Consider the following 57,283-nt stretch of genomic DNA (forward strand, 5'->3'; position numbering starts at 1 on the left):
GGATCCTGTGCAACTACCTACATTGATGGCAGCAGAAAATTGTAAACGAATACTTTCTGTAGGTTGTAATACACCACCTAGGGACGGGTTAACACTCAACATACTAAAACAATTTGCGGTAACTGTGATTGATCCCGTAACGACACCCGTAGATGAAGAGAGCGTACATTGGTGGTTAGTCGGATTCGAAACCACTTGTAAATTGTAAGAATTGTTTGTTACCACATCCGTTGGAAACATATGGAGTCCATTTGTTATTATGGTGAGAAGTTCCGCATTATTGTTTCGAATGGCTAAGGTTCCAGAAGATAAACCGACAACATTGACATAAATGGGATATGCAACTGAGGTACATGCAATTGTAATGTTAGTGACGTTTGCCGATGCGATCACACCAACACCATTTGTAGTGACACAGTTTTGTACTGGATGGTTTGGCTGCGTAGTTACTGATACGTTGTATGAAGAGCCATCTAAATAAGTTTGGGTGAAAGCAAAAGTTCCAGAGGCAACTGCTACATTCAGAGTGGCACCGTCTATAGAATTTGTAAGTATTAGTCCAGTGATTCCATCTAGACCAGTGATGGTCCCCGATAAGGTATAACGCAAAGGATCACAATTGACAATGATAGAATTTATATTTCCATGTCCCACCACACCGGACCCGCCACTGACAGAACAAGTTTGCACAGGGAGTGTAGGTTGTGTTTGGATAGAGACGTTAAAATTACTGCCAGAATTTAGAACCGTTGTAAATTCATAATTCCCATCTGCGTTAACGATAATGGTTTCGGCACCAGAGTTTAGATTTATGGCGAGACCCGAACCAAGAAGTCCTGAAACTGTGAAGGAAATTTTGAATGGTCCAGAAGGACCGGTATTAACCAAACTTCGTAGTTGAAGGAAATCTGTGACTGATTGCAAAAAACCTTTGGAAAGGCTGGGGATACATGCCTGGAATAAAAAGGTGGGGATAAGGATTGCATTCCTAAAAAACTTTGCAGCCATCATATTAATCTCTATTCTATACAACAATTGAAGGGTGGAAACATTGTCATTTTATTTACGTCTAAACGAATAAAAGTGGGGAGAAATTGTGGATTTTAGTTTTTCTTATTACATTGGTCTGGCTGGGATCGTGGTATTTACGATATCTGGTGCCCTCTCTGCTTTGGAACATAAGGACCATCACCATGATTTGTTCAGTGTTTTTTTTACGGGATTTATTACCGCTATTGGGGGAGGAACCTTAAGAGACATTACGCTTGGAAATTATCCTGTTTCTTGGGTTCGAGACGAAAATATTCTTTGGGCGATTTTTTTTGGGTTTCTACTAGTCATCCTTTTGCCAAGGACACTGACCAAACGAAAGGATGAGTTATTTCTTTTTGATACATTAGGGATTGGAATTTATACAGTGCTTGGAACAAGGATTGCTTTGGATCATGGCGTAAACTTTTTTGCTTCTGCACTCCTCGGTATGATCTCTGCCATTTTTGGTGGAGTCATTCGAGATACACTCATGAATGAAGTTCCATTTATTTTTAGAAAAGAAATCTATGCTACTGCGTGTTTGGTGGGATCAGTTTTATATATTGTTTTAAATGTTTGGAATGTAAATGCCAATTGGAACTTAGTGATCTCTACAACTGTTGTTGTTGGCATTCGCATTGTGGCAGTTCGATACAACTTAGGTTTACCCAAGATCAAAATTTTTGATTAATTAGTACACAAACGTAGTAAAATCAGGGATTAAATTCATTTTTAGTCTCGTACTTACCGCAAGTATTTTATCTTTCGTTACTTTATTGTTAAACGCTTGCACTAGTAAAAATATTTGCATTCGATGGAGTAGAAGTGTCGCCATCATAAGTGGCTTAGGGAATTCCCTTTTGATACTGATTCAATACTTGAGGTTTTATGGCAAGTCCCAAGGCTGTCACATTAGAATACAAACAAGACTTAGGTCTTCATTCCAACATTAATGATATTAATCATCCAATTTCAGAAAATGCTCCCTTCCATTTTAAGTTTTTTCAAATAACAGATGAAGTCGAAAATACATTATTCCAAATCTTAGATCGATTTTTATTGCAACTCGACCTAATTATTGTTAGAGATTCGGTTCTTGCGGCAATGAAAGAAACTGTGACAAACGCAATTAAAGCAAATGCAAAACGAGTGTTTTTTAAAAACCGCGCAAGTAATATCGAAAATGAAACTGAATATGAAGCCGGCATTGCAGAGTTTAAAAAAACATATCTTGAAAATCGCGAAACAATCGAAGATTCTCTTCAAATAAATAATTTTGGAGTTTTTGTATCGTTCATTCACAATAAAAGTTTGATGCGCATTCGGATTATGAACAATGTGCAACTCACCGCAGCAGAATCGGCGAGAATTAAAGAAAGAATCGATAAAGCAAAAACTTATAACGATCTAGCTGATGCATTTATGGATATGTCAAGTGAACAAGAAGGTGCAGGCCTTGGGTTGATCATGACTCTAATGATGTTGCGCAACGATGGTTTGGGTGATTCTGCCTTTAAATTCGAAACTAGCGAAAACAAAACTGTATTTATGATCGATATTCCCTCTAAGGTTTCTAAAGAAAACCAGCAGTTGGAAAAAATTGATCATATAGTTTCTCAAATAGATAATTTACCTACCTTCCCTAAAGCCATCAAAGACATTCAGGATGCTATTGATAAACCAAACTCGAGTATTGGAACCATTGCGGAAATGATCAAACGAGATATCGCTTTATCTGCCAATATCCTAAAACTTTCCAACTCTGCTGCATTTAGACGAGGGGGAAGGGTTGAGAGTTTGGATCGTGCCATCCAACTGATTGGTTTAAAAGAACTACAAACTTTGTTGTATAGTCTTGGAACCAAGCAGATGTTAGAGGATAAATTCCCTGCCTTTACCGCTATATGGGAAAAGTCGAACGAGTCTGCATTTTATTGTAAAGCAATTGGACAAAAAATGGGGATGAATAAAGCCGATCTGAGTAACCTAATTGCGGCCTCTTTGTTACACGATATTGGTGAAATTTTACTTTTATCTTTTGACAAACAACATATGTCAAAAATCAAAACTTATTCCAATTCTAGAGAAATTGCCTCTACCATCAGTATGGAAGAATCTGCGATAGGCATCACGCATTCAAGGTTAGGTGCTATGGTCGGTGAAAAATGGAATTTCCCGATTTTGTACACAAAAGCAATGGAGTTTCATCATCGGCCACTTCTTGCAGATGACGTATATTCAGATATTGTGTTCCCGATTTATTTAAGTGACATGATGATATCAGTCAATGCGAAAGAAGCAAAATCATCGGAAATTCCAGCGGAAATACTCAAACTATGTAAGTTCCAGACTAAATCTGAATTCGATTCGTTCCGTGTCAAAATCAGAGAACAATTTTTGACATACTAATACAATTTGAATCACTTCGTTTGCTTTTGTGTCTTCTTGTAGAGTTCGTATCGAGATTTGAATTCTTGGTATCTGGGAATGGAAACAGCACGAACATAGGACTGGGTTGGATGGTTTTGTATAAAGTTTTGGTGGTACCCTTCTGCTTGATAAAATTCTTTTAACTCTTGGTACTCTGTAACCATTGGCCCTTGCCAGATTTGATTCTCCTCAATTTCTTTTTGGATTTTTTTTGCAATCTTCAGTTCTGCGTCTGAAGAATAAAAGAGGATAGACCTGTAGGAAGAACCTTCATCGGGACCTTGTTTGTTAAGGGTAGTTGGGTCATGAGAAAGAAAAAAAATTCTACATAATTCCATATAATCGATCTTAGTTGGATCATAGTAAATTAGCACGGTTTCTGCGTGCCCAGTTGTCTCTGTGTTCACTAAATCATACGAAGGATTTTTTGTATGTCCACCTGCATATCCTGAGATTACATCGATGACTCCTGGTACAGATTCAAAGATATGTTCTGAACACCAAAAACATCCTTCTGCAAAGGCGGCAATTTTTTGTCCCGATTTTGGTTGTAAGGGGATTTTTTGGACATTAGCATCTTTGTCTGAAAAAAGGCTACATTGTAAGAGGACAAAAGTGGTTACTAATAATAAAAGGAGAGTGCCACGTAACGTAAACCTGGCCCTTATATTTTTTGTTGTGGATTCCATACTCATTAGATTGTTTTCGGACAGGTTTGGAAATGAAAACACGAATTGGTTAAGGAGGGGTTACATCCTTTTCCTTTGGAAATTGTTCCGGGTTTGAGCTGTAACCCCTCTCGGTCCCACTTCGATAAACAAAAACACTTCGTGAGCCAGAAAAACTAGCCATTGGTTTGTAAAAATTTTGTTTAATGAAATAACCTAGAATTGTTGCTATGAGGGAAACTGTATAAACCCAAGATTCGGAATGGCCACCATAACCAAAAATAAAGGAACCGATAAGGATAAGGCTTTGACTCGCCAACCAAACAGTAGTTCTGTTAAGTAGAAATTTATACCAACCAATTTGGGTGACTTGGTTTCGAATACCTTGTAACAAAATTCCGAGTACAGGAATCCTGAGTAAAAAACCCAAAAGTCCAAAAACTACAATGAGAATTAGGAGTAACCAAATAGAAGAAAAAAATAGGTTCCACCAAAAAAGGAATTGGAGTGGGGGAACTAGGTCAGATGGCCACGAAAATTCAGAGGAAAAAAAACGAATTAAAACCCAAAAGAATGTGAGATAAAAACCGAACACGAATAAATGGAAAATTAATTCTATAGTTCCTGCAAGGAAAATTTATTTCATTTTACTTCGGAAAAAAAACCATCTTTAGTCCAACAATCACTGTAAAAATTCCAAAGAATCGAGATAAGGTAGTTGTGTCTATTTTGGATGCCGCACTAGCACCGAATATACTTCCTAATATAAAACCAGCGCTGATAAAGGCCGCTGCAAATATATTGGTTTCTCCTCTCGTGTAATAGATATAAGCTGCAACAATTCCAATCGGCGGAACCATCGCAGCGAGGGTTGTTCCTTGTGCTAATTTTTGGTTAAAGTCAAAAAAATAAACAAGTGCTGGGACAAGTAAAATCCCGCCGCCAATTCCAACAAGACCGCCGAGAATCCCGGCACCTACACCTAACAGTAAAAATAAGATTCCAATACTCATGATACTTTCCCGCAGGCACGATTTGCCGGTACAGCTTCGTGGATTTTTTTTGGTTCAGGGAGGTTCAGATTGTCCATAATTTCTTTAAATTCCTCAAGAGACTTTCCTGCAATCCGGGGATTCCATTTTTTCTCTTCACCGATGGTAGTAGATAAAAAACCTTTGTAGTCATGTCCAGGTAGGACGATGGTATCGTCAGGTAATGAAAAAAGTTTCTCCGTAATGGATTTGTATAAACCCTCCGCACTACCTCCTTGGAAATCGGTTCGGCCACATCCTCTCACAAAGAGTGCATCGCCTGAAAATAGGTATTGATTATTTAAAAGCAGAGAAATGGAACAGGGTGTATGGCCCGGAGTATGGAGGACTTGAAATTTTAAGTTCCCAATAGTAAACAAATCTCCATCCTTTAGAAATTTAGAAGCGCAACTAGCCCCAGAATGTTCCGAAGCATAGGATTCACATTGAGTTTTATCTCGAAGATCACCTGCTGATGTTATATGGTCGGCATGCATGTGGGTGTCGATTGTTAAGGAAAGAGTATACCCAAGTTCCTGTAGATAGTTCAAGTCTCTATCTAATCGCTCCAAAACAGGATCAATGAGGACGGACTGTTTGGACTTTTTGTCAAGTATGAGGTAAGTCCAAGTGCCCGATTCTAAATCATAAAGTGGACGGATTTCCATATTGTCTTTGGGATTGGTGATCATATAATGTTTCTCCTGTTTGCTAGAATCCATGATTACAATTTTTTGGAACCAAAGATAACAGTTTTTAGGGGTTTTGGGATTGGCTTAAATACCATACCCCCTATGGTATATTCTTTTGTTGACGAAAAATTTGGCAACTAGAAATTGGGAAAAAAAGGAGAAAGTATGAAATCTTTCCTGATGGTGGGAGTTGTAATTGGACTTCTTTTCATTTTCGTAAAAAAAATCCAATCGAAAGGAGATAAAGATATGGTAAAACAATGGATCCAGAATGGAGCAATTGTTGTAGATGTTCGAACTAAATCGGAATATGCAGAAGGCCACTATTCTGGTGCTATGAATATTCCCGTGGATGTCCTTCCTGCTAATTTAAACCAATTGAAGGACAAACAAACAAAGATTATTGTATATTGTCGGTCGGGTGCTCGTAGCGAACGTGCAAAACAAATCTTACAGGCTAGCGGTTATTCCTCTGTGCTCAATGCGGGTGGACTTAGCGACATGCCCGAAGGTCATTAAACAACAAACATTAAACTACACCGGTAGACATTTTTGATTTGTATCGGTGTAGTGTATAAAGGTCGGATAACTTGGTTTGGTCTTCAGCAGAGAGTTCTAAAAACTCCGCCCCCATAACGTATTTATGGATACCTACTTCCTCTTTTCTAACAACTTTGATTTTGGCATTGATTTCTTGGTGTGAATCTGATTCTCGAAGTTTAACGTCAAAGGATTCGTTTAAAGTTATATCGTCTTCCGTATCAAAAGCAATTCCTGTTACCGAAATATTCTTTGAAATTGTTTTGAGAGTTTTATCTGGTAAAATAAAAAGTAGTTCTAAGTTGGCATCAAAACGCAAACTGCTTCGTTTTTCATTACTATAAGCAACAATTTGGTTTTTACCAGAATATTTCGCCGTATACAATGCACGGTCCGCGAGATCATACATATCATCACAGGTTTTTACTTTTTCGGGATAGGATACAATCCCTCCACTAAGGGTTACTGATTTCCCACTCAGTTGGATGGTTCGGCAAGCTTCTAAAAGTTTTTCTGATGCGATCATTGCTTGTTCTTCATTGGTTTGTGGAAAAATGACAGCAAATTCTTCACCACCAATCCGGCAAGCTGTGTCTTCCATCCGCAAACAAGATGTAATTTGTTTGGAAACTTTTGTAAGAATTTCATCACCAGTTGTATGACCATAGGTATCATTGATTTTTTTGAAATCATCAATGTCGATAATTAGAAGGGAGAGATTTTGGTTGTATCTTTTGGATTGTTTGAATTCCCGAACAAGTGCAGTTTCGAAATGTCTGCGATTGTATAATCTTGTGAGCTCATCAACTAATATCAGTTTTTCGGTATCAGCAAAGAGTTTCATTTCGATGATTTTAGGGTTTTTGATTTTTGGATTGATGTTTGCGAAATAATCAACTAATGCAACACTGAATCCGACCGGGCGACCCAAACAATGGGAAAGTTTGTTTTTGTTTTCGATGATTTCTTTCCAAATGGATTCGGATTTATTTTCGCTGATATCTAAAGAAGTGAGTACTTTAAAAATTGCAGAATAGATTTGGTTATCTTCTAAATGATGGATTTGGCTTTCCCGAATTTTTTGGAGTAAGTTTTCCGCATGGTTCGGATTCTCCTCTAAAATTCCCATAATGGTATCTTCGATTCTTTGTCCGGGTCGTCCGGATGGATTCTGATTTAACATGGTAAGCGAAGGTTTATCAATTTATTTCCCACGATTTCCCAAAATTCTAGAAAAGGCAGATGTTGTAAAGACAGGTTTTATTCCTAAAACAAAACTGTATTCAGGGTAGAGGGAAATCCCTTATGATGCTGTCAGGTGTTTGGACTGCATATGTATGGCACTGATCTCTTCATATAGGAGTTGGACTGAGTCTGCAAGTTTTTGCGTCGTTTCATCAATGACAGTGACTGCATGGTTAATTTCTTTACTGCCAGACATTTGTTCCTGCGCAATCACCCCAATTTGTTCAGACAAAACATGAAGTTCCGAAAAGGTGACTCTGAGTTTGGCATTCAAATTTTCTTGTTCGGTGACATGGCCTTCCAAACTCAAAATTTCGCTCTCGATTCGGAGTAATTCTTGGTTTTGGCTTTCGACTTGGGTTTTCACTTCTTTGGAGTATCGGGTTCCTTCGTTGATTTTGAGTCCGGCCTCTTTCACAATTTTGGCAATGGTTCCCGCATTGGATTGAGAACGTTCTGCAAGTTTTGCCACTTCTTGAGCGACAACAGCAAATCCACGTCCATGTTCCCCGGCTCTGGCCGCTTCAATAGATGCATTTAACGCCAGTAAGTTGGTCTGATCTGCAATTTCTGACATCATCTGGTTAATTTCTTCCACTTTGGAAAAGGCTTGGTTGAGTTCTGAATAGATGCTATTGAGTTCTTCGGAAGATATTTTTACTTTTTTACTAAAATCGGCAGAAAGACTTACGTCTTTTGCGATTTGAGTTGTTTTTGATTTTACACTTACGCTGATATTTTGTAGAGATAAAAAGTTTTGATCAACAATTTTGACCCTAGCTACTTGGTCTTCGACCAAATTTGCAGAACTAATTGCTGATGAGGATAGTTCTTCCACAGAAGCCGAGATTTCTTCTACAGAGGCAGCTTGGTTTTGAGATTGGTTGTGGAGTTCATCCGACATCGATTGCAAAGTTTCTACAGAAGTTGCCAATGTATTTGCTGACTTTTCCATTTGATTGGATTTTTCAGTAATAAAGTTTTGTTTTTCCATAGTTTCTTTTAGTTTTGTTTTTAAGTCGAATTGCATTTCACGCATAAGAGCTACTACATAACGCAAACTAAAAATAACACCGAAATAAAAAATGACTTTCTGGACTTCTGTTGCGACGATGATATGATTTGCTCGCAACATTTCTGGATAAGGTCTAGCTACGAGTGCCGATCCAAGTTTTGTAGAAAAATAAATCCCACCTAAATATAGTAAGGTTGAAATGACTCCGACTATCATCACAAGTTTTGGTTCGAAAAGAAAACTGGAATAAATTGCAATGAAAACAAAAATAATGTAAAAAATACCTGCATTAACTGTATTACTTGCGTCACCCTTTGTATAATTATTAAAAATATCCAAGTAGAAAAAACTAACTAAAATTAGCAAATCTATGAAAATAATCGTGAATGCCCAAAGTCTTGTGATCTCTTTTCCTTTGCGTAAAAAATGTCCTGGGATGATGCCGTTCAGTAAAAATATAAGGGAACCAATAAAATTAGGGATAAAACTTTTTGTAGCGAAGTTGGCTGCAACTCCTAAAAGAAACACCGCACTCAATCCATACTTTGTGTAAACAATCAATGAGATACCTTTGCGAAAGAGAGTTCTTTCAAATTGACTGATTTCGTTTGTTTCTGCGGACATTCCCTAGTCTCCCCAATTGTCGCCTTCTCGTTAGTATGATTTGTAACCAACTACTGGCCAGTTATACTGTAACTGAATGTATGCAATCTATGACGATAAAATTTCTATATTTCTAATCGATCTGGAATTATCCTAATTGTCGCTATAGTTTTAAAGTAGACTGATTATTTTAATTTAGAAAGAGATTGAGTATCAATTGTATTATGAGTTGTCCTTTCTGATGATTGTATATTTCTATGATTAACGAATGAAGAAGCCGCCATTTCCTTTCTTGGTCAAAAAACAAAACCAATCGATATCATCCTTATGGATATTGACTTGGGTTCTGGAATGGACGGAACTATGGCGGCCAAAGAAATTCTTTTGTTACATTCTATTCCACTAGTTTTTTTATCTTCTCATACAGAAGCTGAAATTATAAATCGAACTGAATCCATTACTTCCTATGGTTATATTCTCAAAACATCTGGTGAAATTGTTTTAATAGCTTCCATTAAAATGGCGTTACGTTTGTTTGAAAGTAATCAAAAACAAACGGAAGCTCAGGAACTTTTTGAAAAAGCTTTTATAGTAAGCCCCATCGCTATGTCTTTACATGATACGAGTAACCAATTCCAATTTGTAAATGTTAATCCTGCCTTTGAAAAATTGATCGGATATGAAAAAAAGGAAATCATTGGTAAAACGAGTTTAGATTTGAATATGTATGTTAATAATGCAGATAGTGCAGAAATTAGGAAAAGATTTTTAGCCGATGGAAAACTAACAGGCCCTAACATTTCAAAACTTTGTTTTCTAGGATATTTTCAAAATTTTCCACCTAATTGATGTAAATTTAGTTTATCGCTTGCCTTAGATTAGGGAAATCGAAAATTCTAATTCTGTGGCATTCCGTTTTGTGAGTTTGGTACTGTCTTTCCTTTTTGTCCTTATATCGTGTGGACATCCAAAAATGGTAAACCCCTGCGATTTAAATTCAGAATCCTTTTTCAGAAATCTAATACTAAAAAACTTTGCCGGTGACTCTTCACCATACTGCAAAGTGGATTTTACCTTCTCATTGAGTGGAACCATATTGGGGCTCACTACCTCGGGAATGGTGTTGAAGACCATTACAGGAACAGAAGTTTCCATTCCGGCAGGTTCTACTCAATTCTCAATACCCATCTCACTAAGAGTAGGTGCTAGATACACTCTTTCCATTTCATCCCAACCAGAAACTATTGTTTGTTTGATCCATTCGGGTTGGGAAGGGGTGGTTCCAGATGGAATTTCGGATATCAGGATTATTTGTCACTCAACAGCCGCTAAGCGAGTCTACGGTCAGTCTGGTTCATATACTTCGAATGGTTTTGGATTAAGTGCAAATTTTCTGAATACTCCATACCAAGCGTTAGCTGACGGGAATGGACTTTTTGTCTCGGATTTTGGAAACAACCGAGTTTTGTATTATTCTGGTACTGATACAACTGCATCTTTAGTTTATGGCCAATTAGATTTTTCATCTGCAGCAGTAGGAACATCCACTACGGAAATCAATCGACCTCGTGGATTAACAAAAGATAAACAGGGATTGTATATTACTGATGCAGATAATAATCGAGCTTTGTTTTTTGTGGGAACTAATAGTATCGCTACTCGTGTGTATGGACAACCCGATTTTGTTTCTGCAGCACCCAATCAGGGAGGTGCCACCGCTTCTAATACTTTGAGTACTCCGTATGGGATGACTAGAGATGCCAATGGTTTATATATTGTAGACCAGGGTAACAATCGTGTTTTGTATTATAATGACGGAAGCCTCCTTCCCTCCCGAGTGTATGGGCAGAGTGATTTTCTATCTAACAACACAGGATCGACAGCGACATCCTTGGTTTCGCCAGAGGGAGTCTCGGTCAGTCCGGAAGGAGTTTATATTGCTGATACAGGAAATCATCGTGTTTTATTTTTTGCGGGAACTAACACCATTGCTACCAGAGTTTATGGTCAACCGGACTTTGTTTCTAACTTAGCCAACAATGGAACCATTGGAGCCGGTACACTAAATTCACCGAAAGCCGTTCTTGCTTTTGGGGGAGACCTCTGGATTGTCGACAGTTTTAACAATCGAGTGCTTTTGTTTTCTGGAACTAGTAGAATCGCTTCAAAAGTTTTCGGTCAAAATGGAAGTTTTATCAGCGCAACTTCCAATGCTACTGCCACTACTTTTTTCCAACCGCAAGGGATTTCGGTTGATCAAGATGGTATCTATATTGTAGATACTGATAACCATCGTGTGCTTGTGTTCTGAAAACTAAATTATGAAAAAAGTATTACTCCATTCGTCAAAGGATTCGAACTACAATAAAGAAATTATGGGTTTTTAAAGTTTAACAATGATAAATCAAATAGAAAAAAAAGAATTCGCTTATGAAACCGTTGTAGGTTTAAAAGTTTCAGATGATGAACTTTACACTAATTATAGAAAAGCAATGACTCCTCTCTTAATTAAGTATGAGGGAGGTTTTCGGTATGACTTTAAAATTCAAGAAACGTTAATCAGTGAAGATCCCAAGCCGATCAATCGTTTGTTTTTGATTTTCTTTAAAAACAAAGAACTAAAGGATCTTTTTTTTAAAGACCCAGAATATTTAAAAATTAGAGAAACGTTTTTTACTCCATCTGTTGAATCAACTACGATCCTTTCTGAGTATGAAAGATATCAATAAGTCAAATTAGGATCATATCCTGGGTTTTCCCTATTTTTCCCCAGGTAGGATCTCCTCCAAGGCCATCTCTTCTAAAATCTTTCCCCCACGTTCATTCAAATGAATGGCATCTGTTAAATAATAGTATCCATTTGATTCTCCAAGATCATTCCAAGTGGCTGTGGTAGAATAGTATTTCAAAATGGTCCAATACATTCCCCAAGTGTTTTGGATATAGGGTTTGCGAATTTTAATATTGGAAGTGTCGAGACCCTTCGACAAGGTTTCGTGTAACGGCTTGTAGATGGCTTTCTCTTTTGTGACCACTTCTTTGGTAAGTTCGGCAAATCGTTTGGATCTTTGGAAAGGAATCGATTCTGAATTTTCTCCTAATATGGGAGGTGAAAAAACAATGAGTTTGGCTTTGGTATCTTTTTTAATGGTTTGAATGATTTTTGTTAGATTCTGCACAAAACTTTCTTCTGTGACAGGTTCCTTCAATTTCCAAAGATTTGCGTAACGATTGTATTCATCTGTGGAAAGGGTGGCTTTTAAATCGTTTGTCCCAATTAGAAGAAATACAATATCGGGTTTTAATTCTTTTAGATTGTCCATTTGTTCTAAAATCTGAACTGTTAGGCGGCTATTGATCCCTTCGTTAATCACCAAATCATTTACGAGACTTGGATGTTTTGCAATGGCAGCTACATAATCATAACTTACTCGGCCATGGGTGATACTATCTCCGAGAAATACAATTTTTGATTTTTGTGCGGACTTGGTTTCTAAAGCAGACTTTAGATTGTTCGAAGGAACCTTTGTTGCCTGGAAGATAACGCAAGATTCAAAGAAGAAAAAACAAAGGATCCAAAGTTTAGAAAGTAGTTTCATGTCGATTGATCCTAACAAAAAAGAGGAAAGGAAAAAGCACAAATTGGGAATGGCATAAAAAAACTCATTTATTTTCGGGATCAGTTTTGTATTTCTCTAAAATTTGCAAATCGAAATCATCTATCTTATTTCTTTAGAGTTCTCAAATACTTTTCTAACCCAGGCCTTAGATCATGGAACTGAGGTTTTTCATGTTTGAGTAACAACCGGAAGTAGAGTGTTCCGTAGAGAATATCCATACAAACATCGATCTCTGAATCGGAGAGTGGTTGGATTTGTTTTGTTTTGATCGCATGATGGAAAAATTGTTTTGCTGCCTGCCTTCTGGGAAGCAAATAGTTTTCTAAAATAGATTCTGATAGTTCTCCATCTTGTTGTCCTGCTCCGATAAGAGTGGAAATCACACGTCCAAATTTACCAGAGAATACACCTGAGAGTGCTTCCATCTGATCGAGTAGGGCTTTTTCAAAAGTTACATCTTTGGGAAATTCCAAATAGGGTGAGATCATGTGGGTGACAGTGCTCATGGCAAGATGGGCTTTGTTTGGCCAACGCCTATAAATGGTAGTTTTTGCTACACCGGTTTCCAAGACAATATCATCAATAGAAAATCCATGGTAACCTTTCTTTGCCAACATCTCATATGTAGTTTTTAAGACCAAAGGTTCCAAATCTTCGGATCTGGGACGGCCTGCGGTTTTTTGCGACATTTTCTTTTTTACAGCCATAAATCAAAATATTTTAAAAAAAATCTTGACAGTCAACACTATTTCGATACGGATGGTATCGAATAACGATACTGACGGTATCGTTATTCGAGGAGAAATTTATGAAACCAATTTTGGTATTAGCTACTTTGTTGTTCGGAAGTGTTGGATTGTTCGCAAAATCAGCATCTCCTTCGGGTGAAAAGGTTCTGGAAACTTTTTTCAGCGAATTTGGAAAAGGAAATGCGGCGGGTGTTTTGAATTGTTTCCATCCGCAAACAACGATTACGGCTGTGCGCAATGAAAATCGTTCCGAGAGCCAATTGTATGGAACCTATACGGGTATTTCCGGAGCTGAAGAGTTTTTAACGAACATGGGAACTCAATTGGATACCAAAAAATTCCAAGTTGATCAAATCGTAGGAAAAAAAGATTGGGTGTTTGCTAGTGGAAGTTTTTTACATATTTTGAAACAAACCGGTAAACCCTTTGAAAGTGAATGGGCTCTAAAAGTGCAAATCAAAGATGGTAAAATACTTTCTTACCATTTTTATGAAGACAGTGCCTCTTTTGTGGCTGCCTCTAAAAAATAAAGAAACCTTCGTTTGATCAACTGTTTTTAGTTCTAACCAACTTTGGGAAAAGTTAAGATCCATTAGCAAATGGGAATGTAGATATCTGTTATGCGTTTATCCGCCTGTTTTTCTAGTGGATTCAAATAACATTCCCAAGGTGGTTGGTTTTTTATCTTCCAAGGTGTGGTTCTGAAATAATCATTCAAAATCCAATTATAGATATTTGGTAAGTTATGGTAATTCCCTTGGTAACGAATCTGTAAATACTTTCCAGCAGGAATGGTTTGGATTCCAAATCCTTCTGGCAGTAGTTTCTGTAAGGGCCCAAAGGTAATTCCTAAATCAAATCGTATTTTTCCTTTAGGTGAAATTTCTGGATCATCTTGACTAATTCCAATCCACTTGTGGTTCGAGTATAAAGAATTCCAATTCAGAATTAACGATTGAATCGAAATGACTTCTTTACTTTCAGGAAGAGGACCTGGAAGTTCTTCGTAACTTCCTATATGACGGACATAGGCAATCGTAAAGGAAGATATTGTTTTTATTTGGAAACCAAATTTAGAAAGACCGTCTGGAAAAGTTTGGTGGTCTTTTGTGGAAAAGATTTTTTTCTTTTGATATTTTTTGCGAAACTCTGAAGGAGTAGATCCAATTACGCGTTTGAAGGCTTTCGAAAAAGCTTCATGAGATAAAAAACCGGCCTCTAGTGCAATTTCCAAAATGGGAAAGTTTGTGATTTTTAATTCGTAAGCTGCCTTTTCTAATCGTAATCTGCGAATGTATTCCTTAACATTTTCCCCTTGTATGGATTTAAACAAACGATGGAAATGCCAGTCACTATATCCGGTAAAAAAAGCAATTTGGTTTAAGCCAATAGTATCCTCTAGTTGTTTTTCCATTTTGTTCCAAACGGGATAGAGGTTGGGTGTCTGTGACAATTGAGAAACCTTTCTTTTTAGAAGAAAGATAGGAAAGGATCCTCAATTTGTCTTCTCTATTTTAATTAGAATTTCGTTCTTGAACGATATCAATTCCAATTCCATTGGGATCCACTAAAGTAAAATGGACATCACCCCAATCCTCTGTAGTGAGAGGTAGATCGATGGGCGCCTTGTTTTGTTTCATTGTTTCAAATTCTTTTTTTACGTCACTGGATTCGAAGATAAACCAAATTCCTTTTCCCTGGTAAGAATTTTGGAAGTAAGCTTTTTTCACCTGTTGTTGGTTAGGTTTCATAATTGCCAATTCCACTCCTGGCCGATTTGGTAAACATAACAAAACAAACCAATCTGATTCAAATTTTGTTTGTAACCCTAACCATTTTTCATAAAAAACTTTTGTTTCGCTTAATTTTTCAGTGATGATCCCCGTTTGGATTTGTTGGAACGCCATAGTTTCTCCTTGTGATCCTTCTATTATACAAGGGACCAAAATCTGTCCTGGATCATTTTTGCTATTTTGTTTGGGGCGCATCGCTTACGCGACCGGGCTCTTCGCTCCAATCTTTGCTTCGCAAAGGATTTCCACTTCGATCCCTTGCGCATTCTGGATTCCGAAATGAATCTGACGATTTACAAAACTAATGGATAGAACCACAGGAAAGTTTTTGACTAAATCATTTTTGTTCTATTTTAATACACTTTCTTCCTAAAATCCTTGCTGTCCGTTCTTCTTTGGAGCAATTGTATCCCGATTGTTCCGAATGAACGAGAAGAGATGAAAAAAGATTTTTTTCGTCTTGATTGAAGTTTGTTTCTTTCCCAATAGTTAAGATTGTAAATTCATTCGGAGATGTTTTTTTTAAGTTCTCTGAAAAATAATCGATTAGATTTTCTCTTCGAACACAAACCACTTTTTTATCAACTAACTCTAAGCCAAAACCCCCAGAGATTAATTCATTTGTTGTGACAATCAGGGAAGAATTAAATTGGGCTAACTCTTTACGCAATTTTTTTAATTCGATACTTGAAAAATAAAATATAGCGATGATTAAGAAGGAAAATAAGAACATCCATGTATAAATGGAATACAGTATCCATTTGTTTTTCTTTAGTTCGTCCATTTGTTCATTCAAAATGAATGTGAGTGGAAAAATTGTGACTACCAAGTATCTGCCTGTCAAAGTGATTCCATCGTTTGGTGATGTTATACCGGCAATCAAAAGATAGAGTATAACAATTAAAAGATGAAATAGAAGTTCCAAGTTTTGGAGAACTTGTTTTTTTCGTAGTTTAATGATTGCATATAGAAAAATGGGGCTTTGGAGAAAGAATCCTAAAGACCAACCATTGGCTCTCGGATAAGTAAATACCATGGAAAGAAATATTTTGATTTGGTCGTAAAATGTTTTATCTGAATTCCCAAAATTTGTGAGGTGCCTCGTTCCTAAGGGATGAGAGTAACTGAATGTATTCCAGAGGAGGAATAGAAATATAAATACCGCAAATAGGAGATAACGAACTGGATGAAGGGTTTTAAGGATAGGTTCTTTTTTTATAAAAACATGGATAAATGCGATCGTGGATTGGATGGCAAAAAAGAATAGAACACCTTCTAACCTAAACCAGATAGACAATCCAAGAAAAAGATTCCCGAGGATCCAATCTTCTTTTTTGTTCGTTAAAAATGCTTTAAAGAGAAAACTGTATCCATAACCTGTAAGGATGATGAATGGTCCATTTTCGGAAAAATCAACTAACAAAGGAAAAACAACTGTCCCTAAAGATACAATGACAAGGGTAGATATTTGAATCGAATTTTTTGTGAGTAGTTTTAAAAAAACGATAAGGAATAAAATATTAAAATAAGGGAGAATGGGAAAGGGTAAAAAACCAAACAAAGAGTATAGGAATGTAAGTGCGACAGGATATTGACCAAGCAATCGATTGTTATTTAAGAAAACAAATCCTTCGTTGAGTGGACTCAAAAGAAAGAGAGGATCAATGTCCTTTGCGGGATAAAGAATTCCTTCGGTAGACCAACCTTGTTTCCAAAGGGAAATAGTTTGGATCATTTTTACTAAAGGATCCGAAAGAAAATAACTATCTACACGTATCAACAATTGAATCAGCAGTAAAAAAAGAGAAATGGATATGGTGATGATTGCAGTTTTTCCAGGTCTTTTGAACATTTGTCTTTTATTTTGGAATTTTCTTAGGTTGGCAAATAGAAAATGGAATGGGGATTTAAAAAGGGGTGGGTCTTTATTTTAAACATATTTTACTTAGCTGCCCTCGTTAGAAAAGTTCTGTTTGGTTCATAAATTGTTTAGATTATGATTCTAATTTTCTTTACCAATACAAACTTTTAGTTCTTTTCTCTGAGATTTTATGGGCCGCATTGACAAGTCCCACATGACTGTAGGTTTGTGGAAAATTCCCCCACTGGTTTCCCGATAAGGATTCTATATCTTCGCTGAATAGACCCACATGGTTTGCATGGTCTGCTACAATTTGGAATAATTGAATGGCTTCGTCTAACCGATCCATACAAGCCAAAGTTTCAATGTACCAGAATGTACAAACTAAAAAAGTGGTTTCTGGTTTTCCAAAGTCATCCCTGTGTAAATATCGGTATAAAAATCCTTCTTCTGTTTTTAGCGTTTCTTCTATAGCTTTTAAATGTGACTTTGCTTTTTCAGACTTTGGATCCAAATATCCTAATGTAATGAGTTGTAACAAACTGGCATCTAGGTCTTTTTTTCCTTGTGCTTGTGTATAACAACCTAAAGTCGAATCAAAACAAGACTCAATGTTTTTTTCCGCTTCTTCCATTAATAATTCCGATTTTTTTTGAAGTTCTGTTTCTCCCAAGTTTTGGAGAATTTCCTTTGCCGCCTTTGCACCAACCCAATGGAACAAAAAAGTATAACAGTGTTTTTGTGAAAAATTGCGAAATTCCCAGAGCCCAGCATCTGATTCAGAAATTGTAAGTTCGATTTTATTTAGTATGTTTCTGATCAAGTTCAGATTATGAAATCTATTTTTTTCTGGAATCCTTTCATCTAAATAAAGTGGCAATAAAGAGAGAAGGATTTGTCCGTAGGCATCATTCTGTTTATGAGTATATGCGGAATTGCCAATGCGAACTGGTTTATTTCCTAAATAACCATCTAAAGAAAGTATTTTTTCTTCTAAGATGGATTCACCGAATATACTATACAATGGTTGGTATCTCCCATCTGCTGCACCTGGAGTCAAATTACTGATATATTGTGAATACATCTCTAACTCTTCGAATTGACCCAAATTAGTTAATGCATACAATGTATAAAAACCGTCACGTAACCAACAGTAACGATAGTCCCAATTTCTTCCAGATCCAGGAGCTTCTGGCAGGCTTGTAGTAGATGATGCAATGATAGCACCTGTATCTTGAAACTGGTGCAGTTTTAAACACAAGGCGGAACGTATTTGTTGTTTTTGAGCAAAATTAGGTATGGTGCAATGTTTTACCCAATTTTGCCAATAGGATTTTGTTTTTGTAAATTCAGATTCAATATAATTATCAATAGGACTTTCATTCGGTAACGATTCAAATAGACCAATAAAAATAGGTTGATTCAAATGAAAAAAATTTTCTTTTACAATTTGGTTTAAGGAAACATTAGATACAGTATGTATCTTAAATTCTGCAGAATCAAATAATATATGATCAGAAAGAACTTTCGGAAACATGGTTTCCATTCCATAATCGTACGTCGGAGAAATTCGAATTTTTATTTTCACCTCACCTTCTAGGGGAATGATTTTTCTGTATAAATTTCTTTTGTATTGTAATTTCCCATTTTCATAATATCTGGGTGCAAAATCTATCACAGCAAAAGAACCGGATTCTGTATGGATTTCCGTTCGAAGGATATTTGTATTTTCTATATAAACTTGCGAGGTGCGGATTAAATTTGTATTGGGAATAATGGAAAAGTTTCCACATTTTTTATCGAGAAGGGATCCAAATATTGGAGAACTGTCAAAGTTCGGCCAACATAACCATACAATTTCGGCGTTGGTATTGATATGTGCAATATAACTACCATTCCCTATAATTCCAGAATTGTATTTATGATGTTTCATTATTTTTCCTTATTAAAAAAAACGATTAAATTTTTTATCCATAAACTGACATCGTCTGGGTCTCGAAACCTGTACTTTGCAATGGTTTCTGATTTACCAATTTTTACGGTAACCACGGATTCATTCATTTCGCGAAACATATCCTCATCAGTGGTATCATCTCCAAAGATAAATATATTTAAGTCTTCGTTAGGTAAAATTTTCAAAGCGGCTTTGCCTTTCCCAGTTCCATACTCACGAACTTCGATGATTTTATTTCCTCTTTGTACAAAAAATCCGCTGTTTGAAGAAACTTGAGAAAGTTCGTCTAACATTTCTCTGGCGGCATTGAGACCAATATCTGGATCCGCATTTCTAAAATGCCACACAAGAGAAAAATCTTTTTCTTCAGTAAAAGAACCAGGAACACGTTTGGTAAATTCATCCAGATGGTTTTTGATTTGAGATTTCCATTCACCAGACGAGGTGAATAATGAATTCCAACTGGGACTAGTGGGAGGTTTATGCCATGCTCCATGTTCTGCGACTAAATGGATTGGGATCTCAGCAAAAATTGTTTCTAAAAATAATTTATCGCGCCCGCTAATAATGGCGATGGATACTTGATCAAAATTTAATAATTCTTTTAGGTTTTCGATCAACTCTGGTTTTGGTGTCGCTAAATGAGGTAAGGATTCAAAGGGGACTAAAGTTCCATCATAATCAAATATGATAAAGATTGGTTTGTTGGTTTTAGGAAGTAAAATGTCAGAAGAAGGAGAGATTGACTTCGTCTGGAAAGATAAATTTTTCTTGGCTGCATCCTCGGTTTCTATGTAAATTTTCTCTGCCCAACTTTTTACAGAATTTTCAGAGAGTCTTTTTGTCATGATTTGATTTCGGGAATGAATTTCATCCGGTACCATTTTAATGGCTTCTAAAATTGCATCTGCCATACTTTGTAAATCATTTGGATTTACAAGAATCGCTTCAGGAAGTTCTGCAGACGCCCCTGCCATTTCACTCAAAACCAAAATTCCACAGTCCTGCGAAACCAAAAATTCTTTTGCTACGAGATTCATTCCATCTCGGAACGGGGTAACCAACATAACATGAGTATTTTTGTAAAGTGGTACCAATTCCTCAAAGGGAAATCCTTTGTATTGGTAAAGAATCGGTGTCCAATCTAAGGTTCCAAAACTTCCATTGATCGCGCCGATCTTTTCGTCAATCGCTCGTTTCATTGTCTGGTAGGAAGAAACATCTGTTCTCGAAGGAACAAGGATTAGAACTAATTTACATTTTCGAATCCAATGTGGATTTTGTTTTAAAAATAGTTCGAAGGCATTTAATCTTTGTAATACTCCTTTCGTATAATCCAGGCGATCCACCGAAAGAATTTGTTTTAGATTTTTATGATTCACATTGATAGAGTTTGCAATTTGATTGCATTCTTTCGATTGGGAATAATTACGAAATTGTTCCACATTGATACCCATAGGGAAAGCGCCTGTTTTTGTTAGGTGGTTTTTGTGGAAAACAATTCCCCTTTCATTTTCGATTCCCAGACATCGAAGGAGTGTCCTAAGAAAATATTGAGTATAACTTTGTGTATGAAATCCAATAAGATCGGCTCCGAGAATTCCGTTTAAAATTCTGGTTCGAAACCTTTCGGGCATCAAACGAAAAATTTCAAAAGTGGGGAAGGGGATGTGTAGAAAAAAAGAAAGGAGTATGTTTGGAAAAATATTACGTAACATTCCTGGTAACAAAAAAAGATGGTAGTCATGAACCCATACCCAATCCCCAGGTTCATAAAAATTTGTAATTACCTTTGCAAATTCCTCGTTGGCTTCGATGTAAGATTCAAAGGTGATGTCAGAGTATTCACAATTCGCTATAAAATAATGAAATAACGGCCAAATCGTTTTGTTGCAAAATCCATTGTAAAATGAATCAGCTAACTTTTGTTTGAGAAAAACGGGAATGGTCCCAAATTCATTTCTCATCTTTTCTGAATAAGAAATTTGTTCTTTGTCTGGGATGGATTTACCTGGCCAGCCCACCCAAAGGACTTCATTCCCCGCTGATTTCCATTCTGATAAAAAACTAGAAAGGCCCGTTGCAAGCCCGCCGACACTAGGAGTGCCATCCCATTGGACTGGTAGCCGATTGGATACAAGGATCAGTCTCATGATTCTATGAGATCAAAACTAAATGAGAAGGCAAGGGGTTTACTAAAAAAATGGATTCTAAACTTACTGCATAAATTTTGAATTGAAGCGAGAAAGGGAGTCTCTTTGGTTTGATTTAATATATAATCAACTTAGACTATACAAGAATACAAATGTTCCTATTTTTTTGTCCCACCGTATAGAAATATAAGTTTTCAATAAAAGCAATTCTTCCTATTTCACAATCATCGGATGGAACTTTTCAATTCTTCTAAAGCCCAGATTTTTTTAGCATAAAAAATCATTCTCTCAAAGTTTTCATTTCCTATATGGATTTTGTCTTTTGAATTTTTGGTTTTTATAAGAACAGAAAGATCGTTTTTAAATTTTTTCATGCATTGGTTTTGGCCAATGTTTTGTGTAGTTTCTAATCCGATTATTTTTTGGAAACAATCGATCTTTTCTTTGCAAATGGAATCCAATCCATAGGAATCGATGGGGCAGGATACGTAAATGGAGAAGTCTGGATTCTTTCGGCAATAACATCCAAAATAAGTTTTATCATATGTGGATTGAATTTTGGCGGAAATGTTTTGGGAAAAGGAAGTAGGGTTTGTATTTTGGTTATGCTCTGCGAACGATCGCCGACGAATTTCTTGCCTGTAGTTAGCATCAGTCACACATTCATAAGGGAATTCTAAACAAGTATCAATCAGGCGATCGTCGCTTAAGGCTGTAATTTCTGAATTGGGTTTTTGACTCCAAACTTTTATAGGAAATAACGGATCTTTTGGTTGGTGATAACTTGTCTTTACTCTGTTGCGATCCATTTCTGATTTAACTTGTGTTAAAATTTCAGAATCCATCAAGTGAGATTCACGAACCACCATCATCGGAAGGTCAGCTTGGAGTTTCGGTTTTTCCTTTTGTATATTCGTATACCATTTTTGTTTGGATTCAGAATCAAAATAAATGAGATACCCAGTGATATGGTACTGATCGCATTCGCGTTTGCCAAAAAAAGGTAACAGTAGAAGCGACCAAAGATAATCATTGGATTTATAAATTCTTAAATCTTCGATTGCATCAAATGGTTCTTTGTATAAAAAATCTCTTCTAAATTTTCCGTCTTCCCAAATGGAAACGATTTGCCTATATTTCAAATGGTCCGTTGGGAAAAGAGGGTATAAATCGCAGGCTGTGGTGATAAAAGGCAAACGGTTTGTTATTTTATATTCCTTTTTCTCGTAGGTCACTTGCTGCAAAGTTTGGTAGTTTGTACAACCGACACAAACAAGAAAGGCGAGGATTAATAATATTCGATGCATAGAAATCCGGAAGATTCTTGTACCGAAACAATCATTCGTTCATCAATCAGATCTAATGTTTTATTTATATCTACATGGGTTGGTTCGCAGATTCTTTTTTTCTTAAGTTTTGAATTTATGTTTTTGGTATGATCGACAACGACTGTTCCAAGTTTGATGACGTTCCCACGAAAATTGGGTATGGTGTTGAAATTTCCAGATTTTTCATCATAGTAGACTCGATTGCGGTTCATGGCTGAACTTATATTACCCAATCCATGAAAACTAGGACCAAAGATACAGTTTTGGAAGCAAAACAGAAATAAGGTGGCGATTATTTTCATTTTCTGGAAAATGTAAAGGAGTTTGAGAAATTAAATCAACTTTTTTTTATATGAAAGTCTCATTCGGTTCTCGATCATCTTAGCCAAAGTTTAAAAAAGGATTTCAGTTCGATGAAATTTTCAGAATTAGATCATGTGATTTTAAAGTGGAATCTACACTATGAGGACGATGGTGTGGGAGATTTAACTGCCGGAACATGGGGCGTGATTGTCGATTTGAATGAACAAAATTCAAATTGGGCCACTGTTGAATTTTTCGAGCGGGAAGTGAACGAGGAAGGATTTTGGGATACGATTTGTGTGATATGCGTTAAATTGTCTTTGCTCGAGTTGACTAAAAAAAGATACGCCAAGCTAAGCCTTTAGTGTATATTTCCTGCGCCAGGGCTCCGGAGGGCGTAAGGTCCGAAGGACGGGAGCGAAAGCGCACCCCGCAGGAGTCCGGTCCATTTTTGATTCGATTTTCGATTTTAAACGAAAGCGGAGGCGCCCCCAACCTTCTTTTCAAATCTTAAGAATTCCTTTCCCCTTGACAATCTGCCCAAATTCCAAATTCTGACAGGGAAGCTTGACAAAGGTGCTTTTGGATGAACAAAACCCAAATCGGGAACCTACTTTTGGTGCTTTTTTTGGGACTGATGGCGGGAGCTGTGGCGGGAGTGGTCATTGACCGACTTCTTGGCACAAACTATCTCTCTCGGTATTTGTTTGAATCCCCAGTATCTCTTGAGCTTTACATAATTAAAGTCGAGTTCCAGCTAACCCCTGCAAGTATCGTTGGTCTTGTAGCGTCTGGATATCTCGCACTAAAAAAGGGGTAACTATGTCAGTAATTTCCATGAAAAGTCTGCTAGAAGCAGGCGTACATTTCGGTCACCAAACACGTCGTTGGAATCCAAAAATGAGTCCGTATGTTTATACAGCTCGTAACGGGATCCACATCATTGACCTTCAAAAAACAGTTCAAAAAACTAAAGAAGCATACGATGCATTAAAAAAACTTACCGGTCAAGGTAAGAAAGTTCTTTTTGTAGGAACTAAAAAACAAGCTCGTGGCGCCATTGAAAGAGCCGCACAAGCGTGCAGTATGTACTATGTATCTAACCGTTGGTTAGGTGGACTTCTTACTAACTGGAATACAGTTAAAAAATCCATTGCTCGTTTGAAAAGACTCGAACAAATGGAAGAGAATAACTCTTTCGAACAAGAAGCTCGTACTAAAAAAGAAGCACTTTCTCTCAAACGTGAATTAGAAAAACTCCGCCAAACACTCGGTGGGATTAAAGATATGGCTGTTGTGCCAGAAATTCTTTTTGTGATCGATCCTAAAAAAGAAGAAATTGCTGTGAGTGAAGCCAAAAAACTTGGTTTGAAAGTGTTTGCAGTGATTGATACTAACTGTGATCCAGAACCAATCGATTACCCAATTCCAGGTAACGATGATGCGATTCGTGCAATTTCTTTATTCCTTGATACTATGGCAAATGCTGTACTCGAAGGAACAGGGGGAGAAGTCATTCAAACTAATTTTGCTGAAGATATGGACGCAGAACAACTCGCTCTTGAATACCAAGGTGAGTATGATGAGTCCGGAAAATTCATTATGGACGATGAACTTCCTCCAGTAGCAAAAGACATTCCTTTAGATCCAGAAGCAGCTAAAAAAGCAGCGGAAGAGGCAGCAGCCGCAGGAATTACAACTCCAGCAGTAGAAGCTCCCGTTGCAGCAGCAGAAGAAGTAAAACCAACAACAGAGGTGAAAGAGTAATGGCAGTTAGCTCCGAACAAATTAAAGATCTCCGCGAACGTACAGGCGCGGGGATGATGGACTGCAAAAAAGCTTTGGAAGAAAACGGTGGCGATGTTGATAAATCGGTCACTTACTTACGTGAAAAAGGTTTAGCAAAAGCAGCAAAACGCGCTGGTCGTGAGACTGGTGAAGGGAAAGTAATCGCATACATCCACGGAACAGGAAAAACAGGAGTTCTACTCGAACTCAATTGTGAAACTGACTTCGTTGCGAACAATGAAGCGTTTGAAGCTCTTGGAAAAGAGATTGCTCTTCAAATCACTGCGATGAACCCACTTTATGTAAACGAAGAATCTATCCCTAAGTCAGAAATCGACAGTGAGATGAGTGTTCAAAAAGCCCTTCTCGAACAAGAAGGCAAAAAACCAGAACAAATCGAAAAGATCCTTCCTGGTAAAATGAAAAAATACTTTGAAGAGATTTGTCTCATCCACCAAAAATCGATTCGTGACAACTCCAAAACCATCAATGACCTTCTCCAAGAAGCCATTGCGAAATTTGGAGAGAACATTACTGTTGGTAGGTTCTCGAGGTTCCAAGTAGGTGGGAACTAGTCCGCGTTTCAAAAGAATTTTAATCAAACTCTCCGGCGAGGCTCTTGCCGGTGAGGGTGAACTTGGTATTGATACCAATAAAACATTTTCGCTCGCTGGTCAAATTAAGGAAGTTCATGACTTAGGTCTTGAAGTTGCCGTAGTGGTTGGTGGGGGAAATATGATCCGTGGCGAAACTTTAGCCAAGTCCGGAATGGACCGAGCGACAGCAGACTACATGGGAATGCTTGGCACCATTATGAATGGTCTCGCCTTACAAGATGCATGTGAAAAACAAGGGATGTTTACCCGAGTTCTTTCGGCCATCGAAATGAAATCTGTTGCTGAACCTTATATTCGTAGACGTGCGGTTCGCCATTTAGAAAAAAATCGTGTTATTATATTTGCCGGTGGGACAGGAAATCCGTATTTTACAACGGATACAACTGCATCACTTCGTGCAGTGGAAGTAGGGTGTGAAGTCATCCTTAAAGCCACAAAAGTGGACGGTGTGTACACTGCGGATCCAAAAAAAGACCCAGATGCAAAACGTTACCTTCAGGTTTCCTTTATGGAGTCCATCAAACACCGCCTAAAGGTGATGGATTCAACTGCTTTGAGTCTCTGTATGGACAATAATATGCCCATTATAGTTTTTGATATCTTTAAGACGGGAAATTTAAGGAAACTGATCGATGGAGAAACTATCGGTACGTTAATCTCCAATTCAGAGGAAGTGATTCTAGATGGTAGATGAAATTATAAAATCCATGCAGTCCAAAATGGACAAAACTGTTGACGCTTTGAAAAAAGACTTCGGTACGATTCGTACGGGAAAAGCAAATCCTATGATGGTGGAAGATGTGAGAGTGGACTATTATGGAACACTCACACCCTTAAACCAACTTGGTAAAATTGCCTGTCCAGAACCTCGTGTGATTCTCATTACTCCTTTTGAAAAAGGAATGTTGAAAGATATCGAAAAAGCGATTTTTGCCGCAAGTCTTGGTCTTACCCCCAATAACGATGGTTCTAGCATTCGCATTAATATCCCTGAGCTAACAGGGGAAAGACGGAAAGAACTCGCAAAAGTAGTCAAACAAAAAGGCGAAGAAAAAAAAGTTGCGATTCGTAACATCCGTCGTGATGCCAACGATGAATTAAAAAAACACCAGGCAGAAATGTCCCAAGATGAAGTGAAAGGTCACCAAGATAAGATTCAAAAAATTACGGATTCTTATATTGCCAAATTGGGAGAATTGGAAAAGGAAAAAGAAAAAGAGATCACTACTCTTTAATTTCCTATGAAGTTTAATACGATCCCAGCGCACATTGCTGTCATCATGGACGGAAATGGAAGGTGGGCCGAAAGCCAAGGGAAAAAAAGAACCGAAGGCCATAGAGAAGGGGCGAACGCAATCGATCGCCTTTTGGATGTGGCTTTGGAATATAAAATCCCCAACATTTCTCTTTATGCATTTTCCACAGAAAACTGGAAACGCCCCATCACCGAAATCCAGGCCATCTTTGGTTTGTTAGTTGAGTTTATTGAAACACGACTAAATACCATCCACGAAAAAGGGATCAGAATCCATCACAGTGGCGCGAGAAACAAACTTTCCAAAACAGTTTTAACTAAGATTGACCACGCTATGGCGGTCACAAAAAAGAATAAAAAACTCACTGCCAACTTTTGTTTGAACTACGGTGGACACGAAGAGATTTTGAGTAACTTTTCTCGGATCATGGCAGTGCGGAAGTCCAAAAAAGAAACTTTAGACAAACCCATAAGCCCTAAAGAATTTGAAAAATATTTGTATACATCTCCTTTACCACCCGTAGATTTATTGATCAGAACTGCGGGAGAACAAAGGATTTCCAATTTCCTTTTATGGCAGAGTGCGTATGCTGAAATGTATTTTACAAATACACTTTGGCCGGACTTTGGAAGAACCTCTTTGGAGGAAGCCCTTCTATTTTTTGATTCCCGAAAACGTAAATTTGGTGGTTTGTTATGAGTGAGACAACACTCCGTATCCTTTCTGCAATTGTATTAACATTTGTATATGTGTTTATGATCTTCCATAGTTCTTGGTATTACCTTGAGTTCTTTTTGTTCGGTTGTACTTTGATTTATTTGGGTTTAAAAGAACTTTATGGATTTTGTAAAAGAGAAGATTCCAAACCCTTTTTTGGAACAGGCCTTCTTTTTTCGATTTTAATTTTTGCTGTATATTACATCCAATTTTTAGGAATGCAGTTCGAGGTGACACCTCCTGCAAATATTCTTGAAATATCAAAAATTCTCAGAGAGAGTTTCCACCCTGTTCCTTTTTTACTCATAGCACTTTCGCTTACTGTTTGGATTTTACAGATCCTGAAACGCCCGTTAGATGGTGCTCTCTTTTCTGTGGGAGCAACTATGTTGGGTCCCATCTATTTGGCCATTCCTATGGGTCATTTTTTACTCCTCCTCGCATTTCCTTTTGGAGCCTATTATATCTTTTTAGTTTCAGTCATTACTTTTATGAGTGATGCTGGAGCCTACTTTGGTGGTCGTTGGTTTGGAAAACATCCTGCTGGTTTAAAGATCTCTCCTAAAAAAACTTGGGAAGGATATTTGACGGGAAATATTACCGCCGTTCTCGGCGTACAAATTCTCAATGTCACTTGGGAACATTTTAGTGGCGTGAAATTACCGATTGGTGTTTTGGAATCTGTGATTCTTGCCTTTGTTGTTTCGATCATTTCTGTGATGGGAGATTTGGCGGAATCGGCGATGAAACGAGATGCCAAAATCAAAGACTCTGGGAATCTAATTCCAGGTCATGGTGGGGTCCTCGATTTAGCGGATGCACTCCTTTTTACTGTCCCTGTGATTTACTATTACTTTCTATTTAAGGGAATCCTCGGATACCCGGTCTGATTCTTTTGTCGAGATCGGTCTAACAGTTACATGGTTGGAGTATCTGTATTAGGAATTTCTGGTTCTGTTGGTTCTTCCACAGTGAAGGTTCTACGCCAATTTAGAGATTCCTTTTCTTTGCGTAGTTTTTCAGTCCATTCCAACCTGGAACTTGCCAAAACTCTGATAGATGAATTTTCTCCGGAAGTAGTGTCTATTACCGATTCTAAGTTAGAGGGAAAGTTCGGATCAAAATATAAGTCCACTACCATTCTCTATGGGGAAGATTCTCTTTCTGATTTAGTGCAATTGGCCACTGTGGATGTTGTTGTCACAGCTGTTGTTGGGGCACGCGGGGTAAAACCTACAATTGCGGCCATCGAAGCTGGTAAAAAAATAGCCATTGCCAATAAAGAGACACTTGTGACCTTTGGGCCACTGATCAACCGTTTGGTGGCAAAACATAATACCCTTATGGTTCCTGTGGATTCCGAACACAATGCACTTTTTCAATTGATTGAAAGAGAAAAAAGATCCAATATCCGTGCCATCACTCTCACGGCTTCTGGTGGGAGTTTTCGCACACTTCCCATAGAAGAATTGGAACATGTATCCGTAAAACAGGCGTTAAACCATCCTACTTGGTCTATGGGTCCGAAGATCACAGTCGATTCGGCAGGACTTATCAACAAAGGCCTCGAAGTCATCGAAGCTCATTTTTTGTTTGGCTTCTCTTATGATGAAATTGAGGTGGTGATTCACCCGCAGTCTCTGACTCATGGAATCATTGAAACAATGGACGGTGCTTGTTTGCAATACACAAGCCATCCCGATATGATTTATCCCATTGCTCATTCTTTATTTTATCCGACTCCCACACCCAAGATGCTTATCGAACGAAAACCATCCACTTGGAAAACCTTGGAATTTTTTCCACCAGATCTAAGTCGGTATCCAGGTCTCAAACTTGCTTACCAAGCAGGAAGAGCAGGTGGTGTGGCACCTTCCGTATTCAATGCGGCCAATGAAGAAGCTGTGGCATTATTTTTAGAGGAACGGATTTCCTTTACCGCCATACCTAAGTTCATCGAATCCGCATTAAATAAAATTTCCAATTCTTTCCCTGATGATTTGGAAGGGTATTTAGAAAAAGATAGGGAAACTCGTAGTTATATTCAAAAAGATTTTGTGAAGGGGGGAGTGACTATATGATCGTAATGATACTCGGCGCCGTATTTATGTTAGCGGTTTCTATTTTTATCCATGAATTGGGGCACCTCTTATGTGGGAAATTGGTCGGAGTGGAAGCTCGGATTTTTTCGTTAGGTTATGGAAAAGGGATTTGGAAAAAAAGAATTGGGAAAACCATCTACCAAATCACAGCCATCCCAATCGGTGGGTATGTGCTTTTTCGTGGAGATGACTACAGCAAAAACAAAAAACCAAGGCAAGGGGATTTACTTTCCACACCACCACTTCGCAGAATGATTCCTGTCCTTGGAGGCCCTTTCGCCAATTTAGTGTTAGGTTTTGTTTTGTTGTTTATTTTGGAACTATCGGGAGACAGTCCATCTTCCAATCGCATATTCATTGAAGATGCCAATAAAGTATCAAGTCCTGCTTATACTGCGGGTCTTCGTACAGGGGACCAAATTGTTTCCATCAATGGGAAAAAAACGGAAAGTTTTGAAGATATATTCACCAATGTGAGTTTGACTTCGGGAGATCCGGTGGAGGTTACCTTTAAAAGAGAGGAGGAAACCAAATCCGTACAAATTGTACCAAATTTATATTCTGCTGGCGGTCATCCCACAATTGGTGTGATGCCTTACGGCGAAAGGCGTGTTGTGGCAACCTTTACCTACGGGGAACAAATCAGCCACTTTATGGCAAACTTACTCGATCGTGATGATAAATCTTCTCTTTACTTCCAAGAAAAAATCGAAGAACGAAAGGATGAAATTCCTGAAGAACTCTTAAAACAAAGAGAAGTTGCAGAAAGAGAAAAATCCCTACGCAGACGAGCTCTCTCTTTTTTGAAAGACGGGGATATGATTTTACAAGTGGCTGGCGTGGATGTTCATACCGTTCCTGAATTACAAACGGAACTAGGAAAACACCAAGGGAAAACAATTCCTGTCGTTGTAGAAAGAAAAACCTATCCACTCCTTACACCTTGGGCCACCGAAACTGTGACCATCCAGATACCCGTGTTAGGTGCCAATGTTTTCGAGTTTTGGGATATCAAACATCCTAAATTTTCAGAATTAGGAATTTCTTATTTTCGATTGGATAGTTATGATGCAGAAATTGAGAATCGACTTTCGAATCTAAAAATCCAAGACAAAACCTTTATTACGGCGGACTCTCTTTCTGAATATTTGAATAACAATTCTGGACGAAAGGATATCTGGATTGGGAACATGAAGTATTCCGCTGATATCAATCTGAAACCTATTGGACTTCTGGGTTTTCGAGCTTCAATGAAATTTGAAGCCGAGAAGTTGCAAAAAGAATCTACCATATATTCCTCGTTTGTTGGTGCTTCGAATAAAGTCTATGAAAACGTATCCACTACCTTAAAAGGAATTGGGATGTTGTTTTCTGGTCTTCTTTCTCCTAAAGAAAATTTATCTGGCCCGATTGGGATCGTACAAATTGCAGGAATCAGTCTGGAATATGGTTGGGCGACCTATCTTGACTTTGTTGCAAAAATTTCCCTAGCCCTAATGGTGATGAATTTGTTACCCATCCCTATGGCTGACGGCGGACACATTGTACTCTATGCCTATGAAGCCATTACGGGAAGGCCACTCCCCAGAAAAGCCATTGAGGCCATTTTTCGAGTGGGATTTTTCTTTCTCATTGGTCTTGGACTTTATGTTTCCTTCAATGATGTGATGCGTATTTTTTAATTCCTGACTAAACAAGTGATCTATAAATTTAAGAGAAATATCGATGAAAGCTAGTTCCTATTTAATCCCTACCGCAAAAGAAGATCCGCAAGATGCCGTTGTTGCATCTCATAAACTGATGATGAGAGCAGGGCTTGTTCGTAAATCTGCGGCTGGACTTTATTCTTATTTACCCTTAGGACTTCGGATCTTAAAAAAAATTGAAGGCATTGTGCGTTCTGAAATGGATAGAGCCGGGGCTTTGGAATTCCAGCTTCCGATTTTGACTCCCAGTGAAATTTGGAAAGAGTCGGGTCGTTGGGATAAAATGGGAAAAGAGATGTTTCGTTTGAAGGATCGTCATGACAATGAAAGTTGCCTTGGACCCACTCATGAAGAGTCTTTCTGTGTCCTTGTAAAACCAATGGTTCGTTCCTATAAAGACCTTCCCATCAATGTCTATCAAATTCATACAAAGTTTAGAGATGAAATTCGTCCACGTTTTGGTGTGATCCGTTCTCGTGAATTTACGATGAAGGATGCCTATTCCTTTCATTTGGATGATGAGTCCTTGGACAAAACCTACCAGACCATGCGTAAAACTTACCGAAGGATCTTTGCTGGGATGGGACTTACAACAATCCCTGTGCAAGCCGACTCAGGGAACATGGGTGGATCTGCTTCCGAAGAATTTATGGTTGTCTCTCCTATTGGAGAAGAGACACTTACTATTTGTCCTTCTTGCCAATATTCTGGAAATATTGAAAAAACTCCAGTGGTCCTAAATCCAAAGGCCAGCAAACAACCATTTGTCGGTTCGGAAAAGATTCATACTCCTTCTAAAAAAACCATTACAGAAGTGGCAGAGTTTTTAAATACAAAAGAAGAGAATTTACTGAAAGCTGTGGCTCTATGGGCAGACGGAACCTATGTCCTAGTTTTTTTGGAAGGCGACCGTGAGCTCAATGAAAACAAACTAAAAAATCATTTGGGATGTAATGAACTAAGACCTATGGGTCCTGCCGAGATGGAAAAACTTGGTCTTGTTCCAGGATTCATTGGCCCTGGTTTTCCCAAATCGGAACACTTAAAAGTGGTCATTGATTCTCTTATCGATTGGAGTTTTGGTTATATCTCTGGAGCCAATGAAGTAGACCACCACACTTCTGGAATCCATATTTCCAAATTTTTTAAAGAAGACGAAGTCACAAAAATTGATGTGTCGCAAGCCAAAGTAGGAGATCCTTGTCCGAGTTGCGGAACTGGACTCACTGCCGAAAAAGGAATTGAAGTTGGTCATATCTTTAAGTTAGGTCAAAAGTATTCGAAAGCTTTTGATGTTACTGTTTTGAATGATAAAGGTAAAGCCACCACAACGACTATGGGTTGTTATGGGATCGGTGTGAACCGTTGTATGGCTACTGTCATTGAACAATGTAATGACGAGAAAGGAATTTATTGGCCTGTCTCTATCGCTCCATTTACTATCTGTTTGGTGAGTATTGCTAAAAATCCAGAAGACATTGCAAAAATTGAATCCATCTACAAAGCTTTAGTGGCTTCCGGGATTGAAGTCCTATGGGATGATCGTGACCTGGGCCCTGGTTTTAAGTTCAAAGATTCAGAACTCATTGGTTTTCCGATTCGTCTTACACTTGGAAAAGGATTTTTGGAAAAGGGTGAGATCACTATCCTTGATCGTAAATCCATGGCAGAAGAAACTGTGACCTTTACTACGAATGAAGATTTGGTCGGGAAACTCACGAAACAAATCCAAGGACTTCGGGAGACTCTGGAAAATGCAGTGGAGCAAGCGGGAATATGAACTTCTTTGGATTTTTTTTTTAGAACCCAGAGAAGGGATGGAAGGAATGCCGGCTTTGTGATAGAAGGAAACCATTGGGTGGCGGGTGGTTTACCCCACCCAGTTCAATCAGGGCGGGGATCTATACCCAAAAACCCCCACCCCCACCTAAAGAAGCAGTTTTCATATTCCCCTATCCCTTCATGATGGGATATATGGGCAAAAACTTACCTGGATATTTTGGTGAATTCGGCGGCCGTTACTCTCCTGAGATTTTAACGGAAGCATTAGATGAACTTGAATCCACCTATCAAAAGTTAAAGAAAAGTAAAAAGTTCAAAAAAGAACTCGAATACTATTTAAGGAACTATGTCGGAAGACCTAGTCCACTTACTTATGCCGAACGTCTCACCAAACAATGGGGAGGTGCTCGTATCTGGCTCAAACGTGAAGATCTAAATCATACTGGTGCTCATAAAATTAATAATGCCATCGGACAGGCGCTCATCGCTCGTTTTATGGGTAAAAAAAGAATCATCGCAGAAACTGGTGCAGGCCAACATGGACTCGCTACCGCAACAGTCGGTGCTATGTTTGGAATGGAAACGGTTGTCTATATGGGAGCAGTGGATGTCCAAAGACAAAACCTCAATGCCAAAAAAATTGAGATGTTAGGTGCTAAAATCCTCCCTGTCACAGCAGGAGAAGCTACTCTCAAAGAAGCCACTAGCGAAGCGATGAGAGACTGGGCACTCAATGTTTCTACCACACATTATATTGTTGGCTCAGCAATTGGTCCTCATCCTTTCCCAACGATTGTGCGGGATTTACAAGCAGTCATTGGAAAAGAAGCAAAGTCACAATTTAAAAAAGAAAACAAAAAACTTCCAAGTGCGATTGTTGCCTGTGTGGGTGGAGGATCCAATGCCATTGGAATGTTTCATGCCTTCCTGAAAGACAAACATGTAGCCATTTACGGAGCCGAAGCTGGTGGTCTTGGTCCAAAACCCGGCGAACACTCTGCGACTTTAACCTATGGAAAAACAGGTTTTTTACATGGTACAAAAACCTTAATCATCCAAGATGAATTTGGTCAAATTGTACCGGCACATTCTGTGTCTGCAGGACTAGACTACCCGGGAGTAGGGCCAGAACATGCTTACTTATCACAAACGGGAAGAGTCGATTACCGTATGGTGACAGATGAACAAGCATTAGACTGCTTTTTGGAAGTAACACGCATCGAAGGAATTATCCCTGCATTAGAAACCGCCCATGCCTTCCATGTGGCTCGGGATGTGGCAAAGGACCTTGGAAAGAAAAAGGATTTAATCATTTGTCTTTCTGGTCGGGGTGATAAGGATGTAACGGAAGTTTTGCGATTATTGGGTGAAAGAAGTAAATGAGTAAAATAAAATCTTTATTTGATAGTGGGAAATTTAAATCCGCTTTTATACCTTACTTTACCTTAGGGGATCCAAACTATAGTGACTCTATCGAATTTGGAAAAACCATTTTAGATAATGGAGCTGATATTTTGGAACTCGGAATTCCTTTTTCAGATCCTGTTGCCGATGGGCCCGTCATCCAAAGGGCAGTGGCTCGTTCCTTAAAGAATTCCTTTTCCTTTGAGGAACTCTTTCGTGTCACAAAAGCAATTCATGATCACAAACCAGAGACTCCTCTTGTCTATCTAACATACTTCAATCCTATCTACCACTGTGGGATTACCAAGTTTTTAGATCGTGCCAAAGAGTCTGGGATCATTGGACTTGTGATTCCTGATTTGCCATTTGATACTGCAGAAAGCGAAACCTTGTTTCGAGAACTAAAAGTCCGAGACATGGATTTGATTCATTTGGTGACTCCTGCTTCCGAAAAAAAGAGAATCCAAGCTCTCGCCAAAACATCCTCAGGTTTCATTTACTATGTAACTTCTTTTGGTGTTACCGGTGAGAGGCGTGAGTTCTCGGTGGATTTAAAGGAACGGATCCGGTTTTTGAAAGAAACCATCCAATTGCCCATTTGTGCTGGGTTTGGAATCTCTACTCCAGACCAAGCCAACCAAATTTCACAGTATGCGGATGGGATCATCATCGGTTCTGCCATCCAAAGAATCATTGAAGAAAACGGTTCGGAGCGTTCCAAAGCCATTTCTGCATTGGCAGATTACATTTCGAAGATCAGAACATCGATTTCCTGATTTTTTTTCCCCTATCTATCAAAAACATTTGAGTCTCTTTAAAAAATTCGGGAAAATGGTCGGAAATTCCCAAACGAATAAAGAGGCTCTATGTCCGACAAAGAATCAAAATCGCTTTCGATTTTGGACTATCTCAGTGTTACCGTTGCCGCACTAGGAACACTCGGTGTGATCATTTCTGTCGTAATGACAGGGTGGGAATACGAATTTTCCTTCCTTATCGGCGGTTTACTTACCCTACTTACTTCTTCTTACTTTGTATATAAGACCATTGAAAAGGTTTCTAAAGACAAACAGAAGTCAGGTGCCATTTGGTTATCCTATGTGATCGCCATTTTTATGTATACCTTGGTCAATACCTTCCAACCTCTAAAAGATTTGGAAGAAAATTCTGTATCCACAAGGTTCCAATTTTTACGCGGATCCAACACAAAAACAGAAAGTGAAGGGGACACTGGTAGAATTGAATACATTCAGTTCCAACCTCCCGCCAAAGCCCGTAAGGATATCAACATCATTGGTATTACAACGGAATCTCTAGAAAAACTACAAGGAACTTGGCCACTACCTTGGAGTTACTATGCCGACATCATTGAAACATTCAAAGAATCGAACAACATTCTAATGTTCGATATTTTCTTCGTAGATTACAAACCCGGTCAAACGGAAGAGATGGCAGCTGCTCTTCAAAAAAACCGGAATGTCCTCTTTGACTACCCTATGGAAGTCAGTGCGGAATCCAAAGAAGCGGTTCTCAATTTAGAAAAACGAATTGATATTCTGAGACAATTCCAAATCAAAAAAGTAATCGATGAAAATGATGGTGGTATTTCCTGGGTTAAATTCCCGCAACCACCGATTGAACCCATTAGCGAATTGTCAGCTGGTCTTGGTTTTGCGAACGTAAAAAAAGATGAATCAGGTTTGAATCGTAAGATGCCTCTTGTTGTGAAGGTTTATAACTCAGGCAGAGACAGAGAAACAGAGTATTTTCCTTCTATCGACTTACTCATTGTCTGTAAATACTACGGCATCGATGTACAAAGAGATGTAGTAGTTAATATGGGACATTATATCAAATTGTCCAACATCCCCAAAAAAATCATTCGAGAGTTCAACATAAAAGAACGTAAGTTTGAAGAAAGAGATGTGATGCAAGTTCCGAATGAGAAGAGGGAAGTTGTAATTCCTATTGACTGGGAAGGACAAATGGAAATCAACTTTGTCGGTGGACGATACTCCTTCAAACAAAATGAAATTTTCGAAGTCACCAATGATTGGGATGCGGAGTTACTCGAAGCAAACCAAATTAGTAATAAAATCTTTCTCGTTGCGATGTACTATGCAACTGGTCGCGGGGCATCGAAGGACTCCCACTTATCTCCGTTTGGTGATATGTCCGGAATTGAACACCACGCCCATGCAATCAATACAATCTTAAACCAAGACTTTTTGGGTACTGTACCAAACTGGGGGATTTTTCTCATTTATGTAGGCCTTGGTGTGATGATTGGATTTTTGCAACCACGTATGAAAACTCATATTGGTTTTGCAATTATGTTAACCCAATTGTTACTTTATGTTGTGGCAACACTCTATATTTTTCAAACTTTCAATCTCATCACTGTTCTCCCATCGGTTATGATAGAACAGATTGTGGTTTTTGTTGCCATCGTCGGATTTAGAATTTTAACCGAAGAAGAAAACGTAAAATACATTCGCCAAACGTTTTCCAAATTCATTTCAAAAGACGTTGTGGATGAACTTCTCAAACACCCTGACAATTTGGCTCTGGGTGGATCCAAACGAGAGATCACTATTTTTTTCTCCGACGTTCGAGGGTTTACTACCATCTCCGAACAGTTGGGTCCAGAAGATTTGGTGAAGTTACTGAACGAATACCTATCGGCAATGACGGATATCATCATTGAATACAAGGGAACCATTGATAAGTATATGGGAGATGCGATCATGGCATTCTGGGGAGCCCCCGTTCCTTTGGAAGACCATGCTTACTATGCTTGTGTGGCGGCCCTTGTGCAGTTAGATTATTTAAAAATCCTCCAACAGAAATGGGCGGAACGAAACGTTCCCGTGATCGATATTGGTTGCGGACTGAACTCTGGCCCAGCCGTTGTAGGGAACATGGGTTCTTCTCACAGGATGGAATATACCTGTATGGGAGACACAATCAACTTAGGATCGCGGTTGGAAGGGTCCAATAAAATGTACACCACAAATGTGATTATCTCTGAGTATACTTACGAAAAAGTGAAAGACCGAGTGGTCACAAGAGAACTCGATTTAGTGCGAGTAAAAGGAAAAACCCAACCTGTCCGGATTTACGAATTGCTTGGAATCACAAACCCAGAAGATATGGAGAAAATGAAGCGGCCTCTCCAAAAGGCGGCAACATGAAGTTTACATGCCATCTTATCCCTATCTCGACAAAATCCAATTTCCGGAAGACCTTAGAAAGATAACAGAAGCAGAACTCCCCAAGGTCTGCTATGACCTTCGGGAATACATCATCGACACCCTCTCCGATGTGGGAGGGCACTTTGCCAGTAACTTAGGTGTTGTAGAACTCACCGTCGCTCTCCACTATGTGTTCCAAACCCCAACAGACAAAATCATTTGGGATGTGGGCCACCAAACCTATCCGCATAAAATTCTTACAGGTCGTAAAAAAGAACTCCCTACAGTTCGTAAGTGGTTGGGCCTTTCTGGTTTTCCCAAACGAGAAGAGTCTGAATACGATTTGTACAACACAGGTCATGCCGGAACTTCGATCTCCCAAGCACTTGGCGAGGCTTGTGCCCGCGACCTACTTGGAAAAGACTATAAAGTTGCCGCTGTGATTGGAGACGCCTCTATTGCAACAGGAATGGCACTCGAAGCCATGAACCATGGAGGCCATATCAAACCGAATATGTTAGTTATTTTGAATGATAACTATATGTCGATTTCCAAAAATGTGGGTTCCATTTCTAACTATCTCAACCGAATCATTTCTTCACAAATCTATAACAAAGGTAAAACGGCATTTTATAGTTTTTTAAAATGGATTCCTCTTATCGGTCCCGCTTTGCAGGCGCTTGCTCATAATATGGAAACCTCTTTTAAACATTTTATGATGCGCCCCGGTGGACTTTTTGAAGATTTAGGATTTACTTATTTTGGACCGATCGATGGACACGATGTAAACCGCGTGGTTCAGATGTTACAAAATCTTTCTAAAATCCAAGGCCCCATCCTTTTGCATGTATTAACCCAAAAAGGGAAAGGATACAAACCAGCAGAAGCCGATCCTATCAAATACCATGGTGTAACACCGTTTAACAAAGAATCGGGGAAAATGGCTTCTTCCGATTCGAATAAAATCGGCCTTTCTAAAATTGTTGGAAAAACTCTCTCCGATTTAACAGACAAAGACAAACGAATTGCCGTCATCACTCCTGCAATGATTGAAGGATCGGGCCTACGTGAATACCAAGAGGTTTATCCGTCACATACCTTCGATGTCGGGATCGCCGAACAACATTCCGTTGCCTTTGCTGGCGCAATGACCAGTGGTGGTGCGATACCTTTTATGTGTATTTATTCCACATTCCTTACAAGGGCCATGGACCAACTCGTAGAAGATGTATCCCTTATGAATTTACCTGTTCGGTTTGTGATTGATAGAGCAGGGATTGTCGGTCCAGACGGGGAAACCCACCAAGGTCTTTCCGATCTTGGGTATTTGGCTGGCCTTCCTAATATGGACATCATTGTTCCGAGTTCTGCCCAAGACATCATCGATAGCCTTCATTTTATGAAGGACTATACGGAACATCCGATTGCCATTCGATTCCCGAAAGATAACGGCGACTTACGCGAGTTAAAGTTTGATTCGCCGCTACCGGTAACGAAGGCAAAAGGACGACTTGTAAGTGAAGGAGAAGACTTACTCATTTTATCCGTTGGATTTATGTTGCCGATTGCTAATTCAGTTGCAGAGATCCTTAAAAAACAAGGGGTCGGCGTATCTGTTGTGGATCTTTTTTGGTTACGGCCTTATGACAGAGATCTGGTTCATGGGCAAATTCAAAAGAACAAACGGTTTGTGATTTTGGATGAAAGTTACATCCATGCAGGTGCATCCGGGTTTCTTTTGAATGAGATTCCAGCAAATCTCTTGAGTAAGTTCTTAAAAACCTTCGCTTTGCCACCAGAACCCATTCACCATGGGGAAAGGAATCAGATTTTGAATCATTACGGACTGACAGCGGCCCAAATTGCGGATGAATTAACACAGACCTTAAAAAAATAAAAATTAGTTTTACTGATATTTTTTAAGACATCCGAAAATGAAAGAAAAGTGCGAGGATCTCATTGTCTTCTAGTTCGTTCCAACTTTCATTAGATTTAGCAAAAGACCATTTCAAAGTCGGTGACCTAGACCGAGCTGAATTCCAACTTCGTTCCAGTTTAGAATTGGAAGAATCCGAAGAAGCCTATTTTTATTTAGGTTTAGTACAAAATGCCCTAGGCCAATGGAGTGATGCCCTAACTTCTTATTATAAAGCAGTGAGCCTAAACCATGAATACGGCAATCCTTGTAATGAAATTGGCGTCCTTTTGTTGCGTATGGGCAATGATAAAGAAGCCGTGTATTGGCTTAAAAAATCCGTTCGTTGTGAACGAAATGATGCCCCACATATTTCTTATTTTAACCTTGCTACTTTGTATAAGTTGTGGAATCGTCCGGAAAGATCCTTACAATACCTTCACAAAGCTCTGACTCTAAAGAAAGATTTTTCTGAAGCCAACGATCTTTGGCGGGAATTAAAATCCGACGAAGAAGCTCCTTCGAATTAAGTATAGTCTGTTGGGAGAGGAACTAAAATCTCTCCCATATACATAGGAACTTCCATTTTTACATCATTCCATTCTAAATAGGTGACACCAGCTTCTTCTACTAAATGATCTGAAAGTTCTCTTGCAGCATTCCAAGTGAATCTGTATTTGATTTTTTCTTCCAAAGTTCTTAAACCGAGTAGTCCCCCATCACTTGTTTCATAAATTTCAAATTCACCAAAAGGATAACTCCTTCCGTCATCGGTATGGAATACCATTTCTGAATTGGTGAGTTCTACATGGAGGACATGGCATGGAAATCCATCGATACGAATGTATCCATGTTCGCTTAAGTCTCCAAATTTATTTTCGATATAAACACCTTTTTCGTTACCATGAAGATTGTTACGGAAGTATTGTAGGATTTCTTCTTTGTCGATTTTGTTTTCTCGAAAGATCCATTCATCCGTTGGTGATATATAAATTTCAGAGTCGAAGATTCTTGGCATACAATTTTATTTGTACCTATAAGCATAACCCTTCCAAAAAGGAAGGTTCGATTTTTGTAAGTAAGAGTTTGTCGAACGACCTTTTTGGTCCATCGTTTCCACGGTTACCGAATCAACTGTGTTTTGGTTTTTTTCCGTCATCCAAACACCGTCTATCTTTCGACGAAACATATCTTTTTTGACTCTTGGTTCATAATCATCCCAAATAAGATCTTCTGTATTTCGAACGACAACTTCACCAACGATTTTGAAGAGCCGTTTGGGTCGTTCGCGGAGGATTTCAACTTCCTCCCAGGATTTCACCTTATAACGGGAATCATTTGGCCTGTAATCAGGTTCTGGGATAAAATCTACCGTAGAACAACCAATTACAAGTAAGACTAGCGGAAATAGGGAAAAATTAAACCTCATTCTATTCCTTAGACAAAAATATGCTATACATTGGTAGAATTGCCATAGGATAAGCAATACAAAGATTTAGGCACCAAGCTTTCATGGAAGAAACAGACATCGGGAAACGCAAACGGGAAAATGTACTTAAGATTGGTTACTCAACCTTGGATGAAATCGAGGAAAAAGTAAAGGCCTTTCGAGTCATGAACCAAAATGCCGTGAAAAAACGGTATCTCATCACTCGTGACCCCATTCTCGACCCTCAAGGTAAGGTTCTCCTCGCCAAAGCCCAAGAAATCGATGTATCCGCTGCAAAACTTCTTCGCCGCCACTTTAAGGGCGTTGATATGTTTAAAGTATTCCAACCAGACGAGGGTCTTGTCATTATTTCTGATATGTCCACCATGGAAGGGGTTTCCTTTTCCATGGATATTGTGACCCAGATCATGAACTTGGGGGGTGGTGCTTACGAAGGGTTTATCGACCGTGTGGATAGTTTTGAAGACTTCATCGTTCTCCTCAAAAAAAACCTTTTTCCCCGAATGATCATCGTTGGATTTTTACCAAAAGAAAAAATCCAAAACGAAATTATCAATTTCGTAAAAGTAAAACGATTGGATAACTACCTCCGGGCTTTAGAACTCACTCATACCGTTTTCAAACCCACTGCTTATTTCCCAAAAATCAAACAAGTCAACATCTCCCAAGAAGACCCCAAATCCTGGGGCCGTTTTGTGGTTGAGATTGTCCGAGAATACACAAGACCATATTTCGTAGAAGAAGTTTAGTTAAGACAGGATCATTGAGCGGTTCAGCATCGCTCCGGCGATGTTACCTGAGTGGACTGCGTGTGCCACGGATCGAAACATAGAAGCCATATCTCCAACTGCACAAACTCCCGGCACACTTGTTTCATAAAAGTTTGATACTTCGATATGCCCACTGGGCAGAAGTTTACAACCAAGTTGTTCTGGTAGTTTTGAGTGTTGGACCATGGGGAGTCTTGCGTACAGTGCTTGGATCGGGATTTTTTTTCCAGATACCAATTGAATCGCAGAGATTTGTCCTTCCACATGAATCAACGCTTTCACAGCTTCTGAAACAATATTGATTCCTTCTTTTTCAAGTTTGGAATTTTCTTCTTTAGAAAATTGGATGGGTCCATTTGTATACACTGTCAATTCCTTTGACCAGTGATTTAGAAATTTAGAATGTTCGAATATGCCATCTTCATTCATCCAAAGTCCGGTTGTATTTCCAATGTTTTCATAACCATGGCAGTATGGACAGTGGATGACTGATTTGCCCCAAGAGGGAAAAAATCCAGGAATATCTGGTAAAACATCTTTAAGGCCCGTGGCAAAAATAATTTTATCAGTTTGAACGTCTGTGAATCCATTTCCTCGGAGTAAAAAACCACTTTTCACTTTTTCTATTGATAAAACTTCGCCGATCATTAGTTGGAAGTTAGGATAATGATTTAGATCATTGAGTGCCAAAGTCCGAATTTCACCTGGTGGTTTTCCATCATGAGTGGTGAAGTTATGCGAGGCAGGAGTGTTGGCGTTACAGGGTTTTTCGGAATCGATAACAAGAACTTTTCTTAACGACCGAACTAAGGATAAAGCAGCAGAAAGTCCGGAAAAACTTCCACCGATAATGGTTATATCGACTTTTTGAATGGATTCCATAGATGCAATTATGTTGCATCTATGGAAGTTGGCAAGGATTAAACTTCGTAAAAAGTTAAATTCTCATAAAGTTCTTTGGGTAGGTTCCCACTCGCATCCATATACTTTTTGTATTTATTTTCGAATTCCTTATGTTGGCGAGTCCTAACATTTTTGAATCGGTTGTGTAGTTCTGAATAAGCTGGTTGTGAACTTACCTTTTCTCGGATATTCTTATGGAATGGGATATGGCGATAGAAGATGGAACGAACCACACGGTTGACCCTTTGAACACCTTCTGCTTCATACCGAATCCACATAGAGTAGTCATAAGCGAATTTGTCGCGGTCTGTACGGAAACGTTTGAATTCTGAGGAAATTTTTTCTTTGAGTTCAGGTGAAAGATCTTTACTTTTTTTAAAGAACTGCACATAATCCGTGTAATCCGCTGTAATGGATGGGATTCCGACGTTGTTCCAATCAGGACCAAGTGTATTTTTGCAAAGTTCCCAACGGAAAGCGGCTATGGCTTCCAACATAAAAGTTTTTAAATCTCCTGTAACAAAATGAGGGATACAAATCCTACCTCTAGATTCTTTGGATCCCGCACCACGGAAAATGGAAAGGTCTTGCCACATCATGATTTTGGGTCCGATGGAAGGCACAAGAATGAAGTCTGGAATGATAGACCTTTGGACAAATTCGCTTTTAATTCCAATCTCTTCATTACGGTAAATGACTTCTCGGTTGAACGCAGTGTAGTCTACACTTAAGATATATTGGAGTGCTTTTTCTACATCCTCTTTAGAAACAAAACATTTTTCCAAAGGGATCGTGATATGGTATTTTGTTAAAATAGGAAAGTGGCTTGCAATATTACCGGACGTTAAACGAACGTTAGGTTCATACATGGAGGAAATTTCTGATCCAAGCCTTGCTTCTCCTGTATCATAATCTGGTGGGATGTCTTTTTCTGATTTAATTCCGGAATCTTTGAGATCCATTTTGAGTTTTTCAAAGAATGTTTGTCCTAGTTCGTCGACGGAAGTGGGGACCTCTCGTGAATAGATTTTTTCAAGCCAATCGGTTCCGTAGTGGATGGGAGCGCTAGGATTTCCACCACCTTGGTACAACCGACCCACTAGTTCTACAATATGACCTTCGTCGAGGAGACTTTCATCAAAGTAACCATAACGTAACATAAGTTCTACGGCCTTGGGCGCTTGTTTGCCAGACTGTAACCACTTTGAGAAAGATTTTTTATACACTTCCCAATACGTTTTGGCAATGGTCCGTCTGATTTTGCGATTGTCTGGCTCTGGATCCAAAGGGTTTTTAAAGGATTTAAGTTTTACCATAAGGGTGGAAAACTCTTTTACCGATTCTGGATCTACTTGTGAATAGTTTAGGATTTGGCTTGCCGAGTTCAAAAGTTCCATTTTGAGAGCTTTGGTATCGATCCCTGCATGGATAGTTTCGCTTCCTTGTGAGGCAGTTTCTTCCTTATTTTTTTGTGCAGAAAGTTCGTGGCCATATTTGGCAGTGAGTTCTGTTTGTTTAGTTTCTAGTTTGTCTATACTATTCCCGATTGTCGCATAAGGAGAACCAAATATCTGTTTGTATTCGTCTAACAAGGATTTTGATTTTTTGAGTGCCCATTCTGTTACTGGTAACAAAACAGTGGATGGAATCGTAGAATAACCTGTGTTGAATAAATCCAAAGTTAAATTAAATTTTTCAATCAGAGCATTCTCACCAACAAACATAGTATTCATCATTTCTGATAATTCATTCGTTTCTTTGCTTAATAATTCGAATAATTCTCGATAGGTTTTTACATAACTTTCTGCGGCACTTTGTAATAGAGTCGGGTCTGCTTCGAATAGGGCCTGCGAAATTTTTGGGTTCACAGAAAGGATTTTTCTGATGAAATGAAATTCGGCATCGTTCCATTCCACCGCTTCGCTATAGTTTCGTTCGAAAAACTCACCATGGTCTTCTTCTAAAAAGTTGATTGTGGGTTTGTCGGGAAGCATTCCTCCATGTTCTTGGAACCCCGCCAAATTGTTTCGAATGAGTTTCATCACCGGATCAATTATATTTTCATCTCGAGTAATAAGAGCCCCTGGTGCTACATCAGAAAAGATGGAAGGGTTTAGGATATAATACACTGCACCCAAGTTGTCCATGGTCTGTTCGAATTTGGAAGCAAGGCCTTTGATGGAGAGGACTCGTTTGTATAGTTCCCCAATTTCTTTGAGTAGGGTTCGCACGGCCATGACACCCACCGAAACTTTGGATGTGAGCGTTTTTTTTGCATTTGTTTGGTTCATCACATAGGTGGACACAACACAAGATGTTTTGGCGCGAATAGTATAAGGGTAAGGGGTTCCTTCTAGAAGAGCAAAGATACCTGGTGTTAGGTTTGCCCCTTCTAAACTATAGAGAACAATGCTTGTATCTCCGAGAATGGTTTCTACTCGAACCGATCCTTCATGTAGGATGTTCATGGAAGTCGAGGCTTTGCCTCCGATGAAAAGGACTTCACCTGGATTGACTGGGATCTTTTGGTTATTTTTACTGGTATCTAGAGGCATTTGGTTGTTCGTTTGTGAAACGTTGGTTTACGTCAAAACCTACTAAAGAAGCACCAAATTGCAAAATACTTTTTAGAAAAATACAACATGTTGCAGCCCCAAATCAAATTAAGTAACAAAAAAGAAATTTATGTCCCTGGAGATAAGTCCATCTCCCACAGGTCGGTTCTCTTTAGTGCACTCTCCCAAGGAAAATCGGAAATTCATGGTTTTTTGGAAGGAGAAGATCCTCTTCATACCTTAAATTGTTTTGTTAGTTTAGGGCTTTCAGTCGAACCCATGGGAAAAGGAAGTTATTCCGTACAAAGCCCAGGGAAAAATAACTTAAAATCTCCTGTTGGCGTTTTGGATTTCGGAAATGCGGGGACAGGAATTCGTCTGTCTGCAGGACTTCTTGCGGGACTTCCTCAAATTACGGCCACTCTTACAGGAGATGTTTCCCTCTGTAAACGACCGATGGCAAGGATCATGAACCCACTTCGGGAAATGGGTGCCGATGTAGTTTCTGTGGAAGGCAATGATCGTGCTCCCCTTCGTGTGATGGGAAAACAACTAAAAAATTATTCTTATACAAGTCCTATTGCTTCCGCACAAATCAAAAGTGCACTTGTCCTTGCAGCATTGGCTTCTGAGATTTCCATCGAATACAAAGAATCAGAAGTTTCCCGTGACCATACGGAAAATATGATTCGGTTTTTGGGTGGAAATATCGAACACCATTCCCCAGTGCATTTTTCTGTAAAACCACCTTATCATTTTACTGGTGCTAAGTTTGTCATTCCTGGCGATATTTCGAGTGCTGCTTTTTATATTGTTTTTGGTCTTTGTGCGGGGGGGAGTGAACCTCTTCTCATTCGAAATATTGGGCTTAATCCTTCTCGTGTGGGAATTTTAACCGTTTTAAAAAATATGGGTGGGCGAATTGAAGTGACCGCCAAACGTCAGGAATGTGGTGAAGAGATTGGGGATTTACTTGTTTATCCTTCAAAACTAAAAAGGTCCGTTATTACTGAAGATCTCATTCCCTCTATCATTGATGAAATTCCTATTTTAACCATTGCGGGTCTCTTTTCTGAAGGTGGATTTGAGATTAAACATGCGGAAGAACTGCGGGCCAAAGAATCGGACCGAATCCAGTCCATGGTTTCCAATTTGGAAAGACTTGGTGTGATTGTAAACGAATCTAAAGATGGATACGAGTTTGGAGAAGTAGGGGAAATCAAATCCTGTGCCATAGAAACTTTTATGGACCACCGGATCGCCATGAGTTTTGCGATTCTTTCCAAACTATCTAGCGTAGAACTTACGTTTGACGATACAAGTTGGGTGGACACAAGTTTCCCAGGATTTTTTGAAATCCTAAAATCGTTTTAAAAAATAACAAAACGATTCACAATCAGAATCGGAAGTCACTAAAGGCCTGGGATTTTTTAACTGGAATTTTAGTTACCAGGTTCTACCGGGATATGAACCCGAATGGTCAGATCAAAATCTAGTTCTTCTGTTTTCGTAAATTCGTATGCTAGTTTTAATTGGTAATCCTTTAATAATATAAGCAACCCCATCCCATCCGATCCACTTCCGTTGTTCCGTGATTCTAAAGCATCAAAATACAATTGGTTTATATTTCCTTCTTGGATTGTTTGAATTTTATTTTCAAAGATTGCTTTCATCCAAGGAGTCACTCGATTCTTAACTTCTAAACGTAGATCTGTCCCTAAGTCTTTGATTTCAATATAAATTTTGCTATTTTCTTTATCGGAATACTTCGCTGCATTTTCGACTAGTTCATTGATGATTGTAGAAATTGCATTTTTATCTAACCTTTTTGATTCATAAGAATGAAAATAAAACTGAGATATAAAGTTGGATAATACATCACACCTCTTCCAATAGAATGTCATGTCCGCCGAAGATACAGAAATGGAAAGATGGCTATGGAAGAATACCTTTTGTTCTAATAAAAAATTGGTTCTTTCGATTAATAATGATATTTCATTTGTATAATCGTTCGGGTGAGTGTAGTCATTGTTTTTTTTGGGGAGAGTCGACTTTACTGATGTTAAACTGACAAAAGACATGGATTGATTACCTCTTAACGAATATAGGATACCTTAGAATGAAGATACGGTCGTCTGGTTAGATCCATTCTTACTTATAAAAAAAACCGATTCGATCGAATCGGACAAATTGTGTTCGAAATTTTCTTTAATTGTGTTAAATAGTTTGGAAATAAATTCTCATTCCTTTATGAAAATGAATAGTAGTCATCCTAGGATATATGTTACTTCTAGTCTAAATAGATAAAATAATCCCATTTCGTGTGTTATTAACTGGTGTATCAATGTCTTCTTCCTTTCAAAATTACAATGAATTCTTAAACTTCTTTCTTTTGTTTTCGTCTTTGCTCGGATTTTTATATGCGATTGGGGAATTTTTTAGTTATCATAAAAACAGGAAACAAATCCTACTCGGAATTATTTTCCTTGGAACTAGTTACTTATTATTTAACTTTTATTTAATTTCTTCAGAGAATATCAAACCGTTGTATTATTTGTATCTCACTGATTTACCGGTTGTGGCTTGTTTGGGTGTGTTACTTGATGAATACTTTCTCACAGTTTTGGAAGGAAAATTTCGTTCTTTTCGTAGACTTTCCTACCGGATTGTGCCCTTGGTTTTTTTACTTGTTCTCATTCTAATTTGGAATTTAGGAAACAAAAGTTATTATCTAGAAAATCATAACGTTGATGTGAATCCCTTCCACAATCGACCTTTGTTTTTAGTTTTGCCCACCATTTTGATTTATATTTGGTGTATGCTCCGTATTTTTGGAAGGATTTCTAAACAGATTCGATGGAGTACGTTTCGAAAGAATTATACATTAAAAATCGGACTTTTTATTGTTATTTTTTGTTTGGCTTTATCATTGAATGGGTTAAAAACATTGGCCTTTGGTGGTCAGGTCGCCCATCAATTGTCAGGAATTGCTATTGGACTTTTTTTATGTTTTTTATATGTGCTTAGGCAGACCTATCCTGATTTCTTTTTGGAAGTTCGCAAAATTGTAGAAGAAGAAAAAAAAGAAAAGATATCTCAAATTTCCAAACTCGACCGTAACTTGGTTCGGAAAAAATTACAGGATCTGTTTGAAATAGAAAAGATATACCAAGAAGAAAAACTAAGCCTTCGTGAACTTTCCGAACGAATGAGTTTGAGTTCCCACCAACTTTCTGAATTTCTCAATATGGAAATCAAAATGAGTTTTTACCAATATACAAATTCTTATCGAGTGAAAGAAGCTAAGGAAAAAATTGAAAAAGAACCAGAAAGGTCTCTTCTTGCAATTGCTTATGATGTGGGTTTTGGTTCTAAATCTACTTTTAATGAGGCCTTTAAAAAGGAAACAGGGGCCACTCCCAGAGAATACAGAGAAAAAATACTGAAAAAACATCCAGTTCGATAAATCCGGTCGTAGTTTTATTTCCCATTCGATCGAATCAGACGATTCGGATTCTTTTTTGTAGTAGGATGGATTCAAGTTTGAGTGTTGTGTTTTGAAACATTACATACAAACAAATTTGATTCCAAGGACTATCCCATGAAAAAGAAAATTAGTTTCATATTAGCATTAGCATTTGTAACACAAGCAGCATTTGCAGCTCCAAGTAACCAAATGAGCGTAAGAGAAGCAGCAAAAGTGTTGGCAAAAAATGGAATGACTACCAAAGAAGCAAACGAGTATCTTAAAGCTCATATCACTCCAGCAGAGTTTGTTCGCATCAGTAGAGAGATTAAAAATGCTGAATTTGCAGGAACACTCGACCAAGACTTGGATCGGATTGCCTCTTCCATCCAATTGAAACAATCCACAGGAAACTACCTACATGGAACAAACTTCAAAGTTTTAGAAAACGTTATGGCTTCCGTTACAGTGGTTGCAGTTGTTGGTTTGGTGATTCATGCAGGTGGACTCAGTAATGTGGTTATCGGTGGAATGTATGATTCTGTAGGACTTGGATTATAGTCCTAGTCGTTTAAGCTGATACAAAAACGTAAGAACCTTGTTTCTATCCATATATTAAAAGATGCGAAACAAGGTTTCTTTGTAAAAATACAACCAATAGAGTATATAAAAAATGAAAAACCAAAAACTTCGCAAAGATGATTGGATAAAAAAAACCTACACCTTGTTTTCTATTTTTGCATTAATTTCTGGATTCAGCCTATACTCAGAAGTAAAAAAAGAAAATCAAGTTTTGGATTGGGAAGGAGACAGTAAACGGTTTCTCCATAAAAACATAACTTGGGAAGAGCTTGGTCTTAAATCCCAAACCCAATATATTTTAGAAAATTTTGCGATCCATTCAGGATTAGAACATACGCCAATCTCCTTAGAACAAGTGGAAGGAAATTTGAAGTATTTAACTTTGGGATACCAATTGCGTAAAGTCGAATCCAGATGGAAAACAATAGCCCTCTCTTCTGGATCGAAAGACAAAATTACAGAATTCCATCCAAGAGTAGTTGTTAGAGTAGATGCACCTTACGCGTATTCACCGACTGAATATTTTGATTCCAAAGTTTTTCTTAAGAATACTGCCCTAACCATTCCACCTTCGGAAGTTAATGGCAACTGGAATAGTGAGTTGTGGTTCGCGCCCAAATGGGATATTCCTGTTTTTAGTACATTTGCTTTTGAACGAATCATTGATACGGCAACCTGCCCCGATGCCATTTATCATGAATATACACATTTGATCACCGGGAAGTATTTGGGGAATAATGCCATTGGCCGTTCGCTTGCCGAAGGAATTTCGGATTATTATGCGGCTTCATTACTCGACCATCCAGAATTGTACACTCATAAAACATGTGAGGAGGTTAAACGCCAACTCTTAGTCTCTTCTTTTCGTTTAGATCGCGAGGTAGGTTCTTATGATTCATCCATTGAATCTGATTTTAAAAAAGATTTTGCCTTCATTCCTTCCCTGTTGTGGCAGTATAGGCGACTAGTCGGAAATGATTTAGCAGACGTTACAATATTTCAGGCCATAACAAAAACAAATGCGGGGGATCGTTTTTTCCCAGAGTTTATTAATACTCTTTCTACATCTCTTCATAAGGAACTTAAAAAAAGAAATGGGGAAGAGGCAGCTACCGAAATGGTTCTAAAACTGGAGGAAAAGGTTTGGATTCCGCATGGAGTGTATTCCCAATACAGTCGAAAAAAAATTGTTTTTTCTCTGTTCCCAAAAACATCTGTTAAAGTTCCTAACTCTGATGAAAAGTCTAACGAGTTCTGTGAAATTAAGAATGAAATGGAGTTTTTTTGGAATGATGTAAGTTTGCAAGAACCTACTCTTCGATTCTATTGGAATTGTAACCAAGTAAAAATTCCTATGGTGATCCAAATTGACCAATCAAACCCGACAAATTTTTTGTTACAGTCTAACTTACATTTTCTGAATGGGAAGTTGAGGTTTGCAAGTCAAAGTGCGGACAAACCAAATCCCAAACTAACGGAAGAAAATCAAATTTTATATCTCAAAATGTACAATCACATAAAGGAATATTATTTTTACAGGAAAACTATGGAGAAAGAAATACGATTGTATTTAGATAGTGGTGTTGATGTTAGTCGTATTGAGAAAATCCGGATGGAATTTGCTTATCTTGGTAATTCCAAAAAAAGATTTCAATATAGTTTTCCTCTATTTAATGACGGGTTTTATTAACTGGAAACACTATATGATATTCTGCACCGGCATTCCCGCTAAAGGTGAGTTTGCCGGAGAGTTGTTTGGTTAACATGTTAACCAGGGTCAACCCAAATCCCAGGTTTTCGGGATTAGCCATTTGAGAATCAAATCCCTTTCCATTATCTTTTACGAATAAGTGGAAATCTTCTTCTTCCTTCCAAATTTTGATATGAATTTCTAATTCTTTGGATGGATCCCTTGCGTACTTTAAACTGTTTGTAAGAAGTTCATTGGTGATAATTCCTATCGCCTGTAATTGTTCGGCGGTTAGCTGGGCACTTACGATTTCTGTATTTAATTTTGCCTGATAAGGGAATAATGAAATAATTTCTTGTGTCAGAGGGATAAGATATTCATCTAACCGCAGTTCGTGGAAAGCCTTCCCTAAATACAATTTGTCATAGAGGAGTGACATTGTTTTGATGCGACTAGTTGCGTCTTTCAGAGAGTTTGCGAGTCCTTCGTCTTTTTGTGATTTTGCCTGCAGATCAAGTAGGTTGAACAAAATCGTCATGTTGTTTTTGATTCTGTGATGGACTTCTCTTAAGATCATTTCCTTTTCGGAAAGCAGAGAATTTACTTTTTCTTCTGCAATTTTTCTTTCCGTAACATCGTGGACGATGGAAAATAATAGATGGCGATTGCTAGTTTCGATGGGAGTTGAATATACTTCTACTTGTTTGATGATTCCACTTGCTAATTTATGTGGAAAAGAAAAATAACTTCTTTCTTCGGAGAGTGCACGTATCCTCTCTTGTTTTACTTCTTCATCTGGAAGCATGTTGATCTCATCGATCTTCATTTTTGTTAGAATTTCATGCGGGTATCCGTAGAATTGAACGGCCGTTTGGTTGGCATTGATGATTTCTCCAGAGTTTGGCTCAATGATTAACATTACCGATGAATTTTTTTCGAAAAAATCTCGGAACCTTCTTTCACTCTCCGTGAGTTTGCCTGAGATGATGGATTTTTCAATAGCAATGCTGACGAGGTCGGCTGTTTCGGAAATGATAAAGATATCAAATTCATTGGGGCTTGCGATTTCGTGGTGGTAAATGGCAAAGGTGCCAATGGTTTCGTTTGTATGCGACCTAATAGGCTCCGACCAACAGGAAGCAAGCCCCACACTTAGTGCTATGTCTTTGTAGTTTTTCCATAGGGGGCTTGTTCTTATATCTTCTACAATGACACGTTTGCCAGTATACGCTGCGGTACCGCAGGAACCCGCTTCGGGTCCGATGGGCACACCCTCAATGGCTTCGTTATAAATTTTGGGAAGGGAAGGGGCAGCTCCTATTTTGATTTTTGAATTCTCAATGAGAACCACAGTACAGATCATGGAAGGGTTTAGAGTTTCAATCCCTTGGACAATTTCCACTAAGATGTCGTTTAAGGGTGAATTTTTGACGATGAGTTCTAGAATTCCACTTCGGAAACATTCGAAGTCGGCGATTCGTTCCGGATCCAGATTGCGATTTCTAAGTTTCACCGATACCCCGTCGAATTCCAATGATGATATGCAGGAAAAAAACATGTCAAGGTAAAATCGCTTACCACGAGTTAGCCTTTGTTTGTTACAAGAATTCCTCTGGACGAAATTAATTCCTGTTCTACCATTAGAATATAAACTCATGAGCACTCTGAACATAGAAAACGTAATAGCCATTGATGGCCCAGCAGGGTCAGGAAAAAGTACGCTCGCACGTATGATCGCCCATAAAATTGGGTATCTTTACTTAGATTCGGGGGCTTTTTACAGGGCGCTAACGCTTGCTATATGGGAAAGGTTTTTGGAAACTAAAGAGGATGAGTCTAAATTTCCTTTTTACACCGAAAAATTGGCTGATGCATGCCTACTCGAAAAGGACGAATCAGAATTTGGATTTTCCGTCGCCAAAATTCCCGTACACTGTGAACTATCTTCGACTGGTGAAAATTTGATGTTCTTAGGCGGACGAGACATAAGCCATGAAATCCGAGATCCAGAGATCACAAAAAAAATTCGTTACATTGCTCCAAGGCGAGCTTTTCGAGAGATTCTAAACCACCATATCCGCGAATTCGCAAAAACCCATAAATTGGTCATGGATGGGCGTGATATCGGGACAGAAGTTTTTCCCAAATCAAAATTTAAATTTTTTCTGACCGCCTCTGTGGAAGTGCGTGCCAAACGCCGATATGATGAATTAGTCACAAAAGGCTTTAAAGCTGACCTAAAACACATTCAGGACGAGATTGTGGCCCGGGACGAAAGTGACACTACCCGTACTGTGGCCCCCCTCAAACAAGCTTCGGACGCAATCCTGATTGACACGAGCACCCTCGACACGGAAACTGTCCTAAATACTATCCTGTCCAAGGTTTCATCCTCTGGGCAAATCTAAGTTTTGTATCCCGGTAACCATTGAATTCAACCAACCCATCCTCCCCCAAAAATGAGACCACTTCTTCCTTCGGCGAATTATTAGAGAAGTGGGAATCGCAGTCACAAGCACAAGAACAAGAAAACTCCGCAGGAAAAGGTACCCTCATTGAAGGGACTGTAGTCGATGTCATTGGTGACACTGTTTTCCTCGATATCGGAGAGAAATTGGAAGCTCGTGTTTCTCGTGAAGACTTCTCAGAAACGCCAAAACGCGGTGAGAAAGTCAGTGCGATCATTAAAAAGCGGGTCGACGGATACTGTGTCCTCTCCAAAAAAGAAGCGGACCAACGAGTTGGTTGGGAAACCATCAAAGACGCAAGTCAAAACGGATACCCACTTTCTGGTAAAATTGTCGGTGAAGTCAAAAACAAAGGATACCTCGTGGAAAGCGAAGGCATCCAACTTTTCCTTCCTGCCTCCCACGTAGGGGTAAGATTCAAAGAATCTACAGAAGGTGGAAAAGAATTTTCCTTCAAAATCATTGAATTAAATGAAAAAACGAGAACCGGTGTGGTTTCTCGCAAAACACTACTCGACGAAATCAATGGCGAGAAGTGGGAAGAACTCCTAGGCAAAGTCAAAGTCGGAGATAAAGTAAACGGGAAAGTGGTAAAAATCGCCAACTTTGGCGTTTTTCTCTCTGTTTACGATGTAGTTGGACTTCTACGCCAAAACGATATTTCTTATAAAAAATTTGCTCCTTTCAAACAATACTTTAACATCGGTGCCGAAGTTGAAGTGATCGTTCTCGAAGTAGATAAAGAAAATAACAAACTATCCCTCGGGATCAAACAACTTTATGAAGATCCATGGATTTGGGCTAAAAAAGAACTCGAAAAAGGTATGGTGGTGCGAGGAATTGTAACCTCTCTTACTAACTTCGGTGCTTTCGTAGAACTCAAAGAAGGATTGGAAGGACTCATCCATACGACAGAACTTTCTTGGGCAAAAAAACCACCACATCCAAAAGATGTTTTGAAAAAAAGCCAAGAAGTTGATTCTGAAATTTTGGATATTGATTTTGAAGCAAGACGTTTGTCTCTTGGCCTCAAACAATTACTCCCTAACCCGTGGGAAGCTCTCTCTGCTAACGTTCGTGCCGGAAACGTGCTCGAAGGTAAAATCACTGGAATCACTAAATACGGTGCTTTCGTAGAAGTAGAAAGTGGAATCGAAGGACTCATTCACATTTCCGACATTACTTGGGACGAAAGAGAAAAAAATCCGTTAAATCTCCTCAAAAAAGGCCAATCGGTTCAGTACAAAATTCTCGATGTGAACCTAGATGCACAACGTATCAGCTGTGGTTTAAAACAACTTTCTGAACACCCTTATGAAGCTCTTCGCAAAAAATACCCACCGGGTACTCTTGTAGAAGGTCGTGTGAAATCCATTGTAAGTTTTGGTGTGTTCGTTGAAGTAGAACCAGGTTACGAAGGTTTGGTTCACATTTCTGAAATTCCAGACGGTCGTAACATTAAGTTAGAAGATCTTTACAAAGTGGGCGAATCTGTTCGCACAGTTGTTGTTAAAATTGAACCTAACAATAAGAAAATTTCTCTCTCTATCAAAGACTTTGATAAAGCAGTGGAACGTGAAGAGATGGCTAAATACATGAAAGAAGACAACCAACCTTCTCGTGAATCCATCGGTTCTTTTATGAATTTAAACCAAAACCGATAGGTCCATGGATAAGTTTCATAAAAAAAACCCAATCGAACAAAAGAAACAAGCAGAACTCATCCAAAAGGATGAGTTCGCTGATTTTGAAGGTTCCAAAGCAGAACTCGTTTTTTTAAAGTTTACACATTTTTTAGCACGAAATCGTAAGTCTGTATTTATCAGTCTTGCTTCCGCTATTGTTGTGTTAGCTGTTATCATCGGATTTTTCGAATACCGTGCGTATCTTTTTGAAAAAGAAACGGTGACACTGGAAGATTTGAAACTCACCCACCAAAAATCAAAAGTGGGACTTGATGTTCAAATCCAAAGTTTGGAAGCGTTTTTACAAAACCAAAGTACCGGTAAAATGGAACTTCGTGTTTGGAAAGATCTCTCTAAACTTTATGCGGAAAAAGGGGAATTCGGAAAAGCTGCCGGTTACCTGGAAGATGCTGCTAAAAAAATTGATACTCCCAAAGAAATCAAAGCCCTTTATTTTTACATTGCTGGCAACTACCGAGAACGGGAAAAAAATAACGCCAAGTCTTTAGAAAACTATAAGATTGCTGCGGCTGTGATCGAACCTGCAAGAGAACTGAATGGATTTAAGGCTTGGTCTTATTACCAAGCAGGCCGATTGTCTTACCTTAACGGGGATAAGACGGGTGCCAAACAGTATCTAGAAAAAGCAGTCAAACTAGACGTGGCCGAATCTGGGGAAGATGTAAAACTCCTTTCTAGTTATTTACTCCTCAAACTCGGGAAAAATTAACCTATGTTGACTTTGGCTCTTCCGAAAGGTAGACTTGCCGAAGAAACTGCAGTTCTTTTGTTATCCAAAGGATGGCTAAGTTCTTTGCCATCCGAGGGTTCAAAGGAACTCACCTTTGTCTCCGAAGATAAACGCCTCCGCCTTTTATTTGTCAGATCCCAAGATGTTTGCACCTATGTGGAAGAAGCTGCAGCCGATGCCGGAATTGTAGGTTGGGATATCCTTCGTGAAGGGGGATTTGACCTGATTGCTCCCGTAGATTTGAAACTGGGGGAGTGTCGACTCTCCCTTGCCTCATTCCCTGACTTTGATCTTTTTGCCAAACGTTCCAAAGTTCGTGTGGCTACCAAATACCCGAATCTAACCCGTGAATATTTTTTCCAAAAAGGGATTTCTTGCGAGATTATCAAACTCTATGGTTCGATTGAACTGGCACCCATTGTGGGTCTTTCGGATTGCATCGTGGACTTAGTTTCTACTGGTGGGACCTTAAAAGCCAATGGACTGAAGGAATTTGAGTCCATTTTATACAGTACAGCCCGTTTGGTATGCAATCGCTCCGCTTTTTATCACAAACACAGCGAATTACGGTCTCTTATCGAGAGCCTAGAAAATTAAAATATTGTTTTCACATTCGTTTTCCAAAACATAGTAAAAACCAGTTATAATTCCATAGAGGATAGCCATGGCAGTCCCAAAGAGACGTAAATCAAAATCGAAAGTTAGAACGAAAAGAGCCCATCACGCGATAGGCAAACCTAACTTAAACCCGTGTTCCAATTGTGGTTCATTTGTTCTGTCCCACCGTGTTTGCCCTTATTGCGGTTTTTATAAGGGAAAACTCGTAGTCGCTCAAAAAGTTAAAAAAACGACCGAAGATAACTAACCGTTATGTGGGTCGCCGTGGACGCGATGAGCGGAGATTACGGCCCTGAAGGTATCGTCGAGGGCGCAGTGATGGCAGTACGAGAATTCGGACTGTCGGTTTCGCTCGTCGGCGACGAACAAGAGTTACTCGATATCCTGTTAAAATTTGATTATGACACAGAGAAAATCCGTGTCATTCATTCTACTGAAATCATCGGTATGAATGATTCTCCTTCGATAGCAGTCCGCGCTATGGAGGATTCTTCCGTAGTCAAAGCAGTTCGTTTAGTAGCAGATAAAGAATGTATCGGTGTGTTTTCTCCGGGAAACACAGGTGCTACTATGGCCGCCGCATTATTACACCTTGGTCGTCTGCCAGGCGTTCTGCGACCTCCCATTGCTGCGCATATTCCACGAGAGGAAGGACCACCTGTGCTTCTGTTAGATGCCGGTGCCAATGTTGATTGCAAACCCGAATACCTAGCACAGTTTGCTTTGATGGGTGAAATTTATGCCCGCGAACTTTTTGGAATCCAAAACCCAAAAGTCGGAATCCTCTCCAATGGGGAAGAAGACAAAAAGGGAAATACCGTTTCTATTAAAACCTTTGATCTCTTAA

Annotated in this window: 56 protein-coding genes and 1 pseudogene (2 of these 57 only partly in view); 35 read left to right on the plus strand and 22 right to left on the minus strand. The window is 38.8% G+C overall.

Going from position 1 to position 57,283, the window contains the following annotated elements:
• Positions 1–1,011 carry the start of a beta strand repeat-containing protein gene (locus LEP1GSC199_RS04760; RefSeq protein ID WP_002978500.1) on the minus strand. Its footprint begins 2,073 nt before the window's first position, so 1,011 of the gene's 3,084 nt are visible here — the first part of the coding sequence; it begins with the start codon at positions 1,009–1,011; its stop codon lies off the left edge, out of view.
• Between the two features lie 85 nt (positions 1,012–1,096).
• Between LEP1GSC199_RS04760 and LEP1GSC199_RS04765 the strand changes: the two genes are divergently transcribed.
• Together LEP1GSC199_RS04765 and LEP1GSC199_RS04770 are read left to right on the plus strand one after the other, a co-directional pair.
• The gene (locus LEP1GSC199_RS04765; protein WP_002978318.1) at positions 1,097–1,723 is read left to right on the plus strand and encodes a trimeric intracellular cation channel family protein; all 627 of its coding nucleotides are present in this window, start codon (positions 1,097–1,099) and stop codon (positions 1,721–1,723) included.
• A gap of 197 nt (positions 1,724–1,920) precedes the next feature.
• Complete coding sequence (locus LEP1GSC199_RS04770; protein ID WP_002978504.1) at positions 1,921–3,441, plus strand: HDOD domain-containing protein; 1,521 nt, start codon at positions 1,921–1,923, stop codon at positions 3,439–3,441.
• Positions 3,442–3,452: 11 nt separating this feature from the next.
• Here LEP1GSC199_RS04770 and msrA read toward each other — a convergent pair whose 3' ends face one another.
• The 4 genes from msrA to LEP1GSC199_RS04790 form a co-directional block, all read right to left on the minus strand.
• Complete coding sequence (gene msrA, locus LEP1GSC199_RS04775; RefSeq protein WP_002978327.1) at positions 3,453–4,157, minus strand: peptide-methionine (S)-S-oxide reductase MsrA; 705 nt, start codon at positions 4,155–4,157, stop codon at positions 3,453–3,455.
• Between the two features lie 43 nt (positions 4,158–4,200).
• Complete coding sequence (locus LEP1GSC199_RS04780) at positions 4,201–4,560, minus strand: hypothetical protein (protein WP_232420647.1); 360 nt, start codon at positions 4,558–4,560, stop codon at positions 4,201–4,203.
• A gap of 217 nt (positions 4,561–4,777) precedes the next feature.
• Positions 4,778–5,143: a TSUP family transporter gene (locus tag LEP1GSC199_RS04785; RefSeq protein WP_002978177.1), complete on the minus strand. Its 366-nt coding sequence runs from the start codon at positions 5,141–5,143 to the stop codon at positions 4,778–4,780.
• The gene (locus LEP1GSC199_RS04790; RefSeq protein WP_002978127.1) at positions 5,140–5,853 is read right to left on the minus strand and encodes an MBL fold metallo-hydrolase; all 714 of its coding nucleotides are present in this window, start codon (positions 5,851–5,853) and stop codon (positions 5,140–5,142) included. The genes LEP1GSC199_RS04785 and LEP1GSC199_RS04790 overlap by 4 nt, the downstream gene beginning before the upstream one ends.
• A gap of 165 nt (positions 5,854–6,018) precedes the next feature.
• Between LEP1GSC199_RS04790 and LEP1GSC199_RS04795 the strand changes: the two genes are divergently transcribed.
• Positions 6,019–6,372 carry a rhodanese-like domain-containing protein gene (locus tag LEP1GSC199_RS04795; RefSeq protein ID WP_002978433.1) on the plus strand — a complete coding sequence of 118 codons (354 nt, stop codon included), beginning with the start codon at positions 6,019–6,021 and terminating at the stop codon, positions 6,370–6,372.
• 10 nt (positions 6,373–6,382) lie between these two features.
• Here LEP1GSC199_RS04795 and LEP1GSC199_RS04800 read toward each other — a convergent pair whose 3' ends face one another.
• Together LEP1GSC199_RS04800 and LEP1GSC199_RS04805 are read right to left on the minus strand one after the other, a co-directional pair.
• A complete protein-coding gene (locus tag LEP1GSC199_RS04800; protein ID WP_002978497.1) occupies positions 6,383–7,576 on the minus strand; it encodes a diguanylate cyclase in 1,194 nt (397 codons plus the stop codon).
• Positions 7,577–7,696: 120 nt separating this feature from the next.
• Positions 7,697–9,277 (minus strand): methyl-accepting chemotaxis protein, encoded by a 1,581-nt coding sequence (locus LEP1GSC199_RS04805; protein ID WP_002978421.1) that lies wholly within the window; start codon positions 9,275–9,277, stop codon positions 7,697–7,699.
• A gap of 258 nt (positions 9,278–9,535) precedes the next feature.
• Between LEP1GSC199_RS04805 and LEP1GSC199_RS22170 the strand changes: the two are divergent.
• The 4 genes and pseudogenes from LEP1GSC199_RS22170 to LEP1GSC199_RS04820 all read left to right on the plus strand — a co-directional run.
• Positions 9,536–9,760, plus strand: a pseudogene (locus LEP1GSC199_RS22170) (response regulator); the annotation flags it as partial.
• A 15-nt stretch (positions 9,761–9,775) separates the two neighbouring features.
• The gene (locus tag LEP1GSC199_RS22175) at positions 9,776–10,105 is read left to right on the plus strand and encodes a PAS domain S-box protein (protein WP_332307929.1); all 330 of its coding nucleotides are present in this window, start codon (positions 9,776–9,778) and stop codon (positions 10,103–10,105) included.
• A 124-nt stretch (positions 10,106–10,229) separates the two neighbouring features.
• Positions 10,230–11,567: an NHL repeat-containing protein gene (locus LEP1GSC199_RS04815; RefSeq protein ID WP_002978524.1), complete on the plus strand. Its 1,338-nt coding sequence runs from the start codon at positions 10,230–10,232 to the stop codon at positions 11,565–11,567.
• An 85-nt stretch (positions 11,568–11,652) separates the two neighbouring features.
• A complete protein-coding gene (locus LEP1GSC199_RS04820; protein ID WP_002978234.1) occupies positions 11,653–11,985 on the plus strand; it encodes a DUF1330 domain-containing protein in 333 nt (110 codons plus the stop codon).
• Positions 11,986–12,015: 30 nt separating this feature from the next.
• Here LEP1GSC199_RS04820 and LEP1GSC199_RS04825 read toward each other — a convergent pair whose 3' ends face one another.
• Positions 12,016–12,855 carry an SGNH/GDSL hydrolase family protein gene (locus LEP1GSC199_RS04825; RefSeq protein ID WP_002978540.1) on the minus strand — a complete coding sequence of 280 codons (840 nt, stop codon included), beginning with the start codon at positions 12,853–12,855 and terminating at the stop codon, positions 12,016–12,018.
• Positions 12,856–12,980: 125 nt separating this feature from the next.
• On the minus strand, positions 12,981–13,565 hold the full coding sequence (locus tag LEP1GSC199_RS04830; protein ID WP_232420648.1) for a TetR/AcrR family transcriptional regulator: 585 nt from the start codon (positions 13,563–13,565) through the stop codon (positions 12,981–12,983).
• A gap of 119 nt (positions 13,566–13,684) precedes the next feature.
• Here LEP1GSC199_RS04830 and LEP1GSC199_RS04835 point away from each other — a divergent pair, with 119 nt between their 5' ends.
• Complete coding sequence (locus tag LEP1GSC199_RS04835; protein WP_002978453.1) at positions 13,685–14,155, plus strand: nuclear transport factor 2 family protein; 471 nt, start codon at positions 13,685–13,687, stop codon at positions 14,153–14,155.
• A 62-nt stretch (positions 14,156–14,217) separates the two neighbouring features.
• Here LEP1GSC199_RS04835 and LEP1GSC199_RS04840 read toward each other — a convergent pair whose 3' ends face one another.
• The 7 genes from LEP1GSC199_RS04840 to LEP1GSC199_RS04870 form a co-directional block, all read right to left on the minus strand.
• Positions 14,218–15,039: an AraC family transcriptional regulator gene (locus LEP1GSC199_RS04840; protein ID WP_051999729.1), complete on the minus strand. Its 822-nt coding sequence runs from the start codon at positions 15,037–15,039 to the stop codon at positions 14,218–14,220.
• Positions 15,040–15,139: 100 nt separating this feature from the next.
• Positions 15,140–15,532 (minus strand): VOC family protein, encoded by a 393-nt coding sequence (locus LEP1GSC199_RS04845; RefSeq protein ID WP_002978329.1) that lies wholly within the window; start codon positions 15,530–15,532, stop codon positions 15,140–15,142.
• A 223-nt stretch (positions 15,533–15,755) separates the two neighbouring features.
• A complete protein-coding gene (locus tag LEP1GSC199_RS04850; RefSeq protein ID WP_002978491.1) occupies positions 15,756–17,270 on the minus strand; it encodes an LA_3751/LA_3752 family putative glycosyltransferase in 1,515 nt (504 codons plus the stop codon).
• 160 nt (positions 17,271–17,430) lie between these two features.
• Entirely contained in the window at positions 17,431–19,212 is a 1,782-nt protein-coding gene (locus LEP1GSC199_RS04855) for a glycoside hydrolase family 15 protein (RefSeq protein WP_002978449.1), read from the minus strand.
• A complete protein-coding gene (locus LEP1GSC199_RS04860) occupies positions 19,212–21,386 on the minus strand; it encodes a bifunctional alpha,alpha-trehalose-phosphate synthase (UDP-forming)/trehalose-phosphatase (RefSeq protein WP_002978403.1) in 2,175 nt (724 codons plus the stop codon). Before LEP1GSC199_RS04860 ends, LEP1GSC199_RS04855 begins: the two co-directional genes overlap by 1 nt.
• A gap of 224 nt (positions 21,387–21,610) precedes the next feature.
• Entirely contained in the window at positions 21,611–22,693 is a 1,083-nt protein-coding gene (locus tag LEP1GSC199_RS04865; RefSeq protein ID WP_002978175.1) for a hypothetical protein, read from the minus strand.
• The gene (locus LEP1GSC199_RS04870) at positions 22,675–22,926 is read right to left on the minus strand and encodes a hypothetical protein (protein ID WP_135657194.1); all 252 of its coding nucleotides are present in this window, start codon (positions 22,924–22,926) and stop codon (positions 22,675–22,677) included. Before LEP1GSC199_RS04870 ends, LEP1GSC199_RS04865 begins: the two co-directional genes overlap by 19 nt.
• A 201-nt stretch (positions 22,927–23,127) precedes the next feature.
• On the opposite strand from LEP1GSC199_RS04870, the gene LEP1GSC199_RS04875 reads away from it, so the two are divergent.
• The 16 genes from LEP1GSC199_RS04875 (at position 23,128) to LEP1GSC199_RS04950 (ending at position 40,028) form a co-directional block, all read left to right on the plus strand.
• Positions 23,128–23,382: a hypothetical protein gene (locus LEP1GSC199_RS04875; RefSeq protein ID WP_039926112.1), complete on the plus strand. Its 255-nt coding sequence runs from the start codon at positions 23,128–23,130 to the stop codon at positions 23,380–23,382.
• A 221-nt stretch (positions 23,383–23,603) separates the two neighbouring features.
• Complete coding sequence (locus LEP1GSC199_RS04880; RefSeq protein WP_002978348.1) at positions 23,604–23,837, plus strand: hypothetical protein; 234 nt, start codon at positions 23,604–23,606, stop codon at positions 23,835–23,837.
• Positions 23,838–23,839: 2 nt separating this feature from the next.
• Positions 23,840–24,784, plus strand: a complete 945-nt coding sequence (rpsB, locus tag LEP1GSC199_RS04885; protein WP_039926114.1) for a 30S ribosomal protein S2 — start codon at positions 23,840–23,842, stop codon at positions 24,782–24,784.
• Positions 24,784–25,380, plus strand: a complete 597-nt coding sequence (gene tsf, locus LEP1GSC199_RS04890) for a translation elongation factor Ts (protein ID WP_002978535.1) — start codon at positions 24,784–24,786, stop codon at positions 25,378–25,380. Before rpsB ends, tsf begins: the two co-directional genes overlap by 1 nt.
• Positions 25,370–26,116 carry a UMP kinase gene (gene pyrH / locus LEP1GSC199_RS04895; RefSeq protein WP_002978165.1) on the plus strand — a complete coding sequence of 249 codons (747 nt, stop codon included), beginning with the start codon at positions 25,370–25,372 and terminating at the stop codon, positions 26,114–26,116. Before tsf ends, pyrH begins: the two co-directional genes overlap by 11 nt.
• Positions 26,106–26,657 (plus strand): ribosome recycling factor, encoded by a 552-nt coding sequence (gene frr, locus LEP1GSC199_RS04900; protein WP_002978380.1) that lies wholly within the window; start codon positions 26,106–26,108, stop codon positions 26,655–26,657. Before pyrH ends, frr begins: the two co-directional genes overlap by 11 nt.
• A 45-nt stretch (positions 26,658–26,702) precedes the next feature.
• Positions 26,703–27,377, plus strand: coding sequence for an isoprenyl transferase (locus tag LEP1GSC199_RS04905; protein WP_002978365.1), 675 nt, complete (start codon positions 26,703–26,705; stop codon positions 27,375–27,377).
• Positions 27,374–28,285 (plus strand): phosphatidate cytidylyltransferase, encoded by a 912-nt coding sequence (locus tag LEP1GSC199_RS04910; RefSeq protein ID WP_002978463.1) that lies wholly within the window; start codon positions 27,374–27,376, stop codon positions 28,283–28,285. Before LEP1GSC199_RS04905 ends, LEP1GSC199_RS04910 begins: the two co-directional genes overlap by 4 nt.
• A 30-nt stretch (positions 28,286–28,315) precedes the next feature.
• Complete coding sequence (gene dxr / locus LEP1GSC199_RS04915; RefSeq protein ID WP_002978351.1) at positions 28,316–29,476, plus strand: 1-deoxy-D-xylulose-5-phosphate reductoisomerase; 1,161 nt, start codon at positions 28,316–28,318, stop codon at positions 29,474–29,476.
• Positions 29,473–31,179 carry a site-2 protease family protein gene (locus LEP1GSC199_RS04920; RefSeq protein WP_002978520.1) on the plus strand — a complete coding sequence of 569 codons (1,707 nt, stop codon included), beginning with the start codon at positions 29,473–29,475 and terminating at the stop codon, positions 31,177–31,179. The genes dxr and LEP1GSC199_RS04920 overlap by 4 nt, the downstream gene beginning before the upstream one ends.
• A gap of 43 nt (positions 31,180–31,222) precedes the next feature.
• On the plus strand, positions 31,223–32,983 hold the full coding sequence (locus tag LEP1GSC199_RS04925) for a proline--tRNA ligase (RefSeq protein ID WP_002978337.1): 1,761 nt from the start codon (positions 31,223–31,225) through the stop codon (positions 32,981–32,983).
• Between the two features lie 194 nt (positions 32,984–33,177).
• Complete coding sequence (gene trpB / locus LEP1GSC199_RS04930) at positions 33,178–34,368, plus strand: tryptophan synthase subunit beta (RefSeq protein ID WP_002978528.1); 1,191 nt, start codon at positions 33,178–33,180, stop codon at positions 34,366–34,368.
• Positions 34,365–35,165 carry a tryptophan synthase subunit alpha gene (trpA, locus tag LEP1GSC199_RS04935; protein WP_002978161.1) on the plus strand — a complete coding sequence of 267 codons (801 nt, stop codon included), beginning with the start codon at positions 34,365–34,367 and terminating at the stop codon, positions 35,163–35,165. Before trpB ends, trpA begins: the two co-directional genes overlap by 4 nt.
• A 90-nt stretch (positions 35,166–35,255) precedes the next feature.
• Positions 35,256–37,583 carry an adenylate/guanylate cyclase domain-containing protein gene (locus LEP1GSC199_RS04940; protein ID WP_002978375.1) on the plus strand — a complete coding sequence of 776 codons (2,328 nt, stop codon included), beginning with the start codon at positions 35,256–35,258 and terminating at the stop codon, positions 37,581–37,583.
• A gap of 7 nt (positions 37,584–37,590) precedes the next feature.
• Positions 37,591–39,480, plus strand: coding sequence for a 1-deoxy-D-xylulose-5-phosphate synthase (dxs, locus tag LEP1GSC199_RS04945; protein WP_002978188.1), 1,890 nt, complete (start codon positions 37,591–37,593; stop codon positions 39,478–39,480).
• A 62-nt stretch (positions 39,481–39,542) separates the two neighbouring features.
• Complete coding sequence (locus LEP1GSC199_RS04950) at positions 39,543–40,028, plus strand: tetratricopeptide repeat protein (RefSeq protein WP_002978281.1); 486 nt, start codon at positions 39,543–39,545, stop codon at positions 40,026–40,028.
• Here the strand turns inward: LEP1GSC199_RS04950 and LEP1GSC199_RS04955 are convergent.
• Both LEP1GSC199_RS04955 and LEP1GSC199_RS04960 read right to left on the minus strand, forming a co-directional pair.
• Positions 40,025–40,516, minus strand: coding sequence for a hypothetical protein (locus tag LEP1GSC199_RS04955; protein WP_002978476.1), 492 nt, complete (start codon positions 40,514–40,516; stop codon positions 40,025–40,027). The two genes, LEP1GSC199_RS04950 and LEP1GSC199_RS04955, sit on opposite strands and share 4 nt — an antisense overlap.
• Before the next feature lie 6 nt (positions 40,517–40,522).
• Entirely contained in the window at positions 40,523–40,927 is a 405-nt protein-coding gene (locus LEP1GSC199_RS04960) for a hypothetical protein (RefSeq protein ID WP_002978534.1), read from the minus strand.
• Between the two features lie 83 nt (positions 40,928–41,010).
• Between LEP1GSC199_RS04960 and LEP1GSC199_RS04965 the strand changes: the two genes are divergently transcribed.
• The gene (locus tag LEP1GSC199_RS04965; RefSeq protein ID WP_002978376.1) at positions 41,011–41,697 is read left to right on the plus strand and encodes a hypothetical protein; all 687 of its coding nucleotides are present in this window, start codon (positions 41,011–41,013) and stop codon (positions 41,695–41,697) included.
• Here LEP1GSC199_RS04965 and LEP1GSC199_RS04970 read toward each other — a convergent pair whose 3' ends face one another.
• Positions 41,698–42,600: an NAD(P)/FAD-dependent oxidoreductase gene (locus LEP1GSC199_RS04970; RefSeq protein ID WP_002978480.1), complete on the minus strand. Its 903-nt coding sequence runs from the start codon at positions 42,598–42,600 to the stop codon at positions 41,698–41,700.
• 38 nt (positions 42,601–42,638) lie between these two features.
• The gene (locus LEP1GSC199_RS04975; RefSeq protein ID WP_002978250.1) at positions 42,639–45,176 is read right to left on the minus strand and encodes a cyclic nucleotide-binding domain-containing protein; all 2,538 of its coding nucleotides are present in this window, start codon (positions 45,174–45,176) and stop codon (positions 42,639–42,641) included.
• An 87-nt stretch (positions 45,177–45,263) separates the two neighbouring features.
• Between LEP1GSC199_RS04975 and aroA the strand changes: the two genes are divergently transcribed.
• A complete protein-coding gene (gene aroA / locus LEP1GSC199_RS04980) occupies positions 45,264–46,550 on the plus strand; it encodes a 3-phosphoshikimate 1-carboxyvinyltransferase (RefSeq protein ID WP_002978438.1) in 1,287 nt (428 codons plus the stop codon).
• Positions 46,551–46,618: 68 nt separating this feature from the next.
• Here the strand turns inward: aroA and LEP1GSC199_RS04985 are convergent, their stop codons facing one another.
• On the minus strand, positions 46,619–47,257 hold the full coding sequence (locus tag LEP1GSC199_RS04985; protein WP_002978306.1) for a slr1658 superfamily regulator: 639 nt from the start codon (positions 47,255–47,257) through the stop codon (positions 46,619–46,621).
• A 263-nt stretch (positions 47,258–47,520) separates the two neighbouring features.
• Here LEP1GSC199_RS04985 and LEP1GSC199_RS04990 point away from each other — a divergent pair, with 263 nt between their 5' ends.
• The 3 genes from LEP1GSC199_RS04990 to LEP1GSC199_RS05000 all read left to right on the plus strand — a co-directional run bounded on the left by LEP1GSC199_RS04990 (position 47,521) and on the right by LEP1GSC199_RS05000 (position 50,914).
• A complete protein-coding gene (locus LEP1GSC199_RS04990) occupies positions 47,521–48,642 on the plus strand; it encodes an AraC family transcriptional regulator (RefSeq protein ID WP_002978431.1) in 1,122 nt (373 codons plus the stop codon).
• Between the two features lie 135 nt (positions 48,643–48,777).
• Complete coding sequence (locus LEP1GSC199_RS04995; RefSeq protein ID WP_039926158.1) at positions 48,778–49,203, plus strand: hypothetical protein; 426 nt, start codon at positions 48,778–48,780, stop codon at positions 49,201–49,203.
• A 112-nt stretch (positions 49,204–49,315) separates the two neighbouring features.
• Entirely contained in the window at positions 49,316–50,914 is a 1,599-nt protein-coding gene (locus LEP1GSC199_RS05000; protein WP_002978221.1) for a hypothetical protein, read from the plus strand.
• Here the strand turns inward: LEP1GSC199_RS05000 and LEP1GSC199_RS05005 are convergent.
• Positions 50,895–52,427: a histidine kinase dimerization/phosphoacceptor domain -containing protein gene (locus LEP1GSC199_RS05005; RefSeq protein ID WP_002978455.1), complete on the minus strand. Its 1,533-nt coding sequence runs from the start codon at positions 52,425–52,427 to the stop codon at positions 50,895–50,897. The two genes, LEP1GSC199_RS05000 and LEP1GSC199_RS05005, sit on opposite strands and share 20 nt — an antisense overlap.
• Positions 52,428–52,569: 142 nt before the next feature.
• Between LEP1GSC199_RS05005 and cmk the strand changes: the two genes are divergently transcribed.
• From cmk to plsX, 6 genes are all read left to right on the plus strand, one after another.
• Complete coding sequence (gene cmk, locus LEP1GSC199_RS05010; protein WP_039926122.1) at positions 52,570–53,322, plus strand: (d)CMP kinase; 753 nt, start codon at positions 52,570–52,572, stop codon at positions 53,320–53,322.
• 20 nt (positions 53,323–53,342) lie between these two features.
• The gene (locus LEP1GSC199_RS05015; RefSeq protein ID WP_002978138.1) at positions 53,343–55,046 is read left to right on the plus strand and encodes a 30S ribosomal protein S1; all 1,704 of its coding nucleotides are present in this window, start codon (positions 53,343–53,345) and stop codon (positions 55,044–55,046) included.
• A 4-nt stretch (positions 55,047–55,050) separates the two neighbouring features.
• Positions 55,051–55,797, plus strand: a complete 747-nt coding sequence (locus LEP1GSC199_RS05020) for a tetratricopeptide repeat protein (RefSeq protein WP_002978469.1) — start codon at positions 55,051–55,053, stop codon at positions 55,795–55,797.
• A gap of 3 nt (positions 55,798–55,800) precedes the next feature.
• Positions 55,801–56,415, plus strand: a complete 615-nt coding sequence (gene hisG, locus LEP1GSC199_RS05025) for an ATP phosphoribosyltransferase (protein WP_002978542.1) — start codon at positions 55,801–55,803, stop codon at positions 56,413–56,415.
• A gap of 67 nt (positions 56,416–56,482) precedes the next feature.
• The gene (gene rpmF / locus LEP1GSC199_RS20710; RefSeq protein ID WP_015679024.1) at positions 56,483–56,683 is read left to right on the plus strand and encodes a 50S ribosomal protein L32; all 201 of its coding nucleotides are present in this window, start codon (positions 56,483–56,485) and stop codon (positions 56,681–56,683) included.
• 5 nt (positions 56,684–56,688) lie between these two features.
• On the plus strand, positions 56,689–57,283 hold the 5' portion of the coding sequence (gene plsX, locus LEP1GSC199_RS05030; protein ID WP_039926126.1) for a phosphate acyltransferase PlsX. It continues 428 nt past the right edge of the window; only the first 595 of its 1,023 coding nucleotides appear in the window; the start codon lies at positions 56,689–56,691; its stop codon lies off the right edge, out of view.

Origin of the sequence: Leptospira vanthielii serovar Holland str. Waz Holland = ATCC 700522 (genome assembly GCF_000332455.1) — a bacterium.
GTDB lineage: Bacteria > Spirochaetota > Leptospiria > Leptospirales > Leptospiraceae > Leptospira_A > Leptospira_A vanthielii.

Bases quoted from the DNA above. Each gene is read 5' to 3' on its own strand.
- msrA (WP_002978327.1), bottom strand. From the start codon at position 4,157: ATGAGTATGGAATCCACAACAAAAAATATAAGGGCCAGGTTTACGTTA.
- LEP1GSC199_RS04920 (WP_002978520.1), top strand. From the start codon at position 29,473: ATGATCGTAATGATACTCGGCGCCGTATTTATGTTAGCGGTTTCTATT.
- frr (WP_002978380.1), top strand. From the start codon at position 26,106: ATGGTAGATGAAATTATAAAATCCATGCAGTCCAAAATGGACAAAACT.
- LEP1GSC199_RS04985 (WP_002978306.1), bottom strand. From the start codon at position 47,257: ATGTCTTTTGTCAGTTTAACATCAGTAAAGTCGACTCTCCCCAAAAAA.
- LEP1GSC199_RS04970 (WP_002978480.1), bottom strand. From the start codon at position 42,600: ATGGAATCCATTCAAAAAGTCGATATAACCATTATCGGTGGAAGTTTT.
- LEP1GSC199_RS05020 (WP_002978469.1), top strand. From the start codon at position 55,051: ATGGATAAGTTTCATAAAAAAAACCCAATCGAACAAAAGAAACAAGCA.
- LEP1GSC199_RS22175 (WP_332307929.1), top strand. From the start codon at position 9,776: ATGGCGTTACGTTTGTTTGAAAGTAATCAAAAACAAACGGAAGCTCAG.
- LEP1GSC199_RS04840 (WP_051999729.1), bottom strand. From the start codon at position 15,039: ATGGAAAAACAACTAGAGGATACTATTGGCTTAAACCAAATTGCTTTT.
- LEP1GSC199_RS04815 (WP_002978524.1), top strand. From the start codon at position 10,230: ATGGTAAACCCCTGCGATTTAAATTCAGAATCCTTTTTCAGAAATCTA.
- trpB (WP_002978528.1), top strand. From the start codon at position 33,178: ATGGGCAAAAACTTACCTGGATATTTTGGTGAATTCGGCGGCCGTTAC.
- LEP1GSC199_RS04855 (WP_002978449.1), bottom strand. From the start codon at position 19,212: ATGAAACATCATAAATACAATTCTGGAATTATAGGGAATGGTAGTTAT.
- LEP1GSC199_RS04960 (WP_002978534.1), bottom strand. From the start codon at position 40,927: ATGAGGTTTAATTTTTCCCTATTTCCGCTAGTCTTACTTGTAATTGGT.
- LEP1GSC199_RS04845 (WP_002978329.1), bottom strand. From the start codon at position 15,532: ATGGCGTTCCAACAAATCCAAACGGGGATCATCACTGAAAAATTAAGC.
- rpsB (WP_039926114.1), top strand. From the start codon at position 23,840: ATGTCAGTAATTTCCATGAAAAGTCTGCTAGAAGCAGGCGTACATTTC.
- LEP1GSC199_RS04875 (WP_039926112.1), top strand. From the start codon at position 23,128: ATGAAATTTTCAGAATTAGATCATGTGATTTTAAAGTGGAATCTACAC.
- aroA (WP_002978438.1), top strand. From the start codon at position 45,264: ATGTTGCAGCCCCAAATCAAATTAAGTAACAAAAAAGAAATTTATGTC.
- LEP1GSC199_RS04860 (WP_002978403.1), bottom strand. From the start codon at position 21,386: ATGAGACTGATCCTTGTATCCAATCGGCTACCAGTCCAATGGGATGGC.
- LEP1GSC199_RS04770 (WP_002978504.1), top strand. From the start codon at position 1,921: ATGGCAAGTCCCAAGGCTGTCACATTAGAATACAAACAAGACTTAGGT.
- LEP1GSC199_RS04835 (WP_002978453.1), top strand. From the start codon at position 13,685: ATGAAACCAATTTTGGTATTAGCTACTTTGTTGTTCGGAAGTGTTGGA.
- LEP1GSC199_RS04905 (WP_002978365.1), top strand. From the start codon at position 26,703: ATGGACGGAAATGGAAGGTGGGCCGAAAGCCAAGGGAAAAAAAGAACC.
- LEP1GSC199_RS04995 (WP_039926158.1), top strand. From the start codon at position 48,778: ATGAAAAAGAAAATTAGTTTCATATTAGCATTAGCATTTGTAACACAA.
- LEP1GSC199_RS04990 (WP_002978431.1), top strand. From the start codon at position 47,521: ATGTCTTCTTCCTTTCAAAATTACAATGAATTCTTAAACTTCTTTCTT.
- LEP1GSC199_RS04910 (WP_002978463.1), top strand. From the start codon at position 27,374: ATGAGTGAGACAACACTCCGTATCCTTTCTGCAATTGTATTAACATTT.
- rpmF (WP_015679024.1), top strand. From the start codon at position 56,483: ATGGCAGTCCCAAAGAGACGTAAATCAAAATCGAAAGTTAGAACGAAA.
- LEP1GSC199_RS04800 (WP_002978497.1), bottom strand. From the start codon at position 7,576: ATGTTAAATCAGAATCCATCCGGACGACCCGGACAAAGAATCGAAGAT.
- LEP1GSC199_RS04830 (WP_232420648.1), bottom strand. From the start codon at position 13,565: ATGTCGCAAAAAACCGCAGGCCGTCCCAGATCCGAAGATTTGGAACCT.
- dxs (WP_002978188.1), top strand. From the start codon at position 37,591: ATGCCATCTTATCCCTATCTCGACAAAATCCAATTTCCGGAAGACCTT.
- LEP1GSC199_RS04805 (WP_002978421.1), bottom strand. From the start codon at position 9,277: ATGTCCGCAGAAACAAACGAAATCAGTCAATTTGAAAGAACTCTCTTT.
- LEP1GSC199_RS04870 (WP_135657194.1), bottom strand. From the start codon at position 22,926: ATGAACCGCAATCGAGTCTACTATGATGAAAAATCTGGAAATTTCAAC.
- LEP1GSC199_RS04825 (WP_002978540.1), bottom strand. From the start codon at position 12,855: ATGAAACTACTTTCTAAACTTTGGATCCTTTGTTTTTTCTTCTTTGAA.
- LEP1GSC199_RS04790 (WP_002978127.1), bottom strand. From the start codon at position 5,853: ATGATCACCAATCCCAAAGACAATATGGAAATCCGTCCACTTTATGAT.
- cmk (WP_039926122.1), top strand. From the start codon at position 52,570: ATGAGCACTCTGAACATAGAAAACGTAATAGCCATTGATGGCCCAGCA.
- dxr (WP_002978351.1), top strand. From the start codon at position 28,316: ATGGTTGGAGTATCTGTATTAGGAATTTCTGGTTCTGTTGGTTCTTCC.
- LEP1GSC199_RS04955 (WP_002978476.1), bottom strand. From the start codon at position 40,516: ATGCCAAGAATCTTCGACTCTGAAATTTATATATCACCAACGGATGAA.
- LEP1GSC199_RS04850 (WP_002978491.1), bottom strand. From the start codon at position 17,270: ATGTTCAAAAGACCTGGAAAAACTGCAATCATCACCATATCCATTTCT.
- hisG (WP_002978542.1), top strand. From the start codon at position 55,801: ATGTTGACTTTGGCTCTTCCGAAAGGTAGACTTGCCGAAGAAACTGCA.
- LEP1GSC199_RS04975 (WP_002978250.1), bottom strand. From the start codon at position 45,176: ATGCCTCTAGATACCAGTAAAAATAACCAAAAGATCCCAGTCAATCCA.
- LEP1GSC199_RS04820 (WP_002978234.1), top strand. From the start codon at position 11,653: ATGATAAATCAAATAGAAAAAAAAGAATTCGCTTATGAAACCGTTGTA.
- LEP1GSC199_RS04940 (WP_002978375.1), top strand. From the start codon at position 35,256: ATGTCCGACAAAGAATCAAAATCGCTTTCGATTTTGGACTATCTCAGT.
- LEP1GSC199_RS04865 (WP_002978175.1), bottom strand. From the start codon at position 22,693: ATGCATCGAATATTATTAATCCTCGCCTTTCTTGTTTGTGTCGGTTGT.
- trpA (WP_002978161.1), top strand. From the start codon at position 34,365: ATGAGTAAAATAAAATCTTTATTTGATAGTGGGAAATTTAAATCCGCT.
- LEP1GSC199_RS04965 (WP_002978376.1), top strand. From the start codon at position 41,011: ATGGAAGAAACAGACATCGGGAAACGCAAACGGGAAAATGTACTTAAG.
- LEP1GSC199_RS04880 (WP_002978348.1), top strand. From the start codon at position 23,604: ATGAACAAAACCCAAATCGGGAACCTACTTTTGGTGCTTTTTTTGGGA.
- LEP1GSC199_RS04925 (WP_002978337.1), top strand. From the start codon at position 31,223: ATGAAAGCTAGTTCCTATTTAATCCCTACCGCAAAAGAAGATCCGCAA.
- LEP1GSC199_RS04785 (WP_002978177.1), bottom strand. From the start codon at position 5,143: ATGAGTATTGGAATCTTATTTTTACTGTTAGGTGTAGGTGCCGGGATT.
- LEP1GSC199_RS04795 (WP_002978433.1), top strand. From the start codon at position 6,019: ATGAAATCTTTCCTGATGGTGGGAGTTGTAATTGGACTTCTTTTCATT.
- tsf (WP_002978535.1), top strand. From the start codon at position 24,784: ATGGCAGTTAGCTCCGAACAAATTAAAGATCTCCGCGAACGTACAGGC.
- LEP1GSC199_RS05000 (WP_002978221.1), top strand. From the start codon at position 49,316: ATGAAAAACCAAAAACTTCGCAAAGATGATTGGATAAAAAAAACCTAC.